Raw genomic sequence first — 57671 nt, forward strand, 5'->3', positions numbered from 1 at the left:
GCCAGTTCATGCAAACCGGTGGATATACCTGTTGCCTTATAGGTATAGGTTTGCCCATGAAAGGCCAGGGGCGCCTTTTCTTCTGCATTGAACTCAGTATAATAGAAACTTTGACTGGCAGTTTGAAAATCGCGGTTCTTTTTTAACTGCGCTTTTTGCAGGTGGCAATATTTACACCAATCCGTGGTTAACAACACCAGCACGGGCTTTGGCGACAAGCGCATACTGCTGTCCAGTTGTTCGATCGGCAGCATTGCCTCTTGCCCTACACAAAAGGTGGCCGGCAGCAAGAGCATCGATATCATCAAAAAGAAGCGCTGCATTTATCTGAATAAATTATAACGTGCACCAATAAATCCTCTTATCCCCTGGTTTGGCGCATACACATACGATGGATCGAAGCTGAGCCCGTAAGGATTTTCAGGAACTGTTGGAATCACCTGTCCATTCGCGTCTCTGATTACCTCTTTATCGAACGGGTCATTTGCCCTGGCAATAATGAAGGGATTTCCGATATTGGGCGTCCAGTTCAGGAGATTCTTGATGCCGCCATATATTTCAAATCCATTTCCCAGCTTTTTAGTGAGTTGAATGTTCTGGATGCTCCACCAGGGAGAATATTCTTTGCGGGGATCGGTTTCGCTTAATAAGGGCAAGCGCATGGGACCATACAGGTTCCCGGTATAATCAATAGTAAGATCAATGCTCTTAAAAGTATAGCCGATATTCCAGACACCGGTAAACTTTTCAGTAAATAATTGTCTTACTTTTTCACTTCCATCTTTCCGGTAAACATCCATAACGGTAGCACCTGCCAGGATCTTCAACCCATTGGCGAACACAATGTCTGCATTTAAAGAAACCCCTTTAGATATAGCATATCCCTGCAGGTTACCATAAAAGATCGAATCCGGGTTTGAATCGTAATCAGCAATGATCTTATTGGTAAAGTAGGTATAAAAAGCCGTTGCATCGAGTCCTATAAATGTATTACCGGCATAGATCTTCTTCACAAAATTTATATTCCCGTTCCAGGAAGTTTCGGGTTTCAGGTCCTCTTTAAATACCACGGCTCTTGCCCCGGTAAGGGCTGCATGATCTTCTGTAAAGACATTGGCCACCCGGTAGCCATTACCGGCGCTCAACCGCAAAATATTATTCTTATTTGCTGAGCTCCATTTGTAATTGATGCGCGGTGTAAAGATGCTGCCGTGAATGGAGCTGTGATCGTAGCGGATGCCCAGCAACATTTTATTGCTGGCATTCAGCGAGATCTCGTCCTGCACGAAGAGACCCGGCAATTTAGTATGGTTAGGTTTGTTTTTGTCGATATCATTCGGATCGGCCGTCGCAGGTGTGTTATCATCATAGTAGGTATAGCGATAGGTCAGGCCTGTTAAAAGATCATGGCTGCCAATTGTTTTAAACCAGGTGAATTGCCCGAAACCGATATATTGGTCGGCCATAAACGGCGTGTTGCCATATACACTGTTCTGGTTATGCCCATTGGCGCTGAACTGGAATAAGATCTTTTCTTTGACCGGCAACTGGTAGGTTCCAAACAGCTCCCACCTGTTCGTATAAATGCTTTCACCATACACTTCCTCGCCTCCCCTGTATTTTCTGGACCAGTTCATTTCACCGCCCCAGCGGTCTTCATAAATATACCGGCCGGCGAGTGAGAACAGGCGGTTGTCTTTACGGTCGAAACTCCATTTATTGAATACCGATATCCGGTTCTGTAAGGTTACATCGGTAAAGTTATCGTTGTTATTGTCAACAGGATGCTGATAATTATAGTAATTGACACCCAACAGGGATTGCGTTTTATTACCTGCCTTAAATTTAGCTGCCAGGTCTACATTTGCTTCACCCCAGCTTGTACCAAACAGATCCGCAGCGATCACCGGTGCACTGGCAGGCTTTTTAGTAATAATGTTGATCAAACCGCCTACAGCTTCACTGCCATATAAGGTAGAAGCCGGTCCCTTTACAATTTCAACCCGCTCTACGAGGGACTGCGGAATACCACTTAATCCATATACCGAAGACAAACCACTTACAATGGGCATCCCATCTATAAGCACCATGGTGTATGGCCCTTCTAAACCATTGATGTGTATATCGCCGGTATTACAGATATTACAATTCAGTTGAGGCCTAACGCCATTCACCGTTTGCAATGCATCAAAAACAGATGGTACGGGATTGGCTTTAAAGAACCGGGCCGTATATACCTCAACGGGGACCGGACTTTCCAGTTTCGACATTTCCTTCATGGTTCCTGAGACTACTACTTCATTCAATGCATTATCCGCTGGCTGCGTTAATACAACATTGTGAAAGATCTCTTTCCTGTCGACCTTAATACTGGTTTTATAAGTTTTGTACCCCAGGAAACTCACTTCCATTTGCCAGGTTCCGAATGGCACCTGCTCGAGCCGGAATATACCCATACTATCTGATGCGGCGCCTTTGTTCAATGCAGGAATAACAACCGTGGCTGCGCCCAACTGCTGCCCCTGGGCGCTCGTGATTTTGCCCGATATGGTGCCCGTTTGCGCTTTCCCCCATAATGCCGATAGTGTAAGTAAGACAACAAAAAATAATATGTTAAGCTTCATCATGTTGCATCCGTTTATAACAATAGCGCAATTTTCGCACTACAAAAGTAATAAGTTAGATGATTCTAACAAAATCATTTTACTATTCTCATTTTAGAAAGGGCTGATATTTTATTTAATTTGCCACATGATTTCACAGACGGAGGAAAATTACCTGAAAGCCCTTTGGAATTTGACCAGCACTAAGGGAGAAGCCAGCGTTAACGAGTTGAGTAAACAGCTGGATATCAAGATGCCGACTGTAAACAGTATGATGAAACGCCTGGCCGAAAAAGGGCTGGTTAATTATGAAAGCTACAAACCGCTTAAACTCACCGACAAAGGCAAAAAACTGGCCGCCCTGATCATCAGGAAACACCGGTTAACTGAAATGTACCTGGTTGAAAAAATGGGTTTTGGCTGGGAAGAGGTACACGACATCGCTGAACAGATAGAACATATCCAGTCCCCTGCTTTTTTTGAAAAAATGGATGAGTTGCTGGGCTATCCCAAAATAGATCCCCATGGTTCTCCCATACCTGATAAGAACGGTAAAGTAGAAACGGAGCAATATATCAGGTATATCAAACTAAGCGATTGTAAAGAAGGCGATACCGTAACTTTTATGGCGGTAAGCCATTCATCTGATGAGCTGCTCAAATTCCTTAACAGCCGCGACCTGGCCCTGGGTTCCAAAATAAAAGTGAAGTCGATAGAACCCTTTGATGAAAGTATGACCGTTAGTTATGCCAGCAGGAAAGCAGAGATGCTGAGCAACAAGGTTTGTGATAAATTGCTGGTAAGGCCTGTCTGACGCAAAACGCGGAACGCGGAACAAAAAACGTAAACGCTGAATCCGCCAAAGGCGGACAGACGCTAAACGCGAAATGCCGGACGCCGTAAAACGCTGAATCCGCCAAGCGGACAAACGCAAAACGCGGAACGCCGGATGCTGTAAAACGCTCAACGCTTAAAGCTGAATCCGCTGAAACCACAAACCACAAACTACAAACCATAAACGATAAACGCTTAACTAAGAACTTAAATCTATTATTTTCTCCCATACCCCCTTAAGAACCGGAATGCCTTTTATTAAATTAGTTTGCCGTGTTTGTAATACCCGCTCACCGGGAAAAGAAATGGTCTTGTTGCCATCAGGTGTAGATTGATGATAGTCTGTAATGATCCGTTTCACCACCTCTGCTATGGCTGACTGATTACCGAGCTTATTCGTATCAATGGCAATAAACACCTGCGACACGGCCATTTCGCTTTGCTGCTGAGCTATCTCATGCACCGATAGGCCGCCCGACAAGACCGCCGCCAGTATATCCAGCAACAACGACAAGCCCGCTCCTTTCCAGTAACCGATCGGTAAAGGCCGCCGAGATTCCCTGATTGCGCCGGGATCAGTCGTAAGTTGCCCATTAGCGTCAAAACCGCCATATACCGGCAACTGTTCCTTTTTCATGGCGGCCTGCTCCAGAGCCCCAAACGAATATTGCGACATGGCCATATCCAGCACGATGGCTTCCTTTTCATAAGGCAATGCCATTACCAGGGGATTATTGCCCAGCCTACTGTCAACAGCGCCCCAGGCAGGCATCAGGCCTGTGGTGTTGGTCCACCCGATAAATACAAACCCGGCTTTGGCCGCCTGCCAGCCGTAACTACCACCGCGCATCCAGTGGTTGGTATTGGCCAATGCCACGCATCCGATGCCATGCTGCCTTGCCAGCTGCATCGCATTATTGGTAGCATGTATGGCATTCAGGGGGCCAGGCCCCAGGCGGCCATCCCATTGCTGCACCCCACCCATCTGGTGTTTCAGCGCCGGTTCAGCATGAACATTTATATAACCTTTTCGGATATATTCAATAAAACGGGGAAAGCGGTTCACGCCATGGGTGTATACACCGTCGATGCTGTTATTGGTAAACAGTTCGGCGCAAACCATCGCTTTGTCGATTGAAAATCCATGTTTGATCAAAATGGCATTGAACAGTTGCAACATTTCTGTGGAGGGAATGGTAATGGTTGGGCGCATCATAGGGGCAAGGTACGAATTGGCTGGCGGTTCTAAAAAAAGGTGGGCCACCCTGAACAGAGTGACCCACCTTTTAATGTTTATAAGCGTTGCGCAGGCCTTTCGCTTTCAGCGTCCGGCTTTCAGCGTTTATCGGATAATAAACTTATACTTTCCCGATCCTATTTTAAACACCTGGCGCCCGTTCTGGTAACCCAGCGGTTTAATTTCGCGGTGCATGGCCAGCGGCGTATTGCTTTCCAAAATGGTTTTATTGGGCGGTGTAGGCAGGTAAATAGTGGCTGTTGTATTCACCGGTACCTGAATAGTGAATACATGGAATGAATACTGGTGATCCCATTCTGAATAAACCCGGCCGTACGGTGAATTAAAATAAACATTCCCTTTATCAAGGCCCAGGATGGGTTCGGGTGCAATGATCAGGTTCTTGTAAGCCGTTGAAGTATCTTCCTGTTTAATGCCGCCCGCGCCATCAAAGAACCATTGCATCAGGTGGCCCAGCATCAGGTGGTTGTTCGATTTTGTGTCCAGCGCCTGCCAGGATTCAGTAAGGGCAGTAGCGCCTTTTTTCAATTGATATCCATAACCCGGTACTTTATCATCGCTGTTCATATCATACACCATTTGCGCAGCCCCATTTTTAGTTAAAGCATCTACCAGGAAATGAAAACCAATATCACCGGCTGTCAATGCACTTTCATTGGTAATGATGTCGGTTTTAAGGGCATCCAGCACGGCTGCTTTATTGGCGTCTTCTACCAGTCCCACCGCCAAAGGCATGGCCATGGCTGTTTGACTGCCAGTTGAATATTTTTTTGTACCGGCATTATAGAATTTAGCATTGAATGCTTTTTTCACGTCTGCCGCCCAGGTGGCATATTGTGTTACCTCGGCTGATTTGCCTAAGATCTTCGCCATTTTCGAGATCAGGTCGAGATCATAATAATAGATGGCGGTTGCCGTGAGTTCTTTCGGCGTTAACTGGGCAAAACCCGGCGGATTAGGGCCCAGATCGTACCAGTCGCCCAAACCATGTGAAAGAATATGTCCATTGGCTTTCGATTTCAGGTAGGCCATATATTTGGTCATCATAGGCCAGGCCTCCTGCATGATGGTTTTGTCGCCATACCATTGATAAATAAGCCAGGGCAGTACCACGGCAGCGCTCCCCCACTCCGGTGAATCGCGGAAGTCTTTTAAGTCTTTATCAAACACCACATACTCCGGCGCAATAGTGGGCACCAGTCCATCGGTGATTTGATCGGCCATCATATCGGCTACTATCTTCTTATACAAACTGTAAATGTCGTAGTTGAAGTGAATGCTTTCACCCATGAGGTAAGTCTGCTCGAGCCAGCCCAGTTTTTCGCGGTGCGGACAGTCGGTCAGTACGCTTTGCATATTGCTGCGAATGGCCCAGTCGATCAGTGCATAAGTTTCGTTCATCAGGTCTTCCCTGCTGTCGAACTTCCCTATCTGTGGCGCCGAATTGCGTGTATGCAACAGCTTTATATCGCTTATCACGGCCGTCAGTTTCTTTCCTTTGATGGTATCCGGCGCAGCGTAAGAAACTTCTGCATAGCGGAAACCATAATAGGAAAAGCGGGGTGTGAACTCTTCATCACCGGTCCCTTTACAGGTGTATGCATAAAAATAAGGCCGGCCACTGTTCTTTTGATTGATGCGTTTCTCAGCGTCGATCAGTTCAGCAGGATAGATCCTGATCACCTGTCCTTTTTGACCACGAACTTTTATGCTAACAATACCACTGGCGTTCTGACCAAAATCGAATAACACGGTGGTATCGCTGTTCTTTTCACATTTTTGCGGAGCAATGGTGGCCATCACCTTCACCGGGGTACCGGTTTCAGCAACCAGTTTGCCGGCAGGGGCTTTTACCACTGCAGCCGCTTTCCATGAACCATCATTGAAGGTGGCTTTATCCCAGCCATCCTGTTCCAGCGTGGCGTTGTATTCTTCCCCGGCATAGATACTGGAGAAAGTAATGGGACTGGGCGCTGTTTTCCAACTGTTGTCTGAAATAACTTCCGACTTAGTGCCATCTGTATACTCCACCAGCAGCTTCATGATCATTTTTGGATTACCGTATGCCAGCAGCGTTTTGCGGTAACGCTCATTGGGAACGTTAAAGAAGCCATTTCCCAGCATTACGCCAATGGCGTTATTGCCGTTCGTGACAGCATTGGTTACATCAAGCACGTTGTATAAAACACGTTTATCGTAATTGCTCCAACCGGGCGCCAGGAACTGATCACCAATTTTCTGGCCATTGATATGCAGTTCATACTGGCCCAGGCCGGTAATGAAGGCAGTTGCTTTTTTTACCGGTTTGCTAATGCTGAATGATTTGCGTAACAGGGGCAATACGTGATTTCCACTCACGACTGATTTGTATTCCTTGCTGGATCCGGGCGAATGAATACCCGGCACATACCGTTTGGCGGCATCCAGCTCATCGTAGCCGATCCATTGCGCATTGCTCCAGTCGGCCGCCTGTATTAAACCCATTTGAAAGCGTGCTGTATCACTGCTCCAGTCAGACATACCGCCCTGATTGTCCCAAACCATCACCTTCCAGTAATAGGTTTGACCGGCCACCAGCGGTTTACCGGCATAAGGCACCCACAGCGATTGCTCACTGTTCACCTCCTTACTATCCCACATGTTACCAGTATTGGCTGCCAGTTTGGCCCAATCATCTGCCACCAGGATGCGATAGCGGGTTTGCATAACTGCTCTTGCGGTGCTGTTTATTTGCCAGCTTAAGCGCGGCTGCAGGATCTCAAGACCTGCCGGATTGGTAAGGTTTTCAACACGGGGATTTACCACTACGGGTTTTGCGGTTTGTGCGCAAACGGGTACAGATCCAACCAACAGGAAAAAAGAGGCGATGAGTGTACTTTTTTTCATATTGCCTTATAAGATATTGAATGTGTTTTCTGATAATGGAAAACGATAATAGTTTACCATTATTATATCCGGTAAAATGAGTAAACGTAAAAATACGAATGCAGCATTCGTAATAACAACAAATAAATTAAATAATGTACTGATGTACAGGCGGGCCAAAATAATAACAAAATCGTGAAACGGCAAATCCATACAGGTTCACGGTTTCAATGTTCCCATGAACCTTTTATTTGCCAACTAAGTGCTACTATCCCCTGCTGTTGTGTCACTCACTTCTACGTTCTTATCGCTATGCGGCCGCTTTCTTGCAGACGACCTTTGCGCTTGAATGGTGGCATGAACATTTAATAAGTGATCAATTTAAGAAGTCAACAACTTAGGAACTCAATAACTAATAGTTTTAATAACAGACGTACTGTTCAGGGGGCATAATACTGCAAGGAACTGTCATTTATTTTGAATGGATTGTTCTTAACCAAGCGCAGCATTTCTGCGCCGGCCAGTAATACCGGTCCGTAACCATGGGCTGCATATACATTAACCGGACGGTGATAATAAAATGCGGGATCGAACGCCATACCCGTGCCTACACAAACGCCTTCCACCTGCCCGGTGGCATTTATTTTGGTTGTCACTGCATTCCAGGCCAGCATGGCCATGGGCGCATAAGCCTTCGCGTCTAACCAACCTTTATTAACAGCATGCGCCAGGCAATATGCATAAATTGCCGTAGCGGATGTTTCCAGGTAAGAATCGGTGCGGTTCAATAACTGGTGCCAGAAGCCTGAACCGCTTTGATATGCAGCCAGTCCTTTGGCATGTGCCTGCAATTGTTGCAACACAAAAGAACGGCCCGGATGATTTTCCGGCAATACGTCCAGCAGTTCTACCATGGCCATAATGGCCCAGCCGTTGGCCCGGCCCCAGTAAAATGCCGGGTGCGGGTTCATGTCCTGTACCCAGCCATGCATGTATAATCCTTTCTCTTTATCGAACATGCGTTGGGTAAACTGGCGGATCTGCTTCACCGCATCGTCATAATAAGCTGTTTGCCCCGTGAGCTTGCCCATTTGCGCGAGCGCCGGCACACTCATGTACAGGTCATCCAGCCATATGGTATTTTTCTGCGGACGGTTTCGAGCCAGCGTGCCATCTGGCAACCGGAATTCTTTTTTACTGATATAATGGATGAAGTTATCAATTAAGGGACGAAGCTCTTTATTCAGGCCACTGCGGGTTGCTTTGATCATCGCAGCGCACACGGCGCCGGCATCATCCAGTGCATGCGGCTCCACCGGTTGGCGGAAAACATAATTTCCTTTCAGCGAACCCTCGCTTACCTTCTTTTTAATGGCAGGCACCCATTTGGCAATAAATGCAAGGCGTTGTTGCACATAATCGCTGTACCGGGCATCGCCGCTGGTTTCGGCTGCCAGCAGCATGCCGCTATAGGTAACGCCCCATTCATAAGCGGTAAGCCGGAAATCGCCGGGTTTAATACCATAAGCGGTATCGAATGACGTGGCATCTGTCACCTCCTGCCCTGTTTGCTTATTGATCATTTGAGCCGGCGTAACCGCATCCAGATAATTGAACACTTTGTCAAGCACCTTTTTTATGTTCTCCTGGCTCATGGCCTCATAAGGCACAGGATAGTCAGGTTGTAATGCATGTAAAGGAGCGGTAACATCAGTTCCTGGTTTCGGATTTACCTGCGAAAACACGGCTGGAGACAGAAGGAGTGATAGAAACAGCGTATGGGTTATTTTATTCATATGGCGTAATAGTCAATTTGCAAGGTAATAAAAATACCATCCCATGAACGTCCCACAATCCTGTGCTATCCTGTGAAAACAGCGTATGTCCGCACAGGATAGCTCAGGATGATTTTGGGAACAGGATAGGATAAATTACGTAGACATATTAATTAAACATTCTAACGGCTATTATGAAAAAAACGATTGCTTTCAGGCGAAATGTCCTGCTCATTTCGCTATTTAACCTATTTGCCATCTTCTCCTTTGCACAAAACAGCTTCCCGGTAACCGGCAAAATTACAGACAATACGGGCGCCCCGCTGCAAGGCGTCACTGTTCAGGTTAAAGGGACCGGCATTGCAACTGCCACCAACCACGATGGGACCTTCTCCATTAATGCACCATCAGGGAGCGCAGTGCTTATATTCAGCTCTGTGGGATTCATTTCCAGGGAAGTACCAATAGAAAATAAGGGACAATTGAATGTAGCCTTGAGCGCTGGGGATAACGCGATGGACCAGGTGGTGGTTATCGGGTATGGCGCTGTGAAAAAGCGTGATGTAACAGGCGCCGTTGCAGGCATCAATGAAAAAGACATAAAATCAAGACCGGTAAATGATGCCCTGCAGGCGATGCAGGGAAAGGTAGCCGGTGTTGATATCAGCTCTACCGAGCGGCCCGGTACGGTGGCCACCGTTAATGTCCGTGGCGTACGGTCGCTGACAGCATCCAATTCACCGCTCTATGTTGTCGATGGAATTCCCCTGATGACCGGCGGTATTGAATACATAAATCCAAATGATATTGAATCGATCGATGTACTGAAAGACGCCTCCGCAACAGCCATTTACGGTTCCCGTGGTGCGAACGGCGTGGTGATCGTTACTACGAAACAGGGAAAGGTTGGAAAAACATCGCTGAACCTGAACCTGGCTACCACCGCCGAAAAGATCGTGAACAGAATGGAAATGTTCAATGCCGAAGAGTATATCACATTTCGCCGCTGGGCTTATTATTACAAGAACCCGGCCGTGAATCCCCGTGGCGATCAGCCTAATATGGCGCATGACAGAAATATCTTCCTGGCCACCAGCGATCCTTCAGCCTGGGCAAATATTGCCAGGGGCTGGGCTTCGGGAGCCTGGGACGGATCGCAGGTGCAAACAACTGATTGGTTCGGCATGGTAAGTCAAACCGGTATTACAAAGAATCTTACCCTCAGCGCCGGTGGAGGAAGTGAAAAAGCAAAAGCCTACGGTTCATTCGGCTACCTCGACAATACAGGCACACAAAGAGGACAAAGTTATAAGCGGTACAATGCCAATGTAAATGTAGACGTAAATGCTACCAAATGGTTTTCGTTCGGAAGTAATATCACAGTGGCCTACAGTATCCAGGAATACGGGCAGTCAAGAACAGGCGCCACAACAACATCTTCCTCGCACAGCGTTTTTGAATCGGCCAGGGCCATGTTCCCCTATGCAGTACCGTATGACTCGGCCGGAAACCGGATCATTAATCCGGGCGGGGATATAGCGTTTAAGAACGTGGCTGAAGAGTGGACCCTGAACCAGGACCAAAGAACAACACTGCGCGCTTTCGGTAGCTTTTACGGCCAGGTTGACTTTGGAACTATCCATGCGGCGCTGAAAGGCTTGAAATACCGGCTGAACTTCGGGCCCGACTTCAGCACCTATCGCGATGGAACCTATATAGATCCGAATTCGGTGATCAGCACCGGTACAAGCTCTGCCTCGCTTACAAAAGCGCAAACATTCTCCTATACCCTCGATCATCTGATCTATTATAATAAAACCATTGGCAAACATGATATCGGACTTACGCTATTGGGCAGCCAGACCAAATTTAAATCAGACAGCAGTTATATCGCTGCCAACGGGATCGCTTTTGGAAGTCAGCGCTGGAATGCCTTATCGAAAAGTTATATTCCGGCCAACAACTTAACGGGGTATACCTCGGGGCTTACAGAGAGTCAGTTACAATCTTTAATGGCTCGCATAAATTATACGTTTAACGACAAGTATGTGCTCACGGTATCTGCCCGGCGCGATGGCGCCTCCCAGCTCGCAGAAGGTCATAAGTATTCCTGGTTCCCTTCCATGGCTTTTGCGTGGAAAATGAACGAAGAGAATTTCATGGCGCCTGTAACCTGGGTGAACGATCTCAAATTACGGTTTGGGGTAGGCGTTACCGGCAACTCTGCCATTAGTCCCTACGCTACCCAGGGCCCTCTTACCTCCCTCTTTTACCCGTATACTTCAACGATAACACCCGGGGCTATTCCTTCCCTCACATTGGCCAACCAGTCATTGGGCTGGGAAAAAACCACGCAATATAATGTGGGTATCGATTTTTCGCTGCTGAACAGAAGGGTCTTTGGTAGCCTCGATCTGTATCAATCGAAGACCACAGACCTGTTAATGCAAATGAGCATTCCCACTGTTACTGGTTTCACAACAACCTTTGCAAATGTTGGCCAAACTGCCAATAAAGGGATGGATCTGAGTTTAACAACAGTTAATATCCGAACTAAGGATTTCAGTTGGACAACAAACACCAGTATTTCATGGCAAAGAGATAAGATCGTCAGCTTGTCGAACGGTAAACAGGACGATATCAATAACAACTGGTTCATCGGTCAGCCTATTGAAGTGATCTACAATTTTAAGGGCGCAGGCATCTGGCATCTCGAAGATTCAGCCGCCTACAGGCAGTTTAACGCCAATGGAACCAATTTCACGCCGGGAAGCGCGCGGCCTGTGGATATCAATGACGATAAAAAAATAGATCCCAATAATGACCGGGTGATCATTGGCAATACAAGACCCAGATGGATCGTGGGAATGACCAATACCATATCATACAAGTCGCTGGAACTTTCCATTTTTTTATACGGCCGGTTAAAATACCTGTACAATACGGGTGGCGAAGCACAAACAGCGCGTGGTACGCAGCGGAAGATCAATTATTATAACGAGAACAATACGAATGCTGAATATCAAAAACCGATTCATACAGAGGCTACTGGTGATCCCTACTCTGTTGTGTTAGGTTATGAAGATGCTTCATTTATAAAGATCCGTAATATATCGTTGGGCTATAGTCTCACCGGCAAGGCCTTGAAGAAAACAGGGTTGTCGAACTTAAAAGCCTATGTACAGATCGCTAACCCGGGCATGCTGTTTTCAAAGATCGACTGGCTCGATATGGATGTAGTGACTGTTACGCCTGCCTTTAATGGTGCTACTTTCAACAGAGGTATCACATTCGGACTGAACGCAACTTTTTAACCCAACGTGTAACGTAAAAAAATTTACCAGAATGAAATCATTAAAATCAATTCTCAATATATCGCTTCTTTCAGGCCTGATCTTTATGTCATCTTGCAAAAAAGATTTCCTGAACGAAGAACTCACCACCGCCAGAGATATGGACTTCCTGAAAACCGATGCCGGCATTCTGCAACTGGCCACCGGTACTTATTACCAGGTTTTCAATCTGCCCTTTAGCGCTGAATGGGCCTACTGCACCCAGAATTATGGGGTAGATGAGTTTATGGTGGGTGGCGATGGATCAAATGGTGTATGGAACAATTATGATGTTGGCTTCAGATCAATTGTTACCATAAATAACGCCAATACGCAATTTGCGAATGCGCAGTGGGACAACCTTTACATTGGAATAGGCGATGCCAATCTGCTGATCCAAAATGCAATCGCCAGTACTTCCACTTCCGATGCCATCAAAAAAATAGCATTGGGCGAAGGTTATTTTTTCAGAGCATACTGTTACCTCCGGTTGGTTGCTCAGTATGGTGCAGTACCGCTGAAGACAACACCCAGCACAACAGTCGAAAAGGAATTTACGCGGGCAACGCCTGAAGAAATTTACAAGCAGATCATAGATGATTTTAAACAGGCATACGAACTTTTACCAAATACGAATGCGCCTGCAAAGATCACCAAAGATGCCGCAGCCCATTACCTGGCAAAAGCATACCTGTTCCGCGCCAGCGAGATCAATGATTCATGGAACTCTTCCACGAAAGCAGCCGATCTGGCAGCCATAATACCGTTGTGTGATGAAGTTATTTCCAGGCATCCATTAACTGGCAACTTTGCAAACCTCTGGAATTATACTGCTCCTGACGGACCAAACGAAAGGCTGCCCGAACTGATCCTTTCTGCGCAATTCACGGCAGACGTTTCTACCAACGGCACAAACCAACAACACCTCTATTGGGCATCCCGTTATGACGATATCCCCCAAATGCAACGTGATGTTACAGGCGACAGGCCATTCAGCCGGCTGCGTACCAATTACTATTTGTACCGGGTATTTGACCAGGTGAACGACTCCAGGTTCTGGAAAAGCTTCAGAACAAAAAGCAGGTTGAACAAGTCTGCAGGCAATTATTATGTCAACGGCGATCTCGGTATAATCTACATTATTAACCAACCCGGTGATAACCGTTTTTCCAGTTTCAAGCTGAACGACGTTGTCGTTTATTCGAAAACAGGAAAAACAATTCCCAACGCCTATATTGCTTTCCCTGCGGGCAGAACAACGAACGGCGCCATGGAGGCCGATGTGCGGTTTCCTTCCTGTAGCAAACATATGGATGGATCAAGGATCGGCTTTAACGAAACCAGGGGACTGCGTGATCTGAATCTTGCCCGGTCTGCAGAAACTTATCTGATCGCAGCGGAAGCCAGGATCAGGTTGGCAAAAGCAGGCACCGGCGCTTACACCGATGCATTACAATATATCAATCCGGTTCGGGTTCGTGCACAGTTTGTAAACGGTGAAGACCGCGCCGCCTATTATGATGGCGGTGGAGCGCTGGGCGCCTCTACTTCGGGTCAAAATCCTAATATCAACTCTTTCATGCCTGAGAATTCGTATTACGAATCGAATAATATACCTGTAACAACGGCTGCCACCAATCTGGCCATTACAGACATTAATACCCTGCCTGCCAGTGATGAATATGTGATTGCTACGCTGGGAATAAGCGGCACCTATGAAAGAATGCTGGCGTTTATACTGAATGAACGTTCTCGCGAGCTTTGCGGTGAATATAAACGCTGGGAAGATCTATCAAGAACAAAGACATTGGTTCAACGTGTAAAGGCTTTTAATTCGCAGGCCGCACCCAATATCAAGGATCACCATTTACTGCGCCCCATTCCACAAACTTACCTCGATGGTATCCAGTTGAACGGAAAGGCCCTGACGCCAGATGAAAAGCAGGCGCAGCAAAATGCCGGTTATTGATCATTCTGAAAAAGTAAAGGTGTGCCATACTTCGAATGTGTGGCACACCTCTATTACTTTATTTATGCTAGCTGTTTAACAGCACCCCGGTATAAGACTTCAATTCAATAAGATCATGGGAAGGGTTATTCTTGTTCCAGGCAGTATGCACCGACAGAGCGGCGCCCATCGCCGATGCCTGCGCCATAGAAGCGGCATATACTTCATGTTTCGGAAATGCATTCGCCAGTAAGTTCATGTATATCGGATTGCGGCTGAACCCGCCATCGACAAAGATCTTTTTAACCGGACTGTTATGCAATACGAGGTTCAACGAGGCCACCTGCTGGGTCATGAGGTCAGCCATGAACTGGTGGTATGCGACTTCATAGGAAGCAAAACTGTTGAGGTCACGGCTACCAAAAACCGATTCCTGCACCATGGCCGATCTGCCGGCTTTATTATCTGCCGCTGCATCAGCAGCCTGCGCCAGACCCGGTAAGAGATCTGCGTTAAATGCCACCTGTTTATAACGATCCAGTGCTACATTAAAATGAGCCGCCAAGCGTTTGGTTTGTTGTTCATGTTCGTAACCGGCAAACAGGCGGGAGGCCTTTACAGGCTTGCCCCGGTATTCCATATAACAGAGGCAGTCCTGTTGCAATTCCTCATACGTGAGCCTGGTTTGATTGAACGGGTTCAAACTGATACACCAGGTGCCGGTTGATATCAATACAAATGGTTCGGTAAAGTGAAACAGGTAAGGGATAAGGGCAGCAGAGCTGTCGTGTAATCCTACCCCGGTCAGCAGGGCCTGTCCCTCCCATTGCGAAGGCATCAGCTGGTCCGATGGAAAAATGGCCGCCAGCTTCTCATTGATGGCTTCGCGGTAGATCCATTCGTGGTAATGGTTCTGCGGAAAATTCCATAAGCCGGTATGGCAGCCAATGCTGGTAATATCGCTATATGCACGGCCGGTGACCGCATAGCTCATGTACTGCGGTAAATGAAGGGAGTAATGAATGCGATCGAAGAGCTCGGGTTTCTGGTATTTCAGGCGGTATAATTGCAAACCTGAGTTCAGGTTGCCCAACACCGGCGAAGCCGTATGTATAGAGAAAGCGATCTCTCCGCCATATTTTTTGTAAAATTCTTCCTGCAGCCTGGCCGGATACGGTTTCAGGTAATTGTACAAGGGAGCAGCCGGCGTTCCTTCTTTATCGATATGAACAAAACTGGCGCCATAGGTGCTGAAGTTCAGGGCCCGCACCTGGAAGCGCTTATCCGCAAACACTTCCCTTAAACACAAATGCACCCAGTTGGTAAGGGCAAAAAGGTCTTCGCAGGTATCCCCATCTTCATCTTTTACTTCCTCGAACTGCTCGCTTTTCTCAAGCACTATATTGTACTGCTCATCAAAAAGGAATAACTTTTTATTGGTCTTGCCAATATCAAAAATCGCTATGACGGGAGTTCTACTCATTAGGAAGCTATTATCACTCACTTTTACATTCGAAAGCCTGTTGAGCTGTTACCGGGTACCGGTTACCAGTTACCGGGGAGCCCGTTAAGCTAGAAGTTGCCAGTCAACAGGCCCCGGAAACCGGGAACTGGTAACCGGCAACATTTATTTTTAACAAGAAGCTACATTTATAAACCAGTAGCTACTGTTTTCTGACCTCTTTCTTTAATAAGATGCTCTCTTACTTTCAATTGACGATACATTTGCAACGGTTGCAAAGCACCACCGGCCCGCATGCGGGCTTCCGCTACCAGGGCTCTTACATCCGTACGGTAAGCCTGTTGCAGAATTTCCTGCGCTTTGGCCACATCACTCACTTCCTGGGCAGCCTGCAATGCTTTGGTATCAACCAGCAAGGCTTGCGCATACGCTATCTTGATAGCTTCTACCGATTGCAGCAGGTCTTCCAGCGGATCTTTTACATTGTGTGATGCATCGATCATCCAGCCCAGGTCGGTAGCATGTTGCATGCCGCGGGCATCCATACCTTCCACCAGTTCATTGAAGATCAGGAAGAGCTGGTATGGGTTGATGCTGCCGACCGTAAGATCATCATCGCCGTATTTGGAGTCGTTAAAGTGAAAACCACCGAGTTTGCCTTCGCTCAGCAAGAGGGCTACGATCTGTTCGATATTGGCATTCGGCAAATGGTGGCCAAGATCAACCAGCGTATACGCTTTAGGTCCCAGTTTACTGGCATACAGCAACGATTGCCCCCAATCGCCAACAGTCATTGAGTAGAAGTTCGGTTCGAAAGCTTTGTACTCAACAAACATCTTCCAGTGCTCGGGCAGTGCAGCATAGATCTCCTGCAGGCTTTCCAGGGTGCGTTGAAATGCCTTACGGAAATTCAACTGACCGGGAAAGCAGCTACCATCCGATAACCAAACGGTGATAGAGTCTGAACCCAGTTCTACGCCTTGTTTTATCACTTCAATATTATGCTCGATCGCCTGCTTGCGGGTTGCTTTATCAACATGCTGCAGGGAACCGAATTTGTAACTTAGCTTTTGATCCGGCTGATCCTGGAAGGTGTTGGAGTTTACAGCATCGAAACGCAGACCATGTTGGGCAGCCAGTGCTTTAATGGCTTTCGCATCTTTCGGAATATCCCAGGGAATGTGCAGGGAAATAGCGCCGCCGCTTTTGTTAAGGCTGTGTAACAATCCTACATCTTCGATCTTCTCTTCGAGGGTGCGGGGTTCGCCACCACCTGAAAAACGGCCGAAACGGGTCCCGCCGGTGCCTAAAGCCCAGCTGGGAATGGCGATCTGGAAATCAACCAGCTTCTTTAGAATTTCATCTAAACCGGTAACCCCTTCTGCAGCAAAATCGAACCGGCGTTTATGTTCTTTCAGGAGACTATTATTGTGCTCGTCTATTTTATACTTATCTATTTGCATACAATCGTATTTAGGAATGATTGTTTGTAACGTGATTCTTATGTACACCAAAGATAGCTACGCTGGTTATTGGTGATTTTGATATTTGCAGATTTCAAGCTCTCTTTTGAGTTAGCGCTCGCAATAATCTCAACATCCCGAAATCGCAAAATTCCAAAATCCTTCTTCCACCACGCTTAAGGCAAATAAAAAACTTCCTTTAGCGGAATAGAAACCGGGGAGTTATCAGCATTACTCTCCATGATATCTTTCATAAATGCCCACCATTTCTGCATAACCGGGTGTGCAGGTAAATTGTCCAGCGCAGCCGGGTCGTTTACCTGTAAAACGCCGAAGAGGCTATTAGTGGTTTCATCCAAAAAGATCGAATATTCACTGATGCCGGTTGCATGCAATAACTCCTTTAGTTCGGGCCATAAAGCGTCATGCCGTTTTTTGTATTCGGCTTCATAACCCGGAAATAGTTTCATTTTGAATGCAACTCTTGGCATAGCAATGTTTGTTTATAGTTTATGGTTTAAAGTTTATAGTTACTAAAGTGCAGCTTCACAACTGATCGCTTAATGACTGATTTATCGGCCATTCCAAAGCGCGAAGCAACAACAAACTACAAACCACAAACCGCAAACGGTTAATTATCGTACAAAGGCCGTAGCTACACCACCGTCTACATTGATCACGTTACCGGTTGATTTGTTGAGCAAACCACCAGTTACCGCGAAGCAGGCATTGGCAATGTCTTCAGGCAAAATGATCTCGTTCAGCAGGGTGCGTTTGGCATAATAAGCAGGTAACTCTTCTACTTTGATACCATAGGCTTTGGCGCGTCCTTCCGCCCATGCACCTTCCCAGATCTTACTGTCAGAAATAACCGCATCTGGATTCACCACGTTCACACGGATATGATCTTTTCCTAATTCAGCCGCATTCAAACGGCTCAGGTGTAACTGGGCTGCTTTGGCAGAACCGTAACCGGCATTGTTCGGACCGCTCATCAGGGCATTCTTGCTCACGATGTTGATCACATCGCCGCCGATCGCCTGCTTGCGCATCACTTCAACACCAGCCTGGGTTACAAAGAACTGACCTTTCACCAGTACATCGTACAGGATATCCCAGTCTTTCTCGGTATGCTCTTCAATGGGTTTTGAAATGGATAAACCAGCGCAGTTTACTACGATGTCCAACCCACCGAAGGCCAGGGCCGCTGCATCGCAGGCGCCTTTAATATCGCTGGCTTTGGTAACATCAAGAACAACAGCGGCAAATACGTCTTTGCCGTATGATTTGCTGAAGTCTTCTTTTGCTCCTTCGAGGCGTTGGGCGTCATTGTCGTTAATGATCACACAAGCCCCCTCGTCGGCAAATTTCTTGGCTATAGCTTTCCCTATTCCACCGGCACTACCGGTTACCAGGGCAATGCGGCCCGATAAAGCTTTGGGCTTGGGCATGCGTTGCAGCTTGGCTTCTTCCAGTAACCAGTATTCGATATTAAAAGCCTCCTGGCGGGGCAGTGATGTATATTCAGAAATGGCTTCTGCACCACGCATTACGTTAATGGCGTTGATGTAGAACTCGGCGGCTACGCGGGCTGTTTGTTTGTCTTTCGAGAAAGTGAACATACCTACGCCGGGGTACAGGATCACCACCGGGTTGGGATCGCGCATAGCCGGGCTGTTAGGATGTTTGCAGGTATTATAATAGTCTGCATACATAGCGCGGTAGGCTTCGAATTGCGGCGTCAGTTTCTCTTTGATCCTGCTTACATCGCTCAGGTCTTCGTTCGGCGCTAAGTTCAACACCAGCGGACTGATCTTCGTACGTAAGAAGTGGTCGGGACAGCTGGTACCCATAGGCCCCAGTTTCTCGAGGTCTTTTGAGTTGATGAAGTTCAACACTCTTTCATCATCGGTGAAATGACCAACCATTTTCTGGTAGCTCGAGCAGAAGCCGCGTAATACAGGGGCCAGGGCGGCAGCTTGTGATGTACGTTGTGCCGCAGGCAGTGACGCAACTTTAGCACCACCAAAAACAGCTTTCTGCTTACTTACTTTTTCTTCGATGTATTCTGCGCAACGCTCGATCACTTCCAGGGTGTTGATATAGCTTTCATACGCTGTATCGCCCCAGGTGAACAAACCATGTGAGCCCAGCATGATGCCACGGATGCCCGGGTTCTCTTCCAGGCATTTCGCCAGTTTCAACCCAAGATCGAAACCAGGGCGTTGCCATTCAACCCAGCCTATTGTTCCATTGAATAATTCCTGTGTTATTTTTTTACCATCCTTGGCTGCAGCTATGGCAATAGCAGCATCAGGATGCAGGTGATCGATGTGTTTGAAAGGAAGGAAACCATGCAGCGGTGTATCGATGGAAGGCGCTTTTGAAGCGAGGTCAAAAATGCAATGGTTGAACAGTTCTACCATTTCATCTTCGTGTTCGATACCCCGGTAAACGTTTTTCAGGCTGCGTAAACGTTCAACATATAAGGCAGCAAGACCGCTTTTCTTCATGGTGCCCAGGTCGCCGCCCGAGCCTTTGATCCACATCACTTCGGTTTCTTTGCCGGTTAAGGGATCTTTTGCAATGGCTTTACAGGAAGTATTGCCACCACCGTAGTTGGTGAGACGCAGATCGGCGCCCAGCAAATTACTCCGGTAAATTAACAATGCTACTTCATCGCCTTGCAGGGCAGCCGCTTTGGCATCATCCCACAAATAGCTTACATGTTTGAACTTTACTGCACTTGTTGCTGACATAGTCTGATCTTTAATTGTTTCTTTTTATATATTCTTTAAAAGCCGGCTAAGGCTGGCTTAGTTGCTCTGTATTGGCTGCAGCAGCTCAGCTTAAGGACGCAACGAATTACCATATCCCACTACCAACACAGACACGATGATCGTAATGATGCCTATAATAACCGTTGACTTCGTTTTCCTGCTAACGCCTGCCCATTCCTTCAAGATCAATCCCCACGCGTTGGCCGTTAAAATGATAAAGGCCATATGCAGGATCCAGCTGCTGGGGCCGTTGCCCAGTTTGCTTTCGCCCATGCCATAGAAGAAGAATTGCAGGAACCAGGTGGTACCCGCCAGGGCAGCAAAAATGTAATTGCTCAGCAGCGGCGTTTTTTTATTGGTATAATCGCCGAACGTTCTGTTGCGGGCATTCAGGATCATACACCAGATGAAATTGGTGGTCAAGCCACCCCATAATACTACTACATAGGTCACATTATTCTGGTAAAGGAATTCGCCCTGACCGGGATTGGCCGCCTTCCATAAGTTATTGGCCACATCCGCCATCGGTTTACCGGCTTCCAATCCAAAGTTGAAACAGGCGCTCAATACCCCCGAGATGATCGACACCGCCAGACCAAGACCAAAGCGGTACTCGGTTTTTACCACTGCGCCATGCGGATCGGTTCCGCCTTTCATCAACTCCTTTTCTTTACGGGTGCCTGCCTTTCCGCAAATCACGATCCCAAGTATGCAAATGGCCAGCCCCAGTAAAACAGTAAGCCCCCAGGGGGTGCTTATCAGGGTGCTGAAAGTATCTTTTTTCTCCTGCGGAAAAAGATCATAATAAATGGAAGGGATAAGGGAGCCGAAGACCATGCAAAGGCCCAGGATGATGCTGCTGCCCAGTGAAACGCCCAGGTACCGTACACCCAGGCCATAAGTCAGCCCGCCAATACCCCACAGGATACCAAATAAGAACGTATAGCCTATTACGCCACCACCAGCCTGACTGATGATTTCTGAAAAGTTGGGAATGGTAAGCCAGGCGGCTAACGGTGGTACAATCAACCAGGAAAACAAACCGCCCACGATCCAGTAACTTTCCCAGGCCCAACCTTTGACTTTTTTGTACGGTATATAAAAACTTCCGGAAGCGAATCCTCCTAAAAAATGAAATATAACTCCAAGAATAGCATTCATTTGTAGCAATTTTCTATATGGCCAGCCTATGCCGGATTAAAAAGGTGAAAGTAGAAGTTACCGATTATTAGCCCATCATGGTCCATCATGGTCTTTTTTTACAAAACCCGCTTAATATTTAATGCTTTAACTAATTTTGATGGGTTTGAGCCATTGTATAACCGGAGCGCCTAACATGAAAAAAGATTCCATATTTCAGCATTTATTTATCGATTATTATTCTGCTACTCCCAAGTATCTGCAGCTTGCCAATTCCATTATTAAAGCCATCGGTGAGGGGAAAATCCAGAAAGATGAACTGCTGCCTTCCATTAACGAACTTAGTTTTGAATTTGAAATATCCCGCGATACGGCTGAAAAAGGATACAAGCACCTTAAAAAGATCGGCATTCTGGGTTCAGTGCCGGGCAAAGGATATTTTGTAAAGAACACGGAGGTTGGGCAGCACCTGAAGATATTCCTGTTGTTCAATAAACTGAGCCCGCATAAGAAAATAATTTACGATGCTTTTGTAGCCTCCCTCGGCGAAATGGCATCTATCGATTTCTATATATACAATAATGACTTCGCTTTTTTCAAAAGACTTATCCATAATAAAAAGAACGATTACAGCCACTATGTGATCATTCCCCACTTTCTTGACGGGGGTGAGAACGCCGTAGAGGTCATAAATACCCTGCCAAAAGAAAAATTGATCCTGATGGATAAACTGGTACCCGGTGTGGAAGGTAAATACGGCGCCGTATATGAGAATTTTGAAAAAGATATTTATGACGCGCTGGAACAATCGCTTGAACCATTGAGCAAATACCATACGATAAAGATCATTTTTCCGGAATACACCTATCACCCGGTTGAAATATTGAAAGGCTTTTACCGCTTCTGCCAGCAATATGCGTTTAACTATAAGGTGGTGCACGATATCGCCAATGAACCCATCAAGGAAGGAGAAGTATTTATAAACCTGATGGAGAACGACCTCGTGATACTGATAGAAAAGATCCTGGCCACCCGGTTAAAAGTGGGCAAACACGTGGGCGTTATTTCCTATAATGAAACACCCCTGAAAAAGATCATCCTGAATGGCATAACCACCATATCAACCGATTTTCAGATGATGGGGGAAAAAACTGCCCAACTTATACTGGAACAATCAACCGAACACATTGAAATCCCCTTCTACCTCACCCAACGATCATCACTATAACGAACATACTAACGATAACGATTAAAGAAATTGCTTTTAATCAAAAAATGTCTGGAAGCGGGAATAGGTGTTCAAAAACGGAAAAAAGTTAGTTAGCTTTGAGTGAAAACCATTAACCTTATGGCTGGAAATAAAAAACACCACGCTAATACCAATCACTTTACAGGCAATGGGGTCACTCACGCTTATGCAAATGATCATACGCAAACGGTTACCCTTTCAGCTCCTGCCCCGGCTATTGCACCTCGTTTACATACGGAAAGCACCGGGCCTTTCAATTTCGAAGCACTTACTTCCCAGTACAAGATCGGCATCATCAGAAATGGCATTACCAAAAAGCAACTGGAAGCTATTAAATCTGAAACAGATCTGGATTACCACACTTTAAGTACTTTGCTTTCTGTTTCGCGTACTACACTGATCAAAAAGAAAGGCGATGACAGGTTCGATCAGCCTACCAGCGAACGCATAATGCTTTTAGCTGAACTGCTCAGTTATGGTCGCGACGTACTCGAAAGCAAAGAGCGCTTTAACGCCTGGATTAAAATGCCCAGTTTAACGTTGGGTGGTAAAGCTCCCCTCGAACTACTCGACACACTGTATGGCATTGAAGAAGTAAAAAAAGAATTGGGCCGTATAGAATACGGCGTATACTAACCTAACGGCATCACCATATGTTGCTTTACCGGATCGGAAAAACTAAATATGCCCATGACCTAACGGGTATGGGAGCCAAAGTCAATGGCGGAAGATGGAATCATGAAGGTATTCCCTGTATTTATCTGGCAGAAAGCAGGGCGCTTTCGCTACTCGAATATGCAGCCCATACCGGCATCGATAAAATCCCTCCTACCCTTTCCTTTACCACCCTGGAAGTGCCCGATCATTCCATACAACAGCTCTCGCCCGATGATCTACCACCCAACTGGCTGCAGCGACCACATAGTTTAGAAAGCCGGGACATGGGTTCTGGGTTATTAACAAAGAACGATACCCTTTTATTGAAGATCCCTTCAGTGATCATAAAGCAGGAGTATAATTTTGTATTGAACGTTTTACATCCACTGATCAGTGAAGTAAAGATCGCTGAGGTGGAAGGATATAAGGGTCAGTAACGATCAGGAGCTCCTTGCACATCCACTTACAACGCCTTCACATTTTACAGCTTCAGGGCTGCGAAGCAAGCACCCGCAACGGGCTTATTATGCGCTGCCTATGCAGCAAATTGTATTACAGTTCATTGTAACTGACGCTTGTGTAGTCAGCAATTGCACTGTGATAGTCATTTTATGCACTCATAAATGTCTGGGGCGGACAATCCCGCGCTTTTCAAGCACTAATAACGCTGATGCAATAATGATTTTGCTTATCAGCCGGTTAACTCTTTGCAGTATCGGTTAAGTCGTTTTGCTTCTAACTGCTGTTGGATGCAAACCCTGCTTTGTTTACTGATGAAGATCATAAAATTCAGCACCATTCTTCGGCGTTGGGCTAACGGCCTATGGCCTGATATTTTATTACATGAAGCGGACGAGCGAAAACAGGTGAATATAACAAGGGTAATCTTTACCGTTAAATGAAAATTACCCCTAAAAAAAGTCACATTAACCCATACTTGATTTTGAGAATTTGTTTTTTACCTGTAATCTTGTGCTTGTAAGAGGAAAGTATTATGTGGCTTTAATCTGCAATAAAACACCAGGATTTACCATGTTCTCCGGTAACCTGCATCAGCTTCACCTTATCTTACTGTATCAAACTATGCCCGGTATCCCCATGAATTGCAGCCTGATAACCAGAAACAAAAAAGAGCATGTCCTACCCGTAATGCGTTTATGATTTACCGTAACTCGTTGTAAATTAGTTAGACATTTTTATCAAGGTTAGCAAAAAACAATCTTCCTGATGCGTTCACTTTCATTGGAAAATGATATTATTGTCTCTTTCAAAAAAGGATCTCCCGATGCTTTGCAATCCTTGTTAAAGCAGTTCTATAATCCTTTGTGCCTCTTTGCGGAGCGGTTGCTGGCCGATAAAGCAGCTGCAGAAGACATTGTTGGTGAATCTTTTATAAAATTATGGCATAAACGGTGCGACTTCGAAACCGTACAGAATATAAAAGCATTTATGTATATCACCGTACGTAATGCCTGCCTCAACTATTTAAAACAAGCCAAACGCGATTCCCTCAGCAAAAAACAGCTGGCTTATATAACAGGAGAAAAGGAAGAGTTCGTTTTAAATGAAATGATCAGGGCTGAGGTATTAAAAGAATTGATGCATGAGATCAACAACCTGCCCGAGCAATGTGGGAAAGTATTAAAACTGGGCTACCTGGAAGGCTTAAAAAACCAGGAGATTGCCGCACTGCTGAATATCTCAGTGCATACGGTTAAAAATCAAAAAGCGCGGGCTATACAATTACTTAAGCTACGGCTTCGCGACCGCGACCTCATGAGTTTTCTGCTATTGTGTACGCTCTTACGCATCACTTCCGACAATTGCCAAAACATAAATCTTCCAGCCTGACCTTCGACTTTAGGCTAAAAATCAAGCTCCCGGCAGGTGTAAATACCCATTTATCCATTTTTATTAAATTTTTTTTCATTTGGAATAGTAATAAATGCGTGGAAAGTTGTTTTAATACTAAACCAGCAATTATTCGGCCGTGCGGGATATAAATAAAAAGTTCTTTACGCTTAAATGTATTTAATGAGATTGTTTTAAAAGTATAGCCATTTAAAACGCTTTAACCAATTTATTAAATAATATTTAAGAACATACAGGGATTGTTATACAGAGTTCAGTTAAGGTGTAACAATCCATCGTGGCGACCACAGCAGCAACTGTATGATGTGTTTACTAGTGCGTGGGTTAGTGGTGATTTATATCAACTTAACCCTGACCTATAAATGAACGAGTAGGCTTAATCAGGCCTTTTTATCCGCCCGATATATGCTCTGTACTTTTCGTTCTTTCAGCCAGACGAGAAGACGGAATGTCGAGCGGGAATCTCATGTGACTGTTTGGTTGGGTCACTACAAGGGAGTGTTTCTACTCTCCCTTTTTTTTAAAAATTCGAACATCTCTATATAAATTTATTAAGCTATGCTTATTCCCTGCCTCGCCAGGTATCCATTCAAACCGAATCCATCTATACACATCACACCCGTGTATGTACGAAATTAAAAGCATCTAAAGGCTCCACATTAGTAGGCAATTTTTCCAAAAGCATTTCTGATTAGTTACAGTACAAAATTTACACCTATACGGGTATTGCGATGCTCTTATATGGTTTATAGATATCATCAACCTAATCGTAACTAGGTAGTTTTTTTCTCATTCGCATTCCTCATGTGCATCAATTATCCCTCTTCCTGGTACAGAAGAGGCGCAGGAATCCCCCACGGCCGGGTAGTCTTACCCGGCTTTCTTTTTTACCCCCCCGGCCTTAGGCCCTTAACCCTGATCCCAAATCACCCGTAAAGCGGCTTAATGAGCTTTATCTCCTTTATTACTTACATTGACTGGTCAACCACTGAACTCATAAGACTTTTAGCATTCACTCTCCTTTCTGTTTCACACTTGCGAACGGGGTTACCTTAATTTTATCAACCCTATTAACGCATTAACTGGTCATTTGCCAATCTGTTAACGTGCCCCATCAATTTTATCAAGTCAACCTATTAGTTTCCCCTACACGTTTAAATTAAAATTTCATGAACAGTGGTACATTTACCAAATCTGTCAAGTTTATCAACATTATCAACTCATCGACTTGCCTCCTTTCCTACCCGTTAATAAAAGCATGCTTCCTGGCGTTACCGCTATCAACGTTGTGAACTTAATCAACCAGTCAACTGGCCGCCTTGCCTCCTTTCCTACACGTTAATAAAGCATGCTTCCTGGCTGTTACCGCTACCAACGCTGTGAACTTAATCAACCAGTCAACTCGCCGCCTTGCCTCCTTTCCTGCACGTTAACAACGCAAGCCTCCTGGCTATTACCGCTACCAACGCTGTGAACTTTATCAACCAGTCAACTCGCCGCCTTGCCTCCTTTCCTACACGTTAACAACTTAAGCTTCCTGCTGTGTTACCGTGTTAACGCTGTCAACTTATCAACTTGTCAATTCTTCAATGGTCACATATTAACAATAACTATACTTTGCTTGATTACAATCATAACCTTTCAGGTTTTTGCCATTTTGTTTGGGTAAATCCAGAACTTCATTTGTTTTATATTAATAGAGGGCAGATTTTTTCAAGTGTCGGATGATTACAATACGCCTGGTTATTGTCACTACATAAGAACCGAATCATATTATCCGTATACATAATACCATCCCCGATTGTAAGAAAATTTTTATGTAAAAGCCGGGTAAAACAGCTAAATCATTAGCATTCCTACCCAATTCTTAAATATTATTCTGTAAACCTGTCAATTTATTAAAGATTTCGCCATACCCTTTAGTACAAATCAAAAGAACTGTTGTTTTTACAATAATATCAGATCGTAGCATAATTCCTGTTGCATGGTTTTGCAGTATTGATAAAAGGTCATGAAGCGATCCCGCGATACCCGCCTTACTAAATAAAGCATTAAACTTATTCTGATGAATGAGCAAAACATTGACAAAGTATCTCATGTAGCCTCCCTGATCATTGGAAATATGCAGGAAAGGCTATCAGCTGCCGAACAGCAGGAATTAGAAGCCTGGTTGCAGGAAGATGAGGAAAACACCCTGTTATTCCGGGAACTGATGGATGTGGAAAAACTGAGCTATGACCTGAACGAACTGAACAGCTACGATCATAACCAGGCATTTGAAAAGTTAACTCACAAGATCCTGCTTAATGAAGTAACCGGCAAAAGGGTATATTTCAGAATCTGGTGGTATATGGTAGCAGCCGTACTCGTGCTGGTGGCCGGCGGCATTGCTTACTTCTCTTTTAATAAAGCGGAAAAGCCCGCAGCGCCTGTGTCTGCTGTTATTGCGCAAAAGAAAGCCCCGGGTTTGCAGCCCGACACAAAGAAAGCCGTGCTGATCCTGGCCGACGGTTCAACCGTTCCATTGAGCGAAATGAACAATGGCAGCATTGCACGGCAGGGTAATGTGATCATTCAGAAAAATGAAAATGGACAGCTGCAATATAAATTATCCGGCGCCACCGCCAATACGACTGGTTCCAACACCCTTCGTACGCCAAGGGGTGGAGAATACCAGCTAATCCTCGATGATGGCACCAAAATATGGCTGAACTCCGCTTCCAGCCTGCAATTTCCCGTTCATTTTAATTCAGACGACCGCCGCGTGGTATTGACCGGCGAAGCTTATTTTGAAGTGGAATCATCGGTAATTCCCCATTCCGGTGGCCGCAAAAGATCGTTTACCGTACATGTGGATAATATGGTAGTACAGGCACTCGGCACTTCCTTCAATATTTCTGCTTATAAAGAAGATGACCGTTCGCAAACTACCGTTGTCGAAGGGTTGGTAAAAGTAAACCGGAATAATAAAAGCAATTTACTTAGCCCTGGCAAAAAACTAATCGCACAAGACAGTACCGTTACTGTTGAAGATGCAGACGTAAAACAGGAAATAGCGTGGAAGCACGGAGAATTTGTATTCAGGAATACCTCCCTGCGGATGGTCATGAATGAACTGGCCCGTTGGTACGACATGGATGTTACTTATGATAAGGGTGTGCCCTCCCTGCATTTTAGTGGCGAAGTGCAAAGAGAATCAGATATCAGGTCAGTGCTGCATATGCTTGAATATACCGGCGGCGTTACCTTCACTATCAATAAAAGACTTATCACGGTTCATCCCGGTAAAAAATGATCCTGGCTCCTCAGCTACCCTGCTTTCGATTTACTCCGCGTGAAATATTTTTGTAGCTTGGCGCTTATGTTACGTGGTACCGGTAGAAAATCATCAGCATATATTCCGAATAATAAGGTTAGATTGGTCAGGGGAGGCAGGGATTATTTCACGACGCTTGCCGAATTGATCAAGCAGGCGAAATTTTCCATACACCTGCAGGTTTATATTTATGAAGACGACGAAACCGGCCGGTCAGTAGGCAATGCCCTGATGGATGCGGCCAAACGCGGCGTTCATGTTTATCTGCTTACCGATGGCTATGCGTCCAAAGCATTATCAGCTGCGTTTATAAAAGAATTACGCACCGCCGGTGTCCAATTCCGTTTTTTTGAACCGCTTTTAAAAAGTGAGAATTTTTACTTTGGCCGCCGCATGCACCATAAAGTGCTGGTGGCAGATGGCCGCATCGGCCTGGTAGGCGGCATCAATATCAGCAACCGTTATAATGACCTGGAAGATCAGCCTGCCTGGCTCGATTGGGCGCTGCTGGTGGAAGGCCCGGCTGCTGTAGCGCTCTATAGATTATGTATCGATGTGTGGGCCAAACCTGGTCAAATGGCATTGAAACGAAGCCTGCGCCATGAATTTCCTGCCCCTCCCAATACCGGTAACAGCCCCGTCCGTATTCGCAGGAACGATTGGGTGAAACGTAAGAACCAGATCTCCCGCAGTTATATCGATATGCTGAAGAAAGCCACTTCCAACGTCATCATCATGTCGGGTTATTTCCTGCCAGGCACCATCATCAGGCACCACCTTTCCAGAGCCGCCAAACGCGGTATTGATATCCGGATCATAGTAGCGGAAAAATCGGATGTAAAACTGGCCAAACATGCCGAACGGTACATGTATCGCTGGATGTTGAAACGCAACATTAGGCTGTATGAATATACCAGATCGGTACTACATGGCAAAATGGCCACCCGTGACAGCAAATGGGTGACCATTGGCTCCTACAACGTGAATGATATCAGCGCTTATGCGAGCGTAGAACTGAACATCGATGTGAATGATCCTGAATTCGCGGCGCATGTGCAGCAAAAACTGGAAGCGGTGCTGGAGAATGATTGTGTGCTGGTGACCGAAGATGAATTCAATAAAAAGTATAATATCTTTCAGCGATTCATCCAATATTGCGCCTACTGGCTGGTGAGAATTATTTTCTACTTATTTACATTCTACTTTAAACAACGATGATTTGCAGTTGATCCATTAGGAACTGCCCCTGACCATGGCCGCCATTTATAACTGTATCAGCACAACCTGTCCCGCTCCGCGGGATCAGCAAATCAGCACATCAGCACATCAGCAAATCAGCACATCAGCAAATCAGCACATCAGCAAATCAGCACATCAGCAATTAGCACATCAGCAAATTGTCATACTACTCCCCTTTGATCCTATGCAGCATCGACATAAAAGCCGCCTTATCCCAGTTGGCAAAACGCCCCCGCTGCACCACCATATTATTGCCATAAGGCCGCTGCAGGTAATAATGAAAAACGAACCCGGCCCTTGGTTTATACCAGCCTACCCGCTGCCCAAAGCGGAGATCGTTGAACACAAGGTAATTGTCCTCCCGCTCAATGGTATAATAGCCCTGCGAAAAAATAAACAGGTCCTTCAGCTCTTCCAGGTCTCTTACGGGGTTTAATAACGAATCGTTTCGCGGGAAATAGGTAAAGTCGATATGTGGTTTTCGATCGAACACCGACCGGTAACCGATATGATACCCTTTATCATCTTCCAGCACTACATACCACAGCAGGTTATTTAACGGTGTAGGCGTGGTAAAATGCCGCCGGTATTCAATTTTTTCCTGTCTGGCCACTCTTTGCACTGCGCCCTCAACAATCGACTTATTAAATATATCGATACCCAGGTAAAATACACACCAGCCGATGGCAATGGTCGCCCAGCGTTTCCGCTTAAAGTCCCGCTTCATAAAAAACAGCAATACCGCAATGATGGCCGGCGCAATGGTGAATAGCGGATCAGCCACGAACATCGCATGCATACAAAAGCGCCGGTGCGAGAAAGGCTCCAGCAAACCGGTGCCATAGGCATTAAAGCAATCAAGCAGCAGATGCGTGCCCAATTCTGCTGCAAAAAACCAAAGCCAGATCGAAAACCGGATATTGTGCGGACGCCGCCATCGGTCGGCCAGCCAGGCCAGCAAAGGCGTTACTATTAAAACGAACAATAATGAATGGGTGATTCCCCGGTGCGCAATCAGATCCTGGGTAGGCGTCATCCAGAAAGAAGCAACAAAATCAATATCCGGCAGGCTTTGCGCAGCAGCCCCCATAACCAGGGAGCGTTTGCCCGCTTTCTTTCCAATAAACAATTCACCAATACAGGCACCCAATACAATATGCGTAAGAGAATCCATGGCGGCAAGTTAATAAAAGGCGTTGAGGCAACAAGGCAAAAAGGAAACCAGGGAATCAGTTAGGTATCATCCTACTATTGGCCCAAAGAACCTGAACATCATCTGCAGCGGGAATGAATGTGCAATACTCTACAACGGCTGATTTTACCATTATTTCACAAAAAAGATCGTTACATTAGTAGCAAGTGGAAATATTGCCACCCTGTGGGCAATTTCGTTTAACCGGTACCATTACTGCCATATCCATTCATCATGACCACATTATTCATCGTATTGCTTTGCATTATCGCCCTGGTGCTGCTTATCTCCTGGGTGAAGCTGAATCCGTTCTTAGCTTTTCTGCTTGTATCCATTGGCGCCGGCCTCTCACTGGGCATCCCCCTTGACAAGATCACTACTTCCGTTCAAAAAGGCATTGGCGATACCCTGGGTTCCCTGGTTATCATCATTGGACTGGGGGCCATGCTGGGTAAACTGGTAGCAGAAAGCGGCGCAGCCCAAAAGATCACCCAGGTGCTCATGCGCACATTCGGGGAGAAACACCTGCAATGGGCTTTGATGGTCACCGGCTTTGTTGTGGGCATTCCACTCTATTATAATGTTGGATTTGTTTTGATGGTGCCGCTGATCTTCTCAGTCGTATACCAATATAAACTACCGGCCGTTTACATTGGCCTGCCCATGCTGGCCGCATTGTCGGTAACCCATGGTTTTTTACCGCCGCACCCCTCCCCCACGGCTCTGGTAACGCAGCTTAAAGCCGATATGGGACTTACCCTGGTATATGGCATTGTCCTGGCCATTCCGGCTATTATCATAGCGGGACCTTTGTTCTCAAAAACGCTCAGGCATATTCGCAGCACGCCTTTGCAGATATTTCAAACCAAAGTAATACCCGATGAACAAATGCCTAACGCGGCAAACAGCTTTTTAACCGCCCTGCTGCCCGTATTGCTGATCGCCATCACCACTAGCATTCCGCTTATTATTATATTGCTGAACAAGATCCCTTCCGTACATCTCGTCTTACGCGGCCCTGCACTCCAATTCATCAGTTTTTTAAGCGATCCCGTGATCGTCATGCTGCTCTCATTGCTGGCCGCCACCTTTACGCTGGGCATTCATACCGGCCGTTCCATGAAAGCGATCATGGATATTTATGGCGAGGCCATCAAAGATGTGGCCGTGATCCTCCTGATCGTCGCCGGCGCAGGCGTTCTGAAACAGGTATTCACCGACAGCGGCGTAAGTAAAGCCATTGCAGAAAACATCAAAGGATGGCAGATCCATCCCCTGATACTCGGTTGGATAATAGCCGGCATCATTCGTATCTGTGTGGGATCGGCCACTGTTGCCGGCTTAACGGCTGCCGGTATCATCGGGCCGGTGATCCCGCAAATGCACGTGAATCCTAACCTCATGGTCTTATCCATCGGCGCCGGCAGTTTATTATTCTCCCATGTAAATGACTCGGGCTTCTGGATGTATAAAGAATACTTCAACCTCAGCATCCGCGATACCATAAAATCCTGGTCAGTCATGGAAACGATCGTTTCTGTCGTAGGGCTGATCGGTGTATTGATCATGGATCTTTTTATCTGAACCTCCAGCGGATGCAAACACGGAACCTGCTATAATCATTACCTTTGGCCGCAACCCGCTTCGCGGCAGACCGCGAACGGGCACAAACAACAGTCAATGGAAAAGAACTGGTATCAGATAGATAATATCGGGGAACTGGATACCCCCGCCCTGGTCATATATCCCGAACGGGTGAAAGAGAATATCGCCACCCTTACCCAAATGATCGATGACCCGCAGCGGCTGCGCCCGCATGTAAAAACCCACAAGTCTAAAGAAGCCACTGAACTATTGATGGCCGCAGGCATCGGCAAATTCAAATGTGCTACCATTGCCGAAGCAGAAATGTTAGCTATGTGTGGGGCTCCCGATGTATTACTGGCCTACCAGCCCATTGGTCCTAAATTAAAACGCTTTCTAACGCTGCATCAACAATTCCCGAACACGCATTTTGCCTGCCTGGTCGACAATATCCCCAGCGCAGCCGCCATTGCCAGCGCTTTTGCGGCGGCCAGCACGGCCATTACCGTGTATATAGATCTGAATGTGGGACAAAACCGTACAGGAATAACGCCGGGCGGGCAAGCCATTGCCCTGTACAAGTATTGTGCAGAAGCCAGGGGTTTATCAATAGCCGGACTACACGCTTACGACGGGCATACCCGCGGCAGCCTGCAAGAGCGCAAAGCCAGCAGCGACCAATCATTTGCTATGGCAGAAACGCTAAAAACGACATTGCAATCCATGGGCTATTCCAACATTAAGATCATTGCCGGCGGATCGCCCGCTTTTCCCATCCACGCCAACCGCAAAGAAGTGGAATGCAGTCCGGGTACCTTTATCTTCTGGGATAAGAGCTACCTCGATCAATGTCCCGAACAGGCTTTTCAAATAGCCGCCCTGGTAGTAAGCCGGGTGATCTCATTGCCCGATGCCAGTCATATCTGTGTTGACCTGGGCCATAAATCGATCGCAGCAGAGAATGAGCTTGGGAAACGGGTCTTTTTCCTGAATGCACCTGGTCTTAAAGCCGTTTCGCAAAGTGAAGAACACCTTGTATTATATGCCGGTGAAGGCCATTCCTATCAACCCGGTGATGTATTATATGGCATCCCACAACATGTTTGTCCAACCATCGCTTTATACGAACGAGCCTTTACCATTGAGCAAAGTAAACTCAGTGGTGAGTGGAAGATAATCGCCAGGGACAGGAAATTAAGTGTATAGTTGGTAGCATTGGATAAAGGCAGAACCCGCTTTCTGAATTATTGGGGCCTTAAATTGTCAGGCGCTCTCATTAACTTGTCAACTTTATCAACTGTATCTTCATCAACTTTATCAATTATCAATTAATTCAGTGATCATGCATACACCCATAAAGGTCGGATTGGTAGGCTACGGGATCTCCGCAAAAGTATTTCACGCCCCGTTTATAACAAGCAATAGCAATTACCAACTGGTTGCGGTGGTAGAAAGGCATAAAGAGGAGTCGAAGGAAAAATTTCCCTATGTGCAGGTGCTGCGAAGTTTTGAAGAATTGCTGCAAAACGATGCTATTGACCTGGTAGTGATCACTACCCCGAATGAAACCCATTTTCCCTATGCGAAGGCGGCGCTGGAAGCCGGCAAACATGTGGTACTGGAAAAACCGGTCACCAATACATCGGCAGAAGCCAGACAATTGCTTGAGATCTCACAACGTACGGGCAAGGTATTGAGCGTTTATCAGAACCGCCGGTATGTGAGCGATTTCCTCACGATACAGGATGTGCTCGATAAAAAGTTATTGGGTGAGGTACATACGTTTGAAGGCCATTATGACCGCTATCGGGCGGAAGCACGGCCACAGGCATGGCGCGAGCACGTATTGCCCGGCAGCGGCATTTTGTTCGATCTGGGCCCGCACCTGCTCGACCAGGTATTGTATCTCTTTGGCCTCCCCAACACTATAAGCGCCGATATCCGCCTGCAGCGGCCACATGCCAGGGTAGATGACTATTTCGACCTGCGGCTCGATTATGGTTTTCTGAAAGTCATTCTGCAGGCCGGCATGCTGGTGCGTGAACCAGGCCCCCGCTATTTGATCCATGGCACGAAAGGATCATTTGTAAAATCGGGTGAAGACCCACAGGAAGCTTTGTTGCGGGCCGGTGCGCCACCGGTTGGCGATGACTGGGGGCAGGAAAAAGCGGCTATTTATGGCATACTGCATACAGAAATAGACGGGAAGCTGCTGCGCGAGGTCTATCCTTCGCATAAAGGAGATTATGCGCAATATTACAGAAACCTGTATGAGACCATCGTAAACAATAAACCGGTGCGGGAAAGAATAGAACATGGCTATAACACGATCCGCCTGATCGAACTGGCCTTTGAAAGCCATCAGCAACAACGCACCATAAACTGTACAGGATTACTGCCGGTTGCTTATCGTTAGCTGATTCTTTTTATTCAAACTTTAAAGGCGGGCCCACTATTTCCATGCCATGGATCCGGTATAAACGTTCAAAATCGCGCAGGGTGCCATCCGGCAGCTGACTGGCTTGTAAATAAAACTCATCCATCGTACCGGCAGGTTGATATACCATCAGCATTCTGCCCTCCGGATCACCTATTTTGGCAAATGTATGCGGGATCTGGCGCGGAGCGAACACTGCATCGCCGGCTTTGGCGTTGAAAATATCATCACCGATCTTGAAAATAAATTCGCCTTCCAAAATGTAGAAAAACGCATCCTGCGTGTAGTGAAAATGATAAGGTGGACCTCCTTTAGCCATTTTAGTAGTATCGTACACACAAAAACCTTGTTTACTATCGTTCGAGGATACTTTACAGGCAATGCTGCCCCCTGAAAAAGTGATTACCTCATTGAAGCGATCATTCCCGGCATCGATCTTAAAACCGTGCGTTGATTTTGTTTCCATGACTGAATGGTTTAATAGGGTTCTACCTGAAGTTACTAAAATAACTTCACACTGCATGGAGCAAGTTGGGCCAGCGATCCACTGCGAGCATCAACAGCTGACATAAAAAAAACTGCCCCGGTTCCCCAAGGCAGTTTGACATACGTTTTATCTTACTTTGTTTCTTCTATCATCACATCTGTAATATCATATTTTGCAGTGGGTGGTCCGTCAAACATCATACAATACACACAATCATTCGGCTTGGAACTGCTCGCTTTAAAGCGGATGGTGGCTCCCGCTTTTACGCCGGCGGGTATTTTACAGGCATTGCTCGCCGTAAATACATTATCGTATTGCACATTGTTATTCGTCATATCCTTCCAGCCATCCTCTCCAAATGAATCATTGTTCAATACCTGCACTACAAAGCTGGCACATGAAATACGCACAACCTTACCTCTTAAATAACCATCATTTTCCTTGTTCTTATTGCATTTGGATGCTAAAACCGGTAACGCAATCAGAATAAATAAAAATTTCATATCGTTTTTCTTTTAGCCTTTGACTCAGGATCTACTATAAACGTTGCATAGCAGCTTGTTAAAATCTATAATCCTGCGATTAACAGGTTACATCCCCTGATATCGCTGGTATCTACCCGGCCCAATACTTCAAAACTGCCATCGGGTTTAACAATACCAACATCATCCGTTGCAATGAACGAACAGGAATACAGATTGGCCAGATCAATGATATTGATCACCCCGCTGCCGGTTAGCCGAACATCCAATGGATCATCATCCTGCCGCACCAGCACTTTCATCCAGGGCGGACAATTAAAAACACCATCTCCGTATGAGTAAGCCTGTGATAAGAGCTCGGTCATGCCATATTCTGAATGCACGGCATGGGTTTTAAACGCAGCCGTCAATAGTAAATGTACCTCCTCCCTGGTCATTTCGCGGCGGCGCCCCTTCATACCCCCTGTTTCCATAATGATGGTATGCTGCAGCGGCATCGGGTATTTCTTCGCAAAATCAAGCAATGCAAACGTAACCCCTATCAATATTGTTTTTTGTCCCTCCTTTTCCAGTTCCTGTAATACCGAGGCCAGCTTCTCATGTTCGTATAAATAAAAGCCACTGTGCCTATGCCGGCTAAGCCTGATCATGTCATTGACCATAACCACCAGGGAAGAGTTCTGCCTTTCGAGGTAAGCAGGCAATAAGCCGATCACGCACCAATCCTGCACCGGTCCATAAAATTTCTCCCACGCTTTTAAAAAACTTTGCCGGTACATATTCAAATTCTTTACATAATGCCGGCTGTTGATGGTTTGCGTCGTACCGCTGCTTTCAAAAACGGCTTCCGGCTCAAAGGCGGTGGTCTTTATATCGGCCGTTTTGAAAAAACGGATGGGTAAAAAAGGGATCTGTTCAACCGACCGCACCTTTGACCCAACGATCGAGAGGGCATTTACGTATTGCTGATAAATAGCATTATTATTGTACTGGAATTGGAAGGTTTCAAGCGCCAGTTGTTCAAAATCAGCTGGTTCAACCGTAAAAATTTTATCTTCTATTTCACAAATCATACATTTATTGCAACTTTTGGCTTGTAAATTTGTATTCGTTAATTAAAATATATGCAAAAATTCCTTTTATATAGCTTTTTAGGCCTGGCGCTCTTCGTTGCCTGCAGCAAAGATAAGTTTGAAGACAAACCCACCATTGAAATAAAGTCAATTAACCCTACTTATGTGTCGGCGTTAAGCGGGGCCTATGCAGAAATTGAAATGGAATTTACCGATAAACAGGGCGACCTGGACTCCGTCTTTTTGTACAAGAACCGGCTCAATATAAATCAAAAGCCATTACTGAACCCTTACCTGCCTTACCCGTTGCCCGACTTTCCCGAAAAATCGAAAGGCGTTTTAAAGGTGACCTTACAAAATACCGATCTTGCTGCAACAGGGTCCCCAAACACCAAGCCGGATGAACCATTTGGCAAAGAACCCGATACTATCAACTTCAAGATCGTGGTAAAAGACAAATCCGGAAATGTAAGCGACACCATTACTACCGACCAGCTTATAATAGAAAGATCTTAACTTGCGGACCACAGCGCTGAAGGATGTTGAAATATTCATTTGATCTGTTCCTGTTTTCGAGTTGTTTCATCGCCGGTTGTGCCTTATTGATGGTCGTTCAAACCAATCAGTTACTGTACCTGCAATATGACGTTTACGGGTATCTGGTCTTTGTATTTTTTTCTACCCTGTGCAGTTATAATTTTCATTGGTACCTGAGCGCTGATGCCACCAGTGAAAATGCCCGCGTCCGCTGGACCCTGCATCACAAAAAGCTGCATCTCGTACTCACAGCCATAGGCGCTATTGTTTCGGCCTGGTATTTCTTTCATTTTATAGAACACTGGTTCTGGCTGGGCGGCGCCGTGCTGCTAACCTTTCTTTATTCAGCTCCCAAATTGCGATTCGGGCCTTTTGCATGGCTTAGCCGGATAGCCGTGGGCAAAACCCTGTTCCTGGCCTTTGTATGGATGTATGTGACCACATTTTTACCCATCGCCATCGACAACCATCACTGGCATCCGGACTCCTTTTTATTCTGCACCAGCCGCTTTCTGCTGATTTACGCCATTTGTATCATTTTCGACTACCGCGACCGCGACTACGATAGAAAAGCGGGTATCCGCAGTATGATCACTTACTTTAACGAACGCGGTATTGACAACCTGTTTGGCTTGTCAATAGCCGGCTTTGCAGTTAGCACCATTGGCTTATATTTTTACGGATTTTCTGCGCTCACCATTGTTCTGTTGCTCATTCCCGGAGCCATTACCACGGTGCTGTACCCGGTAGCTAAAAAGAACTTCAGCGACTACCTCTATTATTTCGTGCTCGACGGGCTGATGATGTTTTCCTCCCTGTTAACGATATTCATCTCAAATAAGTAGTTTTGCGCTGATTAAATTGATATATTTATCATATATAGAACAGGCTCTAATCTTTTAATACTGTAAATATGGCTAAAAGTAAAACGAACGCCGCACCTGCAACGACGATCTCCAGGCTGTCTGATCAATCCCTGAAATTCCTCAAGACCTATATCAATACCCCATCACCCGTTGGCTTTGAAAGCGGCGGGCAAAAATTATGGTTAGATTATATAAAACCACTGGTTGATACCACATTTGTTGACCCTTACGGTACCGCTGTAGGCGTGATCAATCCCGATGCTGCTTTCAAAGTGGTTATTGAGGCACATGCCGATGAGATCAGCTGGTTTGTGAATTATATCACCCCCGAAGGGCTTGTTTACCTGAAACGCAATGGCGGTGTTGACCATGTGATCGCACCGGGGCAAAGGGTATTTATTCATGGAAAAAAAGGACCGGTAAAAGCGGTTTTCGGCTGGCCGGCCATTCATACCCGCTTACATAATCCCGATACCAAGGATCCGCAGCCCAAAGTGGAAAACCTCTTCCTCGACAGCGGCGCCCGCTCTAAAAAAGAAGTGGAAGAACTGGGCATTCATATTGGAGCGGTGGTGACCTACCAGGATGGCTTCGACGAACTGGCCTATGACTATTTTATCGGCCGCGCCTTTGATAACCGCGTAGGCGGTTTTATGATCGCTGAAGTAGCACGCCTGCTCAAAGAAAATAAAAAGCAATTACCATTCGGTTTATATGTGGTGAATGCCGTGCAGGAAGAGATTGGCTTACGCGGCGCCGAAATGATCGCCCGCCGCATAAAACCCAATGTGGCCATCATTACCGATGTTACGCACGATACCTATACGCCCATGATCAATAAAGTGATCGAAGGCGATGTAAGCTGCGGAAAAGGCCCTTCACTGGCGTACGGCCCCGCAGTGCATAACAAACTGCTGAGCCTGGTGCAGGATGTGGCTCAAAAACATGAGATCCCCGTGCAATTGCGTACGGTTTCACGCAGCACCGGTACCGATACCGATTCCTTTGCCTATGCCAATGACGGCTGCCCCTCTGTACTAATTTCCATTCCATTACGTTATATGCATACAACGGTTGAAATGCTGCATAAAAGCGATATAGAGCAAACCATTCGCTTAATGTATGAGACCTTGTTAACGTTAACACCCAAAACAAATCTCAGCTATTTGTGATCCAATCATACATCTTATTATACGTTGATCCCGGCAGCGGCAGTTATCTGATACAAATGATCATTGCCGCTATCCTGGGCGCGTTATTTTACTTTAAGAATATCTGGTGGAAGATCAAGGCTTTTTTCTTCAAGCCTAAAAAAGAAGACGCAGAGGGAGAAGATATTGTGAAATGACAACATACACGCGCCATCCTTCATCATTTAAAGATCCTTCGGGTTTTGTATTCCAATCGGAAGGAAATATTTACCGGCAGGTAAACCAGTATTATGCCGCCTTATACCGTCAATTGATGGATTCCGGCCTGTACCAGCAGCTAACCGGCAGCAAACAGCTGATATCCCACGAAGAATTAGCTGAAAACATAACCAACAGCACTGAATGGTTCACCACCCTTCGGCCCGAGGCCATTCCCTACATCTCTTACCCCTACGAATGGTGTTTTGAACAACTCCAGGACGCTGCCCTGCTTACCCTTTCCATACTGAAAACATCCATCCAGCATGGCATGATATTGAAAGATGCCACACCCTACAATATCCAGTTCCATAAAGGAAGGCCGGTATTCATCGACACACTGTCTTTCAACAGCTACGATCCCAAACAACCGTGGATCGCTTACCGGCAGTTCTGCCAGTGTTTCCTGTTCCCGCTCTACCTCGAGCACTACCTGAAAACCGATATTCAAAAGATCCTCAGCACTTATATCGACGGCATACCGGTTGACTTTGTGGCCAAACTCCTGCCATTGAAAAGCCGGCTAAGCTTGGGCGTGTGGTTACATGTATACTTACAGCACAGCGCATCTGTAAGCACAAGCGCCAGCGCCCGAACAAACAAACCCAATGGCGCTTTCAGCAAAAAAAAGCTGCTCGATGTGGTCAGCCACCTGACGAACATCATTGCGAGTTTCCCGGTGAATAAAACGTATAAAACGACCTGGAGCAACTATTACGAAGACACCATCCTGAGCAGCGAATACCTGCAGGAGAAAGAAAAGATCATACAGGCGTTTTGCGGGCAAACCAGGGCCCGCAGTGTGCTTGACCTGGGCGCTAACGACGGCTATTTTTCCAAATTATTTGCAGCTCACCAGATGGAGGTGATTGCCACCGATGCCGATAACCGGTGCATTTCAAGATTGTACCAGGAGGTAAAGAAAAACAGGATCGAAAATATTCTGCCTCTGATGCTGGATATTGCCAATCCATCGCCGGCCATTGGCTTTCACAACCAGGAACGCGCGGCCTTTCACGACCGTATCAAAACCGATCTGGTGGCGGCCCTGGCCCTCATTCATCACCTGGTTATTGGTAAGAACATTTCATTGCCGGTACTGGCAGACTATTTCAATAGCATTGCCCCGGAACTGATCATTGAGTTTGTGCCCAAGGAAGATGAAAAGGTGCAACAAATGCTGGCAAGCAGGCCGGATACTTTCCCGGACTATACCATTACCAACTTCGAGAACCTGTTCTTTCAGTACTTCGAGGTCATCAGCAGGCAGCCTGTTCCGGGAACCCACCGGGTTTTATATCACCTGCAGCGAATCAAGCAACCGGGATAAACGTTTATCTTTGACCCCCTGATAAAAAGCCAAGCCTAATGAAGCTGAGTAGCATTAAAAAATTTCCCTTCCATACATTCTTCCTACCAGCCTTTTTTATATTACATATAAACAACGAATACTTCAGCCTGTTACCGGCGCCAACCATTGTCGAATTCTTTCTTTATTATGTATTACTGGCAGCCGTTTTACTGGTCACCGGCCGGCTGCTGTACAGATCAATTACCAAAGCAGGGGTATGGGCTACCACCCTGCTGATACCCTTCTTCTTTTTCGGAGCGGCCCATGATCTTGTAAAAACAACCCCGTTCATCCGATCCTTTTCTTCCTATACGATTGTATTGCCTGTTTTGCTGATCAGCTTGCTGCTCTTCAGCTGGTACTGCAAAAAGAAGGCTGGCAACTTTGATAAGGCCCACAAATATTTTACCATCCTTTTCACTATCCTGGTCAGCATGGAGCTGGTGATCCTGGCACAAAAAACGATCACAAACAACCAGGAGAACAACCTTGCCTCTCACAATGAATTTATTAAACCGGTAGCCAATTGCCATCCATGCGAAAAACCTGATATCTTCTTTATTGTATTTGACGAATATGCCAGCTCGCGCAGCCTGCAGCATTATTTTGGCTTTGACAACAGCCTGCTGGATTCTTCCTTTAAAAAGAATAACTATTATATAGCAACCAATTCGAAAAGCAATTATAATATAACGCCCTTATCAATTGGCTCTACCTTTAACCTGCAATATTTTAACCGGCCATTGGAAAATGAGACTGTCAACACCCTTACTTTGTTACAAAGCTGTCAGTCATTCAAGGAGAGCCGGTTACCCGATCTACTCGGGCAATCGGGTTATGCCATCCACAATTTCGGGTTCAATCATTTCACCAATTATCCGGTGAGCACATTCCGTTATTTCGAAAACTTTGAACGCAATGCACTTTATCATGAAACCCTGTTCGGCAGGATCACCAGGGATATTTTATGGAATATCTGGAGGCTGAGCCCTGCTTTGAGAAAAAAGCGGGCACAACTAGACCGGCAAGAGCAAATGCAGTTCATCGAAAGAAATAAGAAGAACTGGCAGCTGGTATTACAGGAATTGAAAACACAGAATGAGCAACCGAAATTTGTCTTTAGCCATGTTATGATGCCGCATGCCCCTTTCTATTTGGATAGAAAAGGCAACAGGACCAATGATTTTTCATCTATCTACAATAAGAACAACAACCCCGGCCCCTACCTTGAACAGCTGATGTATACCAATACCTGGATCGACTCAATATTAAATGCCACCGATCGCAACTTTTCGCGGCCCCGGGTTGTAATTGTGGAGGGTGATCATGGATATCGTGATACTCCTTTTGTGCCCGGACAAAGGGAAAAACATTTTATGAACCTGAACACTTATTATTTCTCAGATAAAGATTATTCTATGTTATACGATAGCATAAGCCCGGTGAATACCTTCCGGGTTGTAATGAATAAGTATTTCCATACAAAGCTCCCTTTATTAAAGGACAGCACGATACTTTTGCAATAAACACAACCATGTTTTTCCCTATCTTCACAGCTTCTTAAGGTAGCAATACCAGGGAAAAACCAGCAATTCGCACCTATATATTTTACTGTAAATCATTCGAAATGAAGGAAATTATAAGAAACGACTGGACTATTGAAGAAATACAGGAAATTTACAATACCCCATTGCTCGAGCTTATTTACCGCGCTGCCACCATTCACCGCCAGTATAACAACACCGGAGAAGTACAGGTCTGTACGCTGCTTTCCATAAAAACCGGAGGCTGTTCTGAAGATTGCGCCTATTGCCCACAGGCAGCCCGTTACAATACAGGCGTTAATGTACATGCCTTGATGCAGAAAGAGCAGGTACTGGAATACGCCGCCAAAGCAAAAGCGGCCGGTTCAACCCGTTTTTGCATGGGCGCTGCCTGGCGCGAAGTAAGGGATAACCGCGATTTTGACCGCGTTATCGACATGGTTAAAGGCGTAAATGAAATGGGCATGGAAGTTTGCTGCACGCTTGGTATGCTGACCGAATCACAGGCGCAGAAACTGGCCGAAGCGGGTTTGTATGCCTACAACCACAACCTGGATACATCCAAGGAATATTATAAAGAGATCATTTCTACCCGTACTTACAACGACCGGTTAGATACATTGGATAATGTACGCAAAGCCGGGATCTCTGTTTGTTGCGGTGGCATTGTTGGTCTGGGTGAAACCCATGCAGACCGTATCAAAATGCTGCATACACTGAGCACCATGCCCGAACATCCGGAAAGTGTGCCCATCAACGCACTGGTGCCTGTAGCCGGTACGCCGCTGGAAAATAATCAGAAAGTAGACGTATGGGATATGGTAAAGATGATCGCTACTGCGCGCATCCTGATGCCTAAAGCAATGGTTCGTTTAAGTGCAGGCCGTGCAACCATGAGCGTATCAGACCAGGCATTATGCTTTATGGCCGGCGCTAACTCCATTTTTACCGGCGAAAAGCTGCTAACCACGCCAAACCCTTCTTTTGATGAAGATAAAGCCATGTTTGATATGCTGGGCTTAACGCCACGGGAAGCATTTAAAGAAGAGAAAGTACTTGCTTAAGTAAGTAATACTATACAGCATAAAGAAGTCCGGAACAGGTAGTGCCAAACACCCGTTTCGGACTTTTATTTTTGTTCATTTTTCTTCTGTGTTCCTCCTGCTTCATACCGCCTGTTTCTTACTTCATAATCCCAGGAAGAAAGATCTTACTTCGGGAATATACTGCTGTCGAGCACATCAGCTATTTCCTTACAGAAGTATTGTTTGCCTTCCATGACCAGCATAATGGCCCGAACCATTTCTTCACCGGAAGAGTTTTTGGTAACATATCCATTGGCGCCCGCATGCATCAGGGCATTGATATAGGGAAGATCGGTATGAACAGAGATTCCAATTATACGTATGGCGTTTGTAAATGCCCGGATGGCTCTGGTAGCTTCAATACCACTCACGGGGTCCATGTTAATATCCATTAAAACGACATCGGGTGAAAGCGTTTTACAGGCTTCAATAACCTGTTGGCCGTTTTCACATATGGCTATTATCGACAGCCTTTTATCCCTGCTCAAGAGCAGGTTCCAGGCCTCGCGTACCAGTTTGTGATCATCTGCTATAATCACTTTGATCATTAAGCTAAGGTTTAATTAATGGCAAATTAAGATTAAACATTTTGCAGGATAAACAAAATTCCATGCCCTTAAATTTTAAAAGTTTAAGGAAAGCGGTTACAAAAAATTAAGGGGAAACAATTATTTATCACGTCCGCCCTGACCGAAATCGTTTAGCCTGAGGGTTAAGCCGAACTGGTTATAAAAAGAATTATTTTGATAATAACTCCTCGCGTAACGGATCTGGATTTTTTTAAATAACACGCCGGCTCCCATTGAAAACCCGTTTAGCCCATTGCCAGCGTTCGTTACATTCAATTCTTTTCTGCGGAGGTAATTGTATCCGGCAGTTACTTCTACTTTATCGCCGATGTATAACTGCACAGCCAGGATAACATGCCTGAAAAACTTGTCAAATATATATTTTTTTTCCTTGCTATCCTGTGCCAAACCTATTTCGTTATTAAATAAAGTGTCACTATAACGTGTATTGAACTGCTGTAATTGAAAGAGCGTAAGCGAGAACTGCAATGGCGCATGCGCCAGCCGTTTCGAAATACCCACTTGCAGGTCGAAAGGCAGATCGCCTGCGGTGCTGCCGGTATACTTCTTTAACTGGGCGCCCATATTCCGGGCCACCAGGGAGGCCTGCCATAAATGAGCAGAATCGCTGTACGTTATACCTACATCCAGTGCGGCGCCCGAAGAACGATAGATCCCATATGATGAATGAATGAATTTGGCAGTAACCCCATAATGCCAGCGCTCTCCATATTGCCGCGTTGCACTGAGCTGCACCACATAATCTGCCGGCCGCATCGTACCCAGTACATTACCCGTTACATCTGTTTCGGGCATAGAGCCGTAACTGAAATAATTGACACCGGCGGCAAAAGTGGTTTTAAGCGGTTCATGATGAAAACCTGCCATTAAATGGTAATTCCTGATGCCCGCATAAAAAGAGTTGAAAACCATTGATGTTTGGGTGTGCATGGCTGGCCTTAATAAAGCCGGATTGTTAAAAGCCAGGCCAATATCAGCGGTTTGATTGGTAATGTTGATGCCGCCTAAAGCGGTTAACTGGGGCGTATTGGAGAGTTTCAGGAAATTATACACCGTATTGCCGCCCAATGTTTGCGCATTTGCCCGGGTAAGGATCAATAAAAATATTAATATATGCAGTTTGCTTTGCATGTACGCTACCGTACGAAAATAGGCAAAAAAAAATTCCTCCATTGACATGGAGGAATTTCTTTAACCCTTAAAACAACCAACATGAAAAAAAATCTCGGTTGAATAATTATTAACAGGGTTGAATTGTTATTTGTTCAATGATGTCTTAAAAGTTCATATTAAAATCCTATTAAAGGGATCTTGTTCTTTTTCGTAGAAGAATCACCTCACCCTAATGCAATATCAAGCACCTGCTGCATGGTTTTAACATAGTGAAAGTTTAACCCTTTAATGAAAGCAGGTTCAATTTCCTTGATGTCGCGCTCGTTCTGCCAGCACAGCACGATCTCTTTCAACCCCGCCCGGCGGGCAGCCAGCACTTTTTCCTTGATGCCTCCTACCGGCAACACCTGACCGCGCAAGGTTATTTCGCCAGTCATGGCCAGATAGGGTTTTACCCTTTTACCGGTCAACGCCGAGGCAATAGAGGTCATGATGGTGATCCCGGCGCTGGGCCCATCCTTCGGCACTGCCCCTTCAGGCACATGCACATGAATGCTTTTCTTCTCGAACAGGGATGGGTTGATGCCTGCCTTTTTTGCATTCGACATCAGGTAGGTCAAGGCCGTAGTGGCGCTTTCTTTCATTACATTGCCCAGGTTACCCGTGAGCTTCAGCTCGCCCTTGCCATCACTAAGGCTGGTTTCCATAAACAGAATATCACCGCCAACATAGGTCCACGCAAGGCCAATAGATACGCCCGGAATATTGGCTACCTTATATATTTCATTGTTGTATTTGGGCTTGCCCAGGATCTTTTCTATGTCTTTTTCGGTAAGTGTATTTTTAACATTTTCGTGCAGGGCATATTCCTTTGCCTCATACCGCATAATGGAAGCCAGGTAGCGGTCGAGCTCGCGAACGCCGCTTTCCCGCGTATAATCCTGGATGATCTTTTGCAAAACGGTATCGCCGATCTTGAATTCGATCTTTTTCAAACCATGCGCTTCTTTTTGCTTGGGAACCAGGTGCCGTTTGGCGATCTGTACTTTTTCTTCCACGGCATAACCGCTCAGGTTAATGATCTCGAGCCGGTCGCGCAGCGCCGGTTGAATATTATTGATATCATTGGCGGTAGCAATGAAGAGGACCTTGCTGAGATCATACTCCAGCTCCAGGTAATTATCGTAGAAGGTATTGTTCTGCTCGGGATCCAGCACTTCCAGCAAAGCAGAAGAAGGATCGCCGCGGAAATCGTTCCCTACCTTATCAATTTCATCGAGAATGATGACGGGGTTCGACGATTTCAGTTTCCGCAGCATTTGGATGATCCGGCCCGGCATGGCGCCGATATAGGTTTTGCGGTGGCCGCGGATCTCGCTTTCGTCATGCAAACCACCCAGACTGATGCGGCCATATTTACGCTGAATAGCGGTGGCTATGCTGCGGCCAAGGGAGGTTTTGCCAATGCCCGGAGGGCCTACAAAACAGAGGATCGGACTTTTCATATCCCCTTTCAATTTCAGCACCGCCAGGTATTCGAGCAGGCGTTCTTTTACCTTATCCATGCCATAATGGTCATGGTCGAGCACCTTTTTAGCTTTTTTGAGGTCGTACTGATCTTCGGTCACTTCCTGCCAGGGAAGGTCGAGCATCAGGTCGAGGTGATTGTACACCACGGAATAATCAGGGGTGCTCGGGTGCATACGCTCCAGTTTTTCCACCCCTTTTTTGAACATCTCCCGGGCGGCTTCGGTCCATTTTTTAGCCTCCGCCCTTTTCAGCATCTCTTTTACTTCCCGCTCATTGGTATCGCCGCCCAGCTCCTCTTTAATGCTCTTCATCTGCTGTTGCAGGAAATATTCGCGCTGCTGTTTGTCGAGCTCCGTTTTGGTCTTGGTGGTCACCTTGTTCTTGAGTTCGGCAAACTGCAACTCGCGCTGCAACAGTTTCATCAGCAGGTCGGCCCGGGTCTCAATATTGTTCAGCTCCAGCAGTTTCTGTTTCTCTGCCAGCTCTGTGTTCAGGTTGCTTGATATGAAATGGATGAGAAAAGACGGGTTTTCGATATTGCGTAAAATGATCGAAGCTTCAGAGGGTATATTGGGCGAAAGCTGAATGATCTGGCCGGCCAGCTCTTTTATATTGGCCACATAGGCGTTAAAATCCTCATTCTTAGGGGCTTCATCCTCTTCCAGCAATTCGATGCGGGCTTTGAAATAAGGGTCTTCTGCCGTGATCTCGGTCACTTTAAAGCGGCGTTTGCCCTGGATAATGACGGTGGTGCCGCCATCGGGCATTTTGATCATTTTAATGATCTTGGCCACGGTTCCGATATCTTCCAGGTCTTTGACCGCAGGATCTTCCACATTACTGTCTTTTTGCGCTATAACGCCTATCAGTTTGTCAGCTTTATAAGCATCATTTACAGCTTTTATACTTTTATCGCGGCCCACAGTGATCGGCAGAACCACACCGGGGAACAAAACGGTATTTCTTAACGGTAAAAGTGACAATTCCGACGGAATGACTATATCTGCACTGTTATCTCCTTCATTTTCATTCAGGGGAATAATAGGAATAAAATCCATTTCATCTTCAGGCGTGAATAATATTTTCGCTTCTTTCATTACTTAGATTATCTGTGACAAAATAACATACTATTGCTTAGAATACCATGAATTGAAGGCAATTGGCATATATGTCAAGTTTAATGCCAGTGCAGTAAAGGCATAATAATCAAGGGGATCGATGCATGTTTTGGCAGGAAAATCAGGCAACGGCGTTTAATATTCTGATCATTGAGCTTATAATGATCCGGGATCGCCCCTGACGAACGCTTAAGCTCAGTGAAACATCCTGTGCAGCGGGCGCGGGCGCTGCCCTGCAGGCATAAAAAAAAGCTCCTTGCGGGAGCTTGCTAGATCAAAGAACGTTTATGGAGATATTACCATTTATCAACTTCTTCACCAGCATCAGCAGCAGAACCAGTTCCATTGTTAGAAGCGGTGCTTACTGGTGATAATTCCGGAGCTTCAGCTACTTCATCGATATCTGTATCTGCAACTTGATCGTGGTTGTAGGCGTCAAAATCGAAATTCGGCATCAGTTCAGTTTTCACATAATCTACTGCTTCGGTCAATGCCTTTAAGAATTTGTTGAAATCTTCTTTGTAAAGAAAGATCTTGTGCCTGTCGTACCCGTTTTCATTGAATTTTTTGCGGCTCTCCGTAATGGTAATGTAGTAATCATTTCCACGGGTAGCCCTCACATCAAAGAAGTAGGTTCTTCTTTTCCCAGCTCTTATGCGTTTGCTATAAACGCTTTCCATACGTTTGTCGTTGTTTTCGTACGCCACAGTCATTTAAGTTTTGCAGTTAACAATTATCAAATTTTCACAAAAAAAAGCGTTACAAATATAATATTGTTTTAGAATCAACAAAATTTCATTAGCATTTTACGAAGTAATTTCCCTTAGTTATCCCCATTTCCGGCCTATTTTAACCTTCTTCGCGCTCCTGTTGCAGCTGTTGTTCGTATAAATACGCATAATAACCGTTTAATGATAATAATTCATTATGTGTTCCGGTCTCTACGATCTTCCCTTCATCAAGCACAACAATGATATCAAAATCGAAAAGGGTAAAAATGCGGTGAGTGATAATAATAGCCGTCTTATGCTGCAGGTAGATACTTAAATTGCCCAGGATCTCTTTCTCTGTGCGGGCGTCAACGGCACTAAGGCAATCGTCAAACACCACGATCTGCGGGTCTTTGGCGAGTGCACGCGCAATCGAAATACGTTGTTTTTGTCCGCCACTTAGTGTAACACCCCGCTCCCCTACCATTGTATCGTATTTGTCGTGAAAATGCTCTATCTCGCGTTCAACACTCGCATAGCGGGCTGCCTTTACAACAGTATCGTTATTGGCATTATCATTCGTAGCCGGACTGAACAGAATATTATTATTAATAGTATCGCTGAACAGGAACACATCCTGTGGCACATAACTGATCTGGCGCCGCAATTCCTGCAGATCCATTTGCCGCAGATCAGTGCCGTCGATCTTCACGCTGCCCACCGTTGGGTCGTACATGCGTAATAACAATTGCGCAATAGTGGTTTTACCGCTGCCGGTATGACCGATGATCGCCACTTTCTGTCCTTTTTTGATCTGCAAATTGAATTGAGTAAGCGCCTGGATCCCGGTATTGGGATAAACAAAATCAACATTATCAAATTCAATACTGCCCTGCAGAGCCGGTTTTTGCGCATTTGCCGGGTTCACAATGGCCGGCTCGGTATGCAGGAATTCATTGATCCGTTTTTGAGAAGCCGCCGCGCGCTGGATCATGCTGGCCGTCCACCCGATTGCACCTACGGGGAAAGTGAGCATATTGATGTACATCACAAATTCGGCAATGGTGCTCATCTGAATATCATGCTTTCCGTAAATAGCGTAAATGCCGCCGATCATGATCGTAAGCAAGGTACTCAAACCAATGAGCAGCGTCATGGATGGAAAATACAAGGCTTCTGTTTTCGCCAGCGCAATAGCGTTCGTTTTATATTCCTCACTGTTCTTCTCGAAGAACTGGAACATGGCCTTTTCCTGTACAAAGGATTTAATGACCCGGATACCGGAATAGGATTCCTGGGCATTGGTAGTGAGATCGCTCAGTAATGCCTGGATCCTTTCACTCTTTTTATTGATGATGGTATTTACTATATAAATGGTAACTGCCAGAATGGGCAGCGGCGCCAGTACATACATGGTAAGCATGTGATCTTTCTTCCACATATAATATACCGACAGGGAGATCAGCGACACCAGGTTGATGAAATACATAATGGCCGGTCCCGTGAACATCCGCACCCGGCTAACATCTTCCGCCATGCGGTTCATGAGGTCGCCCGTACTGTGGGTCTTATAAAAATTGGTATCGAGGGTGAGATAATGCTTGAAGATCTGGTTCTTTTGATCGAATTCAATATGCCGGCTCATCACGATGATGGTTTGCCGCATCAGGAACATGAAAATACCACGGATCAGCGCAAGCACCAGGATGGTAATGCCGCAGAGGGCAATAACAGAAATGGTCCTGTGCTTTTCGGCAAATCCGATAAAATAGATCACCAGCCAGTCATACTGTACAGGTGCTTTCTTCTGCTCAATGCCAAATGAGCGTTGCACCACATCAAATACATAACCGGTGACCTGGGGCGCCAGCACGGCAAAATAGTTGGAAACAACGATAAACAGGATGCCCAGGAACAACCGGTACCGGTATTTCCAGAAATAGGTCTCAAGCGCTTTTAAATGTTTCAACCGCAGGAATTTGAGGGGCAAATTTAAGTTGAAAAGTTAACTAGTTGACCAGTTGAAACGGCATCCTGATGCTCTCCACTGTAATTATTTGTTAATCCGTTAACTCCTCAACCGATCATCCCGTCGGCCCGCCAACCCCTGAACCGGCCGCTCAGCCTTCCTCCGGCGCATTCATCTTCGGCGGCTCCTCACCTGGTTGCTGCTCATTTTTAACATGATCTTCATTGGGCAGCTGATTAAGCGCCGTACCCCTGTCATTCTCATCGAGCTTTTTAGGCGTTTCTTCACGCACTACATTGAAATCGTTCCCAACACTGGTCTCAAATTCACTGTGGACCTGCTCTGACAGTCCTTCTTGTTTATTTTTTTTGTTTGCCATGCAGTTAAACGTTCAAAATTCATACCCCGCCACCCCGGGAACAGGTGGTATCGGAATTGCTAAATTTTAACAACATTAATCTTTACGTATGCAGATAAAAGATAAAGAATGGTGGAAAGAAACCGTGATATACCAGGTTTACCCGCGGAGTTTTAAGGACAGTAATGGTGATGGTATCGGCGATCTGCCGGGCCTTATTTCAAAACTGGATTATATTCAAAGCCTGGGTGTGGGGCTGGTATGGCTCAATCCCATTTATGCCTCCCCCAATGATGATAACGGGTACGATATCAGTAACTATGAAGCTATTTCACCCACATTTGGCACCATCGCCGATTTCAATGCTTTGCTGGTAGGTTTACATGCCAGGGGTATAAAACTGATCATGGACCTCGTCGTTAATCACACCAGCGACGAACATCCCTGGTTTGTGGAATCGAGGAAATCGAGGGATAATCCCTATCGCGACTATTACCACTGGTGGCCTGCAGAAAAAGGCAAACCACCACACCGGTACAGCTTTTTCGATAAAAAAGGCGACGCCTGGCAATACGATCCCTCAACAGATGCTTATTACCTGCATTATTTCTCCAACAAACAACCCGATCTTAACTGGGAAAATCCCAAAGTAAGGCAGGAGATCTATCAAATGATGCGGTTCTGGCTCGACAAAGGGATCGACGGTTTCCGGCTGGATGCCATTTCCTATATTTCAAAAGACACTACATGGCCGGTAGTGTCAGAAAAAGACCTGGCTGAAAAATATAAGAATGACTTTTCTTATTTCTATTCCAAAGGGCCTAAACTGCATGATTACCTGCATGAAATGAACCGCGAAGTACTGCAGCATTATAAAGATGTGGTCACCATCTCCGAAACGCCGGGTATTGAAAAAGAGGAGGCTTTGCTCTTTGTGCATGAAGACCGGCAGGAACTGCACATGTTGTACCATTTTAAGGGTATGGAGCTCGGTTACGCGAAAGAGGGTTTTAAACGGCCCGACCCCAATGGGTACTCGCTGCCGGCCTTTAAGAAATTATATACGGAATGGAACGATGTGTTTGCCAAAGAAGGCTGGGGCACCATTTACCTTGGCAATCATGATCAACCGCGGATGCTTTCCCGATGGGGCAATGATGCACCGGAATTCAGGATTCCCTCCTGTAAACTGCTGATGACCTTCCTGCTCACGATGCGCGCCACCCCCATTTTTTATAACGGCGATGAGCTGGGTATGGCCAATATCAAGTTTGAATCCATCGATGAATACCGGGATCTTGAAACCTTGTACATGTATCATTACCTGAAATCTAAAAATGAAGACATAGAGCAGTTCGTTAAAGACCAGCAATTCGGTGCACGCGACAATGGCCGTACGCCTTTTCAGTGGGACGCCACACCTTGCGCCGGTTTTACTACCTGCCAACCCTGGATCAAGGTAAATAATGACCATGTGTATATCAACCAGGAAGCACAGGATGCCGATAGGAATTCACCACTCAATTATTTCAGGCACCTGGTGCAGCTAAGAAAAGATCACCTGGAACTGGTCTATGGCGAATACAAAGTGTATGATGTGGACCATGAAAAAGTATATGCATATACCCGCACCCTTGAAAAAACGACGACCCTTATCGTGCTTAATTTTTCCAATGACCTGGTCGCTTATAAGATCCCGAAGGAACTGCAAAAGAAACAATTTCAGCTGATCAATAACAATGAAACCTCCCTGCAACACGATGCACATGAATTGACATTATTACCCTGGCAGGCGCTCATGTTCAAACTGAAGTAGCGGGCGGGCCGGTGCATATTGAGAAATAAATGACCCGGCATATTTGTTGAACAAGCTATATTAAATCAAATGTTATGGATAGCATTAACAAAAATCAACCGGAAAAGAATCGCGAAAACCTGAGCAATGAAGCGGCTATTGAAAAGTTACGCGAACTGGTTGATAAAGCAAAGACCTGTTTCTTTGATACAGGACATCCCGTCAGCGGGCAATCGAACGGCGTTCGCCCGATGAGTGTACAACAAATTGATGAAGCGGGTAATCTTTGGTTCCTCAGCGCAAGTGACAGTCATAAAAACCAGGAGATAGCCATTGATCATACAGTAAAACTGTTTTTCCAGGGATCGGCCCATGCCGATTTTATGTATTTAACAGGTAAAGCAGAGATCATCACCGACCGGAATAAAATTGAAGAATTGTGGGAACCGATCATGAAGACCTGGTTTACGGAAGGCAAGGATGATCCGCGCATCACCGTTATTAAAGTAACTCCGGAAGAAGGCTATTACTGGGATACCAAACACGGCAAGGCCATTGCTTTTCTTAAAATGATGGTAGGCGCCGCCACCGGTAAAACACTGGATGATTCCATTGAAGGCAGGCTAACCATGTAAGATATTCCTACAAAACAAAAGGCCGTCCGATCAATTCGAGACGGCCTTTTTTGATGTATGACGAGTTGGTTGGGCATCCATCAATACCTGAGAATAGCGGCCAGTTCACCCTGTTCCGGCATTTCATTGGCCTCCAGGAAATATACTTCGCCGCCGTTCTGGATGGTTTTGATCACAGCTTTATCGATAAGATCATCCACTGTCTCTGATTCATTATCCAGAATATCCAGTTTGTTCTCCTGTTCATTAAAGGTTCCCCAGATCCTGCTGCCCTTTCTTACAAACAAATGAGAAACTCTTGAATAATAGGTGGCCGGTATAATTACACCTACATTGGTAGACGTTAATTCAGTGGCTGATTTGTTCCCATAATCTTCGAGGGCCCGCATTAATGGCTGATCGAAGTATGGTTTCATCACCTGCATGGCTTCTTCATACAATTCATTGTCGTTCTGCTGGTGGTGATTACCGGTCAATGCTTCGGGCCAGATGTATTTATAATCGGATACCGACCGGTAGATGGGGATCAGGAAGTCCTGCCCCGCCAGTAATAAGGGCACCGTTTCGCGGTTAAGATGCGTTTGCCAAATGGTATCGTCCACCTCTTCCAGGTAGATCGCAATATTCTCTTTTTCATCCGGCCGGCCTGCACCTAGTCCGTGAAAGTTCGCGGCGGGACCTGCTTTCCCTGCCGTTCTGAAGACACCATTACCACCTTTTTCTTCTACCTGTACCACATCATCTACACCGCTGGGCAATTCTTCTACCTGCAAATGCTCAATACCTATGGCATCGGCGCGGTAAAAACGGGGGAACTTTTTGGCAATGTCGAGTATGTAAAAATATTCAGATCGAACCATAAAAGGAACCAGCGGGCTCACATAAAAAGATGTATTCACGCGAACATGTTGTATCAATGGTGCGCGCAGTTTTAGATATTTAAAAAAGCCATCGGCTATATATACCGCCAGTCCATGATTGAGTGAACGCCAGAACTTGTCTTCCCGTAAGAGATCGTAACCGGGCTTCAACATCTTTTTGATAAGGATCGTATCCGTTCCCTGGTCATTCAGGATCTTTTCAGCCTGCTGTAAGGCGCTTTTGAATACGGTCATATCAACCTGCTCATTCACTTCCACACCCGCTTTATGCGTAGGCATCAGGATACTGATACAGGGCGATTGTTCATAACTTGCTAGTTCAATAAAAATGTCTTTTGTCAGATCACCAACCAGTTCTTCCGGCTGGGTTTTCGTTACCTCCTCTGTATACGTTTCGTTTCTACTCTTGTTTTGTGTTGATTCAGTCTTTGAAAAATCCTCACCCTTGCTGGTATTTCTATTAGGGTGCCGAACCGGCAGATCAGCGGGAATTTCCGGCTCGCTTTTATTCGCACCGGAGGGCTTTCCTTTGCCGGGGTGAAATTTACCTTCTCTATCTTTTCCCATACAATATTGTTTTATGGTAAGACCTCAATAAATATACCAGCGACCATTACAAATCAATATGCTATAACCGAAAAGCGCTTGCAAAAAATGGGGTTTTTATAGCCCATTTTGTTGCATCCCCGGCGCCATGCCAGGCTTGTGTATTCAGCCGATCATGGCAATAAGAAACTTCAGTGGTGGAACGGCAAAACTGGCGGGGACGCCCCAAAAAAAATGGCATCCTCAGCTGAGGATGCCACCGGGTCATCGATCATTAGTTAAAATCCTTTTTTGCCGCCTCCTTCTTCACTCCCCCTGCCTGCCTGCTTCACATATTTTTCCAGCCAGGCATTTTGCTCATACAGCATGTGCAGCAGGTTTTCCCTGGCCCTGTAACCATGCGCTTCATAAGGCAGGCTTACAAAACGAACCGTGCCGCCATGTCCTTTAACGGCATTGAACAGGCGCTCACTTTGAATGGGAAAAGTGCCGGGATTATCATCCATTTCACCGTGGATCAACAATAAAGGCGTTTTTATTTTATCGGCATAACTGAAAGGGCTCATCGCCGCATATAATTCGGGCGCCTGCCAGTAAGTACGGTCTTCATTCTGAAAACCAAATGGCGTAAGGCTGCGGTTATAGGCCCCGCTCCGCGCAATACCTGCTTTGAACAGGTTCGTATGCGCCAGCAGGTTGGCGGTCATAAAGGCGCCGTAGCTATGTCCGCCAACAGCAACCCGGTTACGGTCACCTACACCCATATCGGCCAGTTTATTGATAGCGGCTTCTGCATTCATGCGCAGCTGATCGATGAAATTATCATTGGGCTTTTTATTGGCATCCGTAGCAACGATCGGCATCTCCGCATTATCGAGCACCGCATAACCTTGTGTAACCCAGAAAACAGGTCCCCCATAACTTACCATGGTAAACTTTTCTTTGGTGCCGCGCACCTGCGCCGCATCGGCAGCAGAATTGAATTCGCGGGGATAGGCCCACATCAATACAGGAAGCGGACCATCTTTTTTGGGATCATAATTTTTTGGCAGGTACAGGTCACCGGTGAGGTCGACACCATCGGCTCTTTTGTAAAAGATCTTTTGTTTGTGAATGCCTTCCAGCTGGGGATAGGGATTGGTAAAACTGGTGATAGGCTGATCTGCTATCCGGCGGATCAGATTCTTAATATAATAATTCGGCATCTCCTGCTGCGACTCCCGGCGGGTGAGCAGTACCAAATTATCGGCATCCAGCACTTCTACCACCGTTTCAAAAGAACCTTCCGGGCAACGCCAGATAATATCATTTTGTTTCGTGCTGAGATCGAATTTGGCAATAAAAGGCAGGTCGCCCTTCGGTGAACTGCCAACGGGATTATTCATCAGCATTTTGGTATCATTATCGATCAGCTTTATTACCGGGCGGCCATATTTATTCTTCACGGTAACCGGCGTGCCAGGGTTCCCGTAAGCATCGGTGGTATTTCTTTCCATCAGGGTTTCCAACCGGCCGCTGGCAGGATCATACCCGCTGAAGCGTACGCTTTGTTTGCTTTGCAGGCGTTCAGTGACCAGGGCCATTTTTTCGTTGCCCCACAGTATGCCGCCAAAGCGCCAGCTGGTCTTGAAAAGCGCTTTGGGCTCAGCGGTAAAAGGAGCGCTCAATGAATATACTGCATCATGAAAATCGGTCTTGCTTTTGTAAATACCACTATCGAGCGGTGTGCACCAGACAAGGGTAGCCGCTTCATCATCGCGCCACTCGAATCCACGGGGTGCATTTAAGACATTGTCATATCCTGAAGGCGATAGCTCTGAAGAAGGCAGGGTGGCCACCACTTTCACCACCTTACCGGTAAGATCGGTAATGCGCACCGTTGCATTGAAACCATAGGCCGGCACCAGGTAAGAGAATGGTTTGTTAATGGTGCGGATGAGTAAATATTTTTTATCAGGTGAACAACTGAAAGAACTGTAAATGTCTGGTTTACCAATATTGCTTTCCACACCATTCACATTTTTCACCAGTTGCACCGTGCTGTAGAATGCAAAGAGTTTTTCATCATAAGGAGACCTGATAAGATCCTGGTAGGTACGGCTGGGCGCCACCTTACCGAGGTTCTCCTGGATGGCGGGGCCGGAAGGCATCAGCGACTTGACGGGCGCTGCTGAGGCTGGTTGTACGATGGTCTTATACAAGAGGGTATTGTTATCCATCCACAGCAGGTCAGTGCCCAGGATCAGGTTCAACGGGCGTTTATTCACTTTGGTGGCTTTCCGGCTGGCCACATCGATCACGTACAGGTCAACGCTTTTGCTCGTCGTATTGGTAAATGCGATCTTTTTATCATCGGGGCTCCAGCTTATATTCGCTGCCAGCATATTGGCAGGCAGGCCGCTCACCGGGTATTCTTTTCCCGCTTTAATGTCTTTTAGCATGAATTGATTGATGAAGTTCTGGCGGCTCGGTGCAAAATTATTGGGGTTGATCCGCTGGCCGGCCAGCTTTAACTCCGGTTGTGCCAGTTCTTCTACAGATGGATAACTGTTGCGTTCCATCAGCAGCATCCAGGCGCCTTTTCCA

Annotated in this window: 43 protein-coding genes (2 of these 43 running past the window's edge); 21 read left to right on the top strand and 22 right to left on the bottom strand. The window is 46.0% G+C overall.

Annotated elements, in window-relative coordinates:
* Both JT717_RS10310 and JT717_RS10315 read right to left on the bottom strand, forming a co-directional pair.
* Positions 1-323 carry the 5' portion of a thioredoxin family protein gene (locus tag JT717_RS10310; RefSeq protein WP_205510123.1) on the bottom strand. Its footprint begins 151 nt before the window's first position, so the window shows 323 of its 474 coding nt (coding positions 1-323); its start codon is at positions 321-323; its stop codon lies beyond the left edge, outside the window.
* Positions 324-2627 (bottom strand): TonB-dependent receptor, encoded by a 2304-nt coding sequence (locus tag JT717_RS10315; protein WP_240347964.1) that lies wholly within the window; start codon positions 2625-2627, stop codon positions 324-326.
* A 124-nt stretch (positions 2628-2751) separates the two neighbouring features.
* Here JT717_RS10315 and JT717_RS10320 point away from each other — a divergent pair, with 124 nt between their 5' ends.
* Complete coding sequence (locus JT717_RS10320; protein WP_205510124.1) at positions 2752-3417, top strand: metal-dependent transcriptional regulator; 666 nt, start codon at positions 2752-2754, stop codon at positions 3415-3417.
* Positions 3418-3636: 219 nt separating this feature from the next.
* On the opposite strand, the gene yiaK is transcribed toward JT717_RS10320, so the two are convergent.
* The 3 genes from yiaK to JT717_RS10335 form a co-directional block, all read right to left on the bottom strand.
* Positions 3637-4653 (bottom strand): 3-dehydro-L-gulonate 2-dehydrogenase, encoded by a 1017-nt coding sequence (yiaK, locus tag JT717_RS10325; RefSeq protein ID WP_205510125.1) that lies wholly within the window; start codon positions 4651-4653, stop codon positions 3637-3639.
* A 126-nt stretch (positions 4654-4779) separates the two neighbouring features.
* A complete protein-coding gene (locus tag JT717_RS10330) occupies positions 4780-7581 on the bottom strand; it encodes a family 78 glycoside hydrolase catalytic domain (RefSeq protein ID WP_205510126.1) in 2802 nt (933 codons plus the stop codon).
* 419 nt (positions 7582-8000) lie between these two features.
* Positions 8001-9356, bottom strand: a complete 1356-nt coding sequence (locus tag JT717_RS10335) for a glycoside hydrolase family 88/105 protein (RefSeq protein WP_205510127.1) — start codon at positions 9354-9356, stop codon at positions 8001-8003.
* A 173-nt stretch (positions 9357-9529) separates the two neighbouring features.
* Between JT717_RS10335 and JT717_RS10340 the strand changes: the two genes are divergently transcribed.
* Both JT717_RS10340 and JT717_RS10345 read left to right on the top strand, forming a co-directional pair.
* Entirely contained in the window at positions 9530-12649 is a 3120-nt protein-coding gene (locus JT717_RS10340; protein WP_205510128.1) for a SusC/RagA family TonB-linked outer membrane protein, read from the top strand.
* Positions 12650-12680: 31 nt separating this feature from the next.
* Complete coding sequence (locus tag JT717_RS10345) at positions 12681-14636, top strand: RagB/SusD family nutrient uptake outer membrane protein (RefSeq protein WP_205510129.1); 1956 nt, start codon at positions 12681-12683, stop codon at positions 14634-14636.
* A 67-nt stretch (positions 14637-14703) separates the two neighbouring features.
* Here JT717_RS10345 and JT717_RS10350 read toward each other — a convergent pair whose 3' ends face one another.
* The 5 genes from JT717_RS10350 to rhaT form a co-directional block, all read right to left on the bottom strand.
* Positions 14704-16098 carry an FGGY-family carbohydrate kinase gene (locus tag JT717_RS10350; RefSeq protein WP_205510130.1) on the bottom strand — a complete coding sequence of 465 codons (1395 nt, stop codon included), beginning with the start codon at positions 16096-16098 and terminating at the stop codon, positions 14704-14706.
* 167 nt (positions 16099-16265) lie between these two features.
* A complete protein-coding gene (locus JT717_RS10355) occupies positions 16266-17540 on the bottom strand; it encodes a sugar isomerase (RefSeq protein WP_205510131.1) in 1275 nt (424 codons plus the stop codon).
* A 176-nt stretch (positions 17541-17716) separates the two neighbouring features.
* Entirely contained in the window at positions 17717-18031 is a 315-nt protein-coding gene (gene rhaM / locus JT717_RS10360) for an L-rhamnose mutarotase (protein WP_205510132.1), read from the bottom strand.
* Positions 18032-18175: 144 nt separating this feature from the next.
* Positions 18176-20299 carry a bifunctional aldolase/short-chain dehydrogenase gene (locus JT717_RS10365; RefSeq protein ID WP_205510133.1) on the bottom strand — a complete coding sequence of 708 codons (2124 nt, stop codon included), beginning with the start codon at positions 20297-20299 and terminating at the stop codon, positions 18176-18178.
* Between the two features lie 90 nt (positions 20300-20389).
* A complete protein-coding gene (gene rhaT / locus JT717_RS10370; RefSeq protein WP_205510134.1) occupies positions 20390-21481 on the bottom strand; it encodes an L-rhamnose/proton symporter RhaT in 1092 nt (363 codons plus the stop codon).
* Between the two features lie 175 nt (positions 21482-21656).
* Here rhaT and JT717_RS10375 point away from each other — a divergent pair, with 175 nt between their 5' ends.
* The 6 genes from JT717_RS10375 (at position 21657) to JT717_RS10400 (ending at position 29772) form a co-directional block, all read left to right on the top strand.
* Positions 21657-22688, top strand: coding sequence for a GntR family transcriptional regulator (locus JT717_RS10375; RefSeq protein WP_205510135.1), 1032 nt, complete (start codon positions 21657-21659; stop codon positions 22686-22688).
* Between the two features lie 120 nt (positions 22689-22808).
* Positions 22809-23345, top strand: a complete 537-nt coding sequence (locus JT717_RS10380; protein WP_205510136.1) for an Xre family toxin-antitoxin system antitoxin — start codon at positions 22809-22811, stop codon at positions 23343-23345.
* Between the two features lie 17 nt (positions 23346-23362).
* Positions 23363-23803, top strand: coding sequence for an RES family NAD+ phosphorylase (locus tag JT717_RS10385; RefSeq protein WP_205510137.1), 441 nt, complete (start codon positions 23363-23365; stop codon positions 23801-23803).
* 790 nt (positions 23804-24593) lie between these two features.
* Positions 24594-25217, top strand: coding sequence for an RNA polymerase sigma factor (locus JT717_RS10390; RefSeq protein WP_205510138.1), 624 nt, complete (start codon positions 24594-24596; stop codon positions 25215-25217).
* Between the two features lie 2086 nt (positions 25218-27303).
* Positions 27304-28533: a FecR domain-containing protein gene (locus JT717_RS10395; protein WP_205510139.1), complete on the top strand. Its 1230-nt coding sequence runs from the start codon at positions 27304-27306 to the stop codon at positions 28531-28533.
* Positions 28534-28599: 66 nt separating this feature from the next.
* Positions 28600-29772, top strand: coding sequence for a phospholipase D-like domain-containing protein (locus JT717_RS10400; RefSeq protein ID WP_205510140.1), 1173 nt, complete (start codon positions 28600-28602; stop codon positions 29770-29772).
* Positions 29773-29959: 187 nt separating this feature from the next.
* On the opposite strand, the gene JT717_RS10405 is transcribed toward JT717_RS10400, so the two are convergent.
* Positions 29960-30967, bottom strand: coding sequence for a metal-dependent hydrolase (locus JT717_RS10405; protein WP_205510141.1), 1008 nt, complete (start codon positions 30965-30967; stop codon positions 29960-29962).
* A 252-nt stretch (positions 30968-31219) separates the two neighbouring features.
* Here JT717_RS10405 and JT717_RS10410 point away from each other — a divergent pair, with 252 nt between their 5' ends.
* The 3 genes from JT717_RS10410 (at position 31220) to JT717_RS10420 (ending at position 34985) form a co-directional block, all read left to right on the top strand.
* Complete coding sequence (locus tag JT717_RS10410; RefSeq protein WP_205510142.1) at positions 31220-32569, top strand: gluconate:H+ symporter; 1350 nt, start codon at positions 31220-31222, stop codon at positions 32567-32569.
* Positions 32570-32665: 96 nt separating this feature from the next.
* Complete coding sequence (locus JT717_RS10415; RefSeq protein ID WP_205510143.1) at positions 32666-33775, top strand: D-TA family PLP-dependent enzyme; 1110 nt, start codon at positions 32666-32668, stop codon at positions 33773-33775.
* A gap of 136 nt (positions 33776-33911) precedes the next feature.
* Positions 33912-34985 (top strand): oxidoreductase, encoded by a 1074-nt coding sequence (locus JT717_RS10420; RefSeq protein ID WP_205510144.1) that lies wholly within the window; start codon positions 33912-33914, stop codon positions 34983-34985.
* A gap of 10 nt (positions 34986-34995) precedes the next feature.
* Here JT717_RS10420 and JT717_RS10425 read toward each other — a convergent pair whose 3' ends face one another.
* The 3 genes from JT717_RS10425 to JT717_RS10435 all read right to left on the bottom strand — a co-directional run bounded on the left by JT717_RS10425 (position 34996) and on the right by JT717_RS10435 (position 37048).
* Positions 34996-35472, bottom strand: a complete 477-nt coding sequence (locus JT717_RS10425; protein ID WP_205510145.1) for a cupin domain-containing protein — start codon at positions 35470-35472, stop codon at positions 34996-34998.
* Between the two features lie 152 nt (positions 35473-35624).
* Positions 35625-35996, bottom strand: coding sequence for a hypothetical protein (locus tag JT717_RS10430; protein WP_205510146.1), 372 nt, complete (start codon positions 35994-35996; stop codon positions 35625-35627).
* A gap of 65 nt (positions 35997-36061) precedes the next feature.
* Entirely contained in the window at positions 36062-37048 is a 987-nt protein-coding gene (locus JT717_RS10435) for a LuxE/PaaK family acyltransferase (protein WP_205510147.1), read from the bottom strand.
* 51 nt (positions 37049-37099) lie between these two features.
* Here JT717_RS10435 and JT717_RS10440 point away from each other — a divergent pair, with 51 nt between their 5' ends.
* From JT717_RS10440 to bioB, 7 genes are all read left to right on the top strand, one after another.
* Positions 37100-37564, top strand: a complete 465-nt coding sequence (locus tag JT717_RS10440; protein ID WP_205510148.1) for a hypothetical protein — start codon at positions 37100-37102, stop codon at positions 37562-37564.
* A 23-nt stretch (positions 37565-37587) separates the two neighbouring features.
* Complete coding sequence (locus JT717_RS10445; RefSeq protein WP_205510149.1) at positions 37588-38430, top strand: UbiA family prenyltransferase; 843 nt, start codon at positions 37588-37590, stop codon at positions 38428-38430.
* 68 nt (positions 38431-38498) lie between these two features.
* Positions 38499-39623, top strand: a complete 1125-nt coding sequence (locus JT717_RS10450) for a M42 family metallopeptidase (protein WP_205510150.1) — start codon at positions 38499-38501, stop codon at positions 39621-39623.
* The gene (locus JT717_RS10455; protein WP_205510338.1) at positions 39620-39799 is read left to right on the top strand and encodes a hypothetical protein; all 180 of its coding nucleotides are present in this window, start codon (positions 39620-39622) and stop codon (positions 39797-39799) included. Before JT717_RS10450 ends, JT717_RS10455 begins: the two co-directional genes overlap by 4 nt.
* A complete protein-coding gene (locus JT717_RS10460; RefSeq protein ID WP_205510151.1) occupies positions 39796-41190 on the top strand; it encodes a class I SAM-dependent methyltransferase in 1395 nt (464 codons plus the stop codon). Before JT717_RS10455 ends, JT717_RS10460 begins: the two co-directional genes overlap by 4 nt.
* A gap of 38 nt (positions 41191-41228) precedes the next feature.
* Positions 41229-42737, top strand: coding sequence for a sulfatase-like hydrolase/transferase (locus JT717_RS10465; RefSeq protein WP_205510152.1), 1509 nt, complete (start codon positions 41229-41231; stop codon positions 42735-42737).
* Positions 42738-42838: 101 nt separating this feature from the next.
* Positions 42839-43819, top strand: coding sequence for a biotin synthase BioB (bioB, locus tag JT717_RS10470; RefSeq protein ID WP_240347969.1), 981 nt, complete (start codon positions 42839-42841; stop codon positions 43817-43819).
* A gap of 146 nt (positions 43820-43965) precedes the next feature.
* Here the strand turns inward: bioB and JT717_RS10475 are convergent, their stop codons facing one another.
* From JT717_RS10475 to JT717_RS10500, 6 genes are all read right to left on the bottom strand, one after another.
* Positions 43966-44388: a response regulator gene (locus JT717_RS10475; protein ID WP_205510153.1), complete on the bottom strand. Its 423-nt coding sequence runs from the start codon at positions 44386-44388 to the stop codon at positions 43966-43968.
* A gap of 120 nt (positions 44389-44508) precedes the next feature.
* Positions 44509-45603 (bottom strand): type IX secretion system protein PorQ, encoded by a 1095-nt coding sequence (gene porQ, locus JT717_RS10480; protein ID WP_205510154.1) that lies wholly within the window; start codon positions 45601-45603, stop codon positions 44509-44511.
* A gap of 164 nt (positions 45604-45767) precedes the next feature.
* Positions 45768-48170, bottom strand: coding sequence for an endopeptidase La (lon, locus tag JT717_RS10485; RefSeq protein WP_205510155.1), 2403 nt, complete (start codon positions 48168-48170; stop codon positions 45768-45770).
* A gap of 317 nt (positions 48171-48487) precedes the next feature.
* Positions 48488-48904, bottom strand: a complete 417-nt coding sequence (locus JT717_RS10490; protein WP_205510156.1) for a DUF3276 family protein — start codon at positions 48902-48904, stop codon at positions 48488-48490.
* Between the two features lie 136 nt (positions 48905-49040).
* On the bottom strand, positions 49041-50870 hold the full coding sequence (locus JT717_RS10495) for an ABC transporter ATP-binding protein (protein WP_205510157.1): 1830 nt from the start codon (positions 50868-50870) through the stop codon (positions 49041-49043).
* A gap of 151 nt (positions 50871-51021) precedes the next feature.
* Positions 51022-51249, bottom strand: a complete 228-nt coding sequence (locus JT717_RS10500) for a hypothetical protein (protein ID WP_205510158.1) — start codon at positions 51247-51249, stop codon at positions 51022-51024.
* 88 nt (positions 51250-51337) lie between these two features.
* Between JT717_RS10500 and JT717_RS10505 the strand changes: the two genes are divergently transcribed.
* Positions 51338-53044, top strand: coding sequence for a glycoside hydrolase family 13 protein (locus JT717_RS10505; RefSeq protein ID WP_205510159.1), 1707 nt, complete (start codon positions 51338-51340; stop codon positions 53042-53044).
* 74 nt (positions 53045-53118) lie between these two features.
* On the top strand, positions 53119-53658 hold the full coding sequence (locus tag JT717_RS10510) for a pyridoxamine 5'-phosphate oxidase family protein (RefSeq protein ID WP_205510160.1): 540 nt from the start codon (positions 53119-53121) through the stop codon (positions 53656-53658).
* Positions 53659-53738: 80 nt separating this feature from the next.
* Here the strand turns inward: JT717_RS10510 and JT717_RS10515 are convergent, their stop codons facing one another.
* Complete coding sequence (locus tag JT717_RS10515; protein WP_205510161.1) at positions 53739-55106, bottom strand: baeRF7 domain-containing protein; 1368 nt, start codon at positions 55104-55106, stop codon at positions 53739-53741.
* Between the two features lie 257 nt (positions 55107-55363).
* Positions 55364-57671, bottom strand: partial view of an alpha/beta hydrolase family protein gene (locus tag JT717_RS10520; protein ID WP_205510162.1) — the 3' portion only. Its footprint extends 131 nt past the window's final position; 2308 of the gene's 2439 nt are visible here — the last part of the coding sequence; its start codon lies beyond the right edge, outside the window; it ends in the stop codon at positions 55364-55366.

This window comes from Longitalea arenae (genome assembly GCF_016924755.1).
GTDB classification, from domain to species: Bacteria; Bacteroidota; Bacteroidia; order Chitinophagales; family Chitinophagaceae; genus Niastella; species Niastella arenae.

Excerpts from the sequence above, each read along its gene's own strand:
- JT717_RS10315 (WP_240347964.1), bottom strand. The coding sequence starts at position 2,627 with ATGATGAAGCTTAACATATTATTTTTTGTTGTCTTACTTACACTATCG.
- JT717_RS10320 (WP_205510124.1), top strand. The coding sequence starts at position 2,752 with ATGATTTCACAGACGGAGGAAAATTACCTGAAAGCCCTTTGGAATTTG.
- yiaK (WP_205510125.1), bottom strand. The coding sequence starts at position 4,653 with ATGATGCGCCCAACCATTACCATTCCCTCCACAGAAATGTTGCAACTG.
- JT717_RS10330 (WP_205510126.1), bottom strand. The coding sequence starts at position 7,581 with ATGAAAAAAAGTACACTCATCGCCTCTTTTTTCCTGTTGGTTGGATCT.
- JT717_RS10335 (WP_205510127.1), bottom strand. The coding sequence starts at position 9,356 with ATGAATAAAATAACCCATACGCTGTTTCTATCACTCCTTCTGTCTCCA.
- JT717_RS10340 (WP_205510128.1), top strand. The coding sequence starts at position 9,530 with ATGAAAAAAACGATTGCTTTCAGGCGAAATGTCCTGCTCATTTCGCTA.
- JT717_RS10345 (WP_205510129.1), top strand. The coding sequence starts at position 12,681 with ATGAAATCATTAAAATCAATTCTCAATATATCGCTTCTTTCAGGCCTG.
- JT717_RS10350 (WP_205510130.1), bottom strand. The coding sequence starts at position 16,098 with ATGAGTAGAACTCCCGTCATAGCGATTTTTGATATTGGCAAGACCAAT.
- JT717_RS10355 (WP_205510131.1), bottom strand. The coding sequence starts at position 17,540 with ATGCAAATAGATAAGTATAAAATAGACGAGCACAATAATAGTCTCCTG.
- rhaM (WP_205510132.1), bottom strand. The coding sequence starts at position 18,031 with ATGCCAAGAGTTGCATTCAAAATGAAACTATTTCCGGGTTATGAAGCC.
- JT717_RS10365 (WP_205510133.1), bottom strand. The coding sequence starts at position 20,299 with ATGTCAGCAACAAGTGCAGTAAAGTTCAAACATGTAAGCTATTTGTGG.
- rhaT (WP_205510134.1), bottom strand. The coding sequence starts at position 21,481 with ATGAATGCTATTCTTGGAGTTATATTTCATTTTTTAGGAGGATTCGCT.
- JT717_RS10375 (WP_205510135.1), top strand. The coding sequence starts at position 21,657 with ATGAAAAAAGATTCCATATTTCAGCATTTATTTATCGATTATTATTCT.
- JT717_RS10380 (WP_205510136.1), top strand. The coding sequence starts at position 22,809 with ATGGCTGGAAATAAAAAACACCACGCTAATACCAATCACTTTACAGGC.
- JT717_RS10385 (WP_205510137.1), top strand. The coding sequence starts at position 23,363 with ATGTTGCTTTACCGGATCGGAAAAACTAAATATGCCCATGACCTAACG.
- JT717_RS10390 (WP_205510138.1), top strand. The coding sequence starts at position 24,594 with ATGCGTTCACTTTCATTGGAAAATGATATTATTGTCTCTTTCAAAAAA.
- JT717_RS10395 (WP_205510139.1), top strand. The coding sequence starts at position 27,304 with ATGAATGAGCAAAACATTGACAAAGTATCTCATGTAGCCTCCCTGATC.
- JT717_RS10400 (WP_205510140.1), top strand. The coding sequence starts at position 28,600 with ATGTTACGTGGTACCGGTAGAAAATCATCAGCATATATTCCGAATAAT.
- JT717_RS10405 (WP_205510141.1), bottom strand. The coding sequence starts at position 30,967 with ATGGATTCTCTTACGCATATTGTATTGGGTGCCTGTATTGGTGAATTG.
- JT717_RS10410 (WP_205510142.1), top strand. The coding sequence starts at position 31,220 with ATGACCACATTATTCATCGTATTGCTTTGCATTATCGCCCTGGTGCTG.
- JT717_RS10415 (WP_205510143.1), top strand. The coding sequence starts at position 32,666 with ATGGAAAAGAACTGGTATCAGATAGATAATATCGGGGAACTGGATACC.
- JT717_RS10420 (WP_205510144.1), top strand. The coding sequence starts at position 33,912 with ATGCATACACCCATAAAGGTCGGATTGGTAGGCTACGGGATCTCCGCA.
- JT717_RS10425 (WP_205510145.1), bottom strand. The coding sequence starts at position 35,472 with ATGGAAACAAAATCAACGCACGGTTTTAAGATCGATGCCGGGAATGAT.
- JT717_RS10430 (WP_205510146.1), bottom strand. The coding sequence starts at position 35,996 with ATGAAATTTTTATTTATTCTGATTGCGTTACCGGTTTTAGCATCCAAA.
- JT717_RS10435 (WP_205510147.1), bottom strand. The coding sequence starts at position 37,048 with ATGATTTGTGAAATAGAAGATAAAATTTTTACGGTTGAACCAGCTGAT.
- JT717_RS10440 (WP_205510148.1), top strand. The coding sequence starts at position 37,100 with ATGCAAAAATTCCTTTTATATAGCTTTTTAGGCCTGGCGCTCTTCGTT.
- JT717_RS10445 (WP_205510149.1), top strand. The coding sequence starts at position 37,588 with ATGTTGAAATATTCATTTGATCTGTTCCTGTTTTCGAGTTGTTTCATC.
- JT717_RS10450 (WP_205510150.1), top strand. The coding sequence starts at position 38,499 with ATGGCTAAAAGTAAAACGAACGCCGCACCTGCAACGACGATCTCCAGG.
- JT717_RS10460 (WP_205510151.1), top strand. The coding sequence starts at position 39,796 with ATGACAACATACACGCGCCATCCTTCATCATTTAAAGATCCTTCGGGT.
- JT717_RS10465 (WP_205510152.1), top strand. The coding sequence starts at position 41,229 with ATGAAGCTGAGTAGCATTAAAAAATTTCCCTTCCATACATTCTTCCTA.
- bioB (WP_240347969.1), top strand. The coding sequence starts at position 42,839 with ATGAAGGAAATTATAAGAAACGACTGGACTATTGAAGAAATACAGGAA.
- JT717_RS10475 (WP_205510153.1), bottom strand. The coding sequence starts at position 44,388 with ATGATCAAAGTGATTATAGCAGATGATCACAAACTGGTACGCGAGGCC.
- porQ (WP_205510154.1), bottom strand. The coding sequence starts at position 45,603 with ATGGAGGAATTTTTTTTTGCCTATTTTCGTACGGTAGCGTACATGCAA.
- lon (WP_205510155.1), bottom strand. The coding sequence starts at position 48,170 with ATGAAAGAAGCGAAAATATTATTCACGCCTGAAGATGAAATGGATTTT.
- JT717_RS10490 (WP_205510156.1), bottom strand. The coding sequence starts at position 48,904 with ATGACTGTGGCGTACGAAAACAACGACAAACGTATGGAAAGCGTTTAT.
- JT717_RS10500 (WP_205510158.1), bottom strand. The coding sequence starts at position 51,249 with ATGGCAAACAAAAAAAATAAACAAGAAGGACTGTCAGAGCAGGTCCAC.
- JT717_RS10505 (WP_205510159.1), top strand. The coding sequence starts at position 51,338 with ATGCAGATAAAAGATAAAGAATGGTGGAAAGAAACCGTGATATACCAG.
- JT717_RS10510 (WP_205510160.1), top strand. The coding sequence starts at position 53,119 with ATGGATAGCATTAACAAAAATCAACCGGAAAAGAATCGCGAAAACCTG.
- JT717_RS10515 (WP_205510161.1), bottom strand. The coding sequence starts at position 55,106 with ATGGGAAAAGATAGAGAAGGTAAATTTCACCCCGGCAAAGGAAAGCCC.